A 56,131-nucleotide genomic window follows, 5' to 3' on the forward strand; every position below is an offset into this window, starting at 1 on the left:
GCGCCGGAACGCAGCTGCGTGCTGTCAGGCGGCGGAGCGCCCGGCCAGTGGACGTCGGCGGAGCTCGGGTTGCAGCACCGCGGGCGGGTTGTACTGCTGGTCGAGCCGGCCCACGTCGGTGCCCGGCGGGACGATCGCGTCGATGCGGTCGAGGACCTCGTCGGACAGCGCGACCTCGGCACCGGCGAGCAGGTCGTCGAGCTGCTCCATCGAGCGCGGACCGATGAGGGCACTGGTCACGCCGGGGTGCGCGATCGCGAAGGCCAGCGCGAGGTGGGTCATCGGGATGCCGGTCTCCTCGGACAGCGCCACGACCTGCTCGACGGCGTCGATGCGCCGTTCGTCCTGGTTGTGGCGGAACATGCCGACGCGGGCCAGGTCGCTCTGCTGCCCGCGACGGAACCGACCCGTCAGCAGCCCGCCAGCGAGCGGACTCCACACCAGGGCCCCCATGCCGTGGCGCTGGGCGACGGGCAGGACCTCGCGCTCGATGCCGCGGTTCAGGATCGAGTACGTCGGCTGCTCGGTCCGGAAGCGCTCGAGACCGCGACGCTCGGACGTCCACTGCGCCTCGACCTGCATCGACGCGGGGAAGTCCGACGACCCGATCATGCGGACCTTGCCGCTGCGGACCAGGTCGGTGAGGGCCGACAGCGTCTCCTCGAGGTCGACCGTGTCGTCGGGCCGGTGCGCCTGGTACAGGTCGATGTGGTCGGTCTGCAGGCGGCGGAGCGAGTCCTCGACCGCGCGCATGATCCACCGTCGGGAGTTGCCGCGGCGGTTCGGGTCCTCCCCCATCGGACCGTTGAACTTCGTGGCGAGGACGACGTCGTCGCGGCGGCCCTTGAGTGCCTTGCCGATGAGTTCCTCGGAGCCGCCCTGGGAGTACCGGTCGGCCGTGTCGATGAGGTTGATGCCGGCGTCGAGCGCGCGGTGCACGATGCGGATCGAGTCCTGCTCGTCGCCGTTGCCGATGCTGCCGTCCGTGCCGAGCATCATGGCGCCGAGCGCGAGCGGGCTGACCCGGACGCCGGTGCGACCGAGGGTGCGGTGGTGCATGGGGATGCCTTCCTGTCGGTGGCGCGCTCGCGGTCGGTGCCGTATGGTGGCTCGAAGTGGAACGCTCTTCCGGAACTATACGGAACAGCTTTCCGTTTCCGCAACCCCCGACCTGGAGGCCCCGTGCGCGCTGACGCCCGCCGCAACCTCGGCGCAGTAACCGACGCCGCACGGCAGGTGTTCGCCGAGCAGGGCGTCGACGCGCCCGCGAAGGTGATCGCCGACCGGGCCGGCGTGGGCGTGGGCACGCTCTACCGGCACTTCCCGCAGCGCTCCGACCTGGTGGTCGCCGTGTTCCGCCAGGCAGTCGAGGAGTGCGCCGACGCCGCGGACGAACTGAGCGCCACCCACGCGCCCGACGAGGCGCTCGCGCTGTGGCTGCAGCGCTTCACCCGGTTCGTGGCGACGAAGCGCGGGCTCGCGGCAGCGATGCAGTCGGGCGACCCGGCCTTCGAGGGGCTGCACCCGTGGTTCATCGACCGGCTCGGCGGAGCGCTGACCCGCTTGCTCGACGCCGCCTCGGCTGCGGGCGCGATCCGGAACGACCTCGATGCGCCGCTGCTGCTCCGCGCCGTGGCGGACCTGTGCCACGGCGCACCGACCGCCGAGCAGAGCGAGCACCTGGTCGCGGTGCTGGTCGACGGGCTCCGCTGGCGGGCCAGGGCCTGAGGCGCCGCCCGCGCGCGGTCCCGGTGCGCGCGCACCCTTGCGTTGCGTGCGCACCCTCGCGGTCAGCGCGCCTGGTGCAGCCGGTCGCGCGCCGTGGCCCGGACGGCCTCGGTGACGCGCTCGAGCAGGGGTGACGCCAGGTTCCAGCGTTGCCACCACAGGGCGACGTCCGCGCGGCGCCCCGGGACGAGCTCGACGAGGGTCCCGTCGCGCAGTCCGTCGAGGCACTGCGCCTCGGGGAGCAGGCCCCATCCGAAGCCGAGCGTGACGGCCCGCGCGAAGTCCGCCGACGTCGGGACGAAGTGCCGCGGAGCCCGCGGGGCATGCCCGACGACACGGCGCAGGAACCCCTGCTGCAGGTCGTCGTCGTGGTCGTAGTCCACCAGGGGCACCCGGTCGAGCTGCTCGAGGGTCCGGCGTTCGGAGACGACGTCGCCCAGGTAGCGGTCGACGAACGCCGGCGAGGCCACCGCCCGGTAACGGTCGATGCCGAGCAGCACCGACGAGCACCCCTGCACCGGATCGGACTCCGCCGTGACCGCGGCCATCACGGTGCCGGAGCGCAGGAGCTCGGCGGTGCGGTCCTGGTCCTCGCGGTGCAGGTCGAAGACCACCTCGGTGTCGGCACGCACCAGGGCGAGCGCATCGAGGAACCACGTGCCGAGCGAGTCCGCGTTGACCGCCAGCGGGATCGACGGCACAGTGTCGCCCGCTGCTGCCCCGTCGCTCGCGCCGAGGGTCCGCGCCGTCTCCTCGTCGAGCAGCCGGACCTGCCGCGCGTGCCGCAGGACGACGGCGCCGTCGGCGGTGGGCACGATCGGGGTCACCCGCTGCAGGAGCACGCGACCGACCTGCGACTCCATGGCCTTGATGCGCTGCGACACCGCGGACGGCGTCACGGAGAGGGCTCGGGCGGCCGCGTCGAACGTACCGAGGTCGACGGCGGCGAGCAGGGTCTCGAGGTGTTCCCGCTGGAACCGGAGCATGAGCTGATCTTACGGTACGTCAAGAACATGAGCTGTACTGCATCGCGTCGACCTCCTACCGTCGAGGACGTGAACGTGCTGCTCCCCGCTCTCTCCGGTCTCGGCACCGGCCTCGCCCTGATCGTCGCGATCGGCGTGCAGAACACCTACCTGCTTCGGCTCGCGGTCTCGGCGCGACTGCGTGTCGTCGCCGCCGCCGTGCTGGTGTGTGCGGTGTCCGACGCCGTGCTGATCCTCGCCGGGGTGCTCGGCGTCGGTGCCGTGGTCGAGCGGTTCCCCGTCGCGCTGGTCGTCATCCGGTTCGTGGGCGCTGCCTTCCTGTTGACGTACGGCGTGCTCGCTGCCCGGCGGGCGCTCCGGCCGTCGGGCGACGCGATCCGGGTCACCGCCGAGGACGACGGCGTCGCCGTGCCGGCGGGCGTCGCGGTGGGCGCCGGAGTCGCAGTGCCGACGGTGGTGGACGTCGCCTCCCGTGGCGGACATCGCACCCCGTCGCACGGGGGTGCGACGTCCGCCGGCGGGCGCGAAGCCGTGGGCGCGACCACCGCGGATGCCGAGCCGACGCGGACGACACGGGCCGAGCCTCCGGTCCGAGCGGACGAGGCAGGACGGGCCGTTCGGAACGACCGTGCCGGCCGCACCGCCCCGGCCATGCGCGCCGCGGTCCTGACGATGCTCGTCTTCACGTGGGCCAACCCGCACGTCTACCTGGACACGCTGGTGTTCCTGGGCTCCGTGGCGAACCAGCAGGGGGTGGACGACCGGTGGTGGTGGACCCTCGGGGCCGTTGCCGCGAGCTGCCTGTGGTTCGGCGCGCTCGGGTTCGGCGGTCGGCTGCTGCGGCCGCTGTTCGAGAAGCCGCTGACGTGGCGGGTGTTCGACGGCTGTGTGGCCCTGGTGATGCTGGCGTTCGGCGTGCTGCTCGTCGTCGGGGCCTGACCTCGGGGCTGGCTCCGGGCGGCGGGCGGCGGGCGTTCGCACAGCGGAAAGCAGCTCGCGCCACGGGATCACGTGACGCGAGCTGCTTCTGGTTGTGCGAACGCACCCGACACCGGGCGGCCGGGCCGGCGGGCCGGGCCGGCGGCCGGCCGGCCGCGGGGCGGGCCCTACTGCAGGCCGCGCCCGACCCGGCTGTTGCGGCGGCTGTACCCGAAGTAGATCGCGAAGCCGATGACGAGCCAGATCACGAAGCGGAGCCAGGTCTCGACCTCGAGGTTGAGCATCAGCCAGAAGCACAGCACCGCGGAGACGATCGGCAGCACGGGCGAGAACGGCACCCGGAACGAGCGGGGTGCGTCCGGGCGGGACTTCCGCAGCACGATGATGCCGATCGACACGAGCACGAACGCCGACAGGGTGCCGATGTTGATCATGCCCTCGAGCTTGTCGACAGCCGTGAACCCGGCCAGGACCGCGACGACGATGCCGGCGACGACCTGCACCCGGACCGGGGTCTGCGTCTTCGGGTTCGTGACCGAGAACCAGCGGGGCAGCAGGCCGTCGCGGCTCATCGCGAACACGATGCGGGAGAGGCCGAGCAGCAGCACCATGACCACGGTCGTCAGGCCGATCAGGGAGCCGATCGCGATGATGCCAGCGGCCCAGGGCAGGCCGACCAGGTCGAAGGCGGACGCCAGGGAGGGCGCTTCCTCTTGTGCGAGCTGCTTGTACGACACCATGCCCGTGATGACGATGCTGACGCCGACGTACAGCAGGGTGACGATGCCGAGCCCGATGAAGATGCCGCGGGGCAGGGTCTTCTGCGGGTTCTCGGTCTCCTCGGCGCTGGTCGCGACGACGTCGAAGCCGATGAACGCGAAGAACACCAGCGACGCCGCGGCGAGCAGCCCGAAGACGCCGTACTGCGCGGGCTCGGACCCGGTGACCCACGACACGAGGGACTGCGTCCAGACGCTGCCCTCGGCACCCTTCGACGGCTGGGCCGGTGGGATGAACGGCGTGAAGTTCGCGGCCTTGACGAAGAAGGCACCGACCACGATGACGAACACCACGATCGCGACCTTGATGACCGTGATGACCGCCGAGACGCGGCTCGACAGGCGGGTGCCGAACGCGAGCAGCGCGGTGAACACGCCGACGATGAGCACGGGGCCCCACGTGAAGCCGATCGGGCCGATCGCGATGGTGCTCGGCAGGGTGACGCCGAACACGTCGAACGCAGTGCTGAGGTAGATGCCCCAGTACTTCGCGATGACGGCGCTGGCCGTCAGGGTCTCGAGGATCAGGTCCCACCCGACGATCCACGCGAGCAGCTCGCCCATCGTGGCGTAGGTGAACGTGTACGCCGAGCCGGCGACCGGGATCGTCGAGGCGAACTCGGCGTAGCACATGATCGCCAACCCGCACGTGACGGCAGCGAGCAGGAACGACACGATGACGCCGGGGCCGGCGAAGTTCGCGGCGGCGTTCGCCCCGACGGAGAAGATGCCCGCACCGACCGCGACCGCGATGCCCATCGCGGCGATGTCGAAGGTCTTCAGGGAGCGTTTGAGGGAGCGACCCTGCTCGTCGGCGTCGGCGAGGGAGGCCTCGATCGACTTCGTGCGGAGCTTCGTTGCCATGGGGTGGATCCCGTCATCGGCTGGCGGTGGACCCCGGAAGGGTACTGGTGTACCACCGTGTCACGCAAAGCGTCCGGACAGACGGTGCGTCCGGACAGACGGTGCGTCCGCGCGGACTGTGCGTCCGGACGGACGGTGGTTCCGTTCCGGAACCCGACGGGAGGCCCGCCTCGTCCCCGCCGCACCGCACGCGGACCGCTGAAGCTCGCCTCAGCGCCCCGCGCGCCAGTCGGCCAGGTACCGCGCGCCCGCCTCGTCGTGGATGACGCCCTCGGGAGCGGTGAGCACCGGGTACGGCGTCACCGGGACCCCGTCGGCCGGACGGACGTCGACGTGGGCGACGTCGTGCCCGTTCGCGTGCAGCCAGTCCGCCATCGCGTAGTCGCTCCGCGAGTCGCCCATCGTGCGCCAGGCCACGGGGAGCTCGCCGTCCTCGGCCAGCAGCTCGAGCGACCGCTCAGCCCCCAGGTCCTTGCCGCTGCGCATCGACTCGACGTCGGTGGAGATGATCGTCGGGTCGATGCGCCACTGCACGGCACCGTCGGCGTCGGCGCGGACGTCGTCGAGCCGCCGGACGCCCAGCCCTCGGCGCTCGAGGGCGGCCATCGCCCAGGCGTCGAACTCGGGCTGGCGGGCCAGGTACGTGGCGTTCGGCACCTCGACGCGCTGCTCGATCGACACCATCGCGCGCTTGGTCTCGTCGAAGAAGACCAGGTCGGCGTAGTCGCTCCGGACCAGGTCACGCATCTCGTCGGCGTAGTCGCGGGGCAGCGCCAGGTCCTCGGCGACCTCGATCTCGCCCATGCCGTCGGGGTACTGCGGGCCGATCGAGCACCACACCGCACCCTTCTCGCACACGGCGTGCACGCGACCCCCGGCGGCGAGGCCGCCGTCGAGCAGCGGCCGGACCACCTGTTCGCGGATGAAGGCGTCACTGCGGCCGGTGTTGAACACGACCGGGATGCCCTCGGCAGCCAGCGCGACCAGGTCGGCGATGATGCTCGGGATCGCGATGGTGCGGGTGACGGGGCTGGCGATGGGGCCGTCGACGTCCAGCAGGAGTCCGAGTCGGGGTGCGCTCACGCCCCCATCCTCTCGCACGCAGCGAGCGACGGCGGGCGGCGAGCGGCAGGCAGGCAGGCAGGCGTCAGTGCTGGGCGGTCCGGACCTGGGCGAGCAACCCGTGCAGGGCGTCGGGGTCGGGGACGTGCCCCTGCCCGGGGACCACGGTGTGCTCGGAGCCCGGGATCGCCTCGGCAGCGGCGCGGGCTGCGGGGCCCATCCAGTTCGGCGAGTCGGTGCCGGACGCGACGAGGACCGGGACCCCGACCGACGCGAGGGCACGCTCGGGGATCGCCAGGCCGTTGAGCATCCGGACGTCGCGGGCCAGCACGTGCGCATCGGCCAGCAGTGCCCGCCACAGCGTCGGCTTCAGGCGGAGGCCGGCGATCTGCCCCATCGGGACGTCGAGGACCTGGGCGAGGAAGGCGCGGACGGCAGCGCCGCGACGCCCACTGGCGATGTGCTCGTCGAGCAGGTCGGCGAAGACGACGTCCTCGGCGTGCGGGTCGACGCTGGCGCGGTACGGCGGTTCCCAGAGCAGGGCGCCGTCGACGGGGGCACCCGCCGCGATGCCGTGCAGGACCACGCCGACGCCGACGCAGATCCCCAGCGCGGTGACCGGCGACTGGATGCTCTCGGTGACGGCGCGGAAGTCGTCGGCTTCGCGCTCGATGCTCCAGGGGGTGGTGTCACCGCTGCTCCCCCGACCACGGCGGTCGTAGGTGACGACCCGGTGGTCGGTGGCCAGCGCCTGTACGACGCGGTCGAGGTACGGCGTACCGCGATGGTCGAACGCACCGCCCACGATCACGACCGCCCGACCGGTTCCCGCTTCGGACACGCTGAGGACGGTGCCGTCAGCGGAGACGACCGTCCGGTCGACTTGAGCGAGCATGGAGTCCTTCGTGGTGCACACAACTGCGTTGCCACGGGCCCTGCCGGGTCTGATCCTGCGGTTGTCGGTTGCTTCGAGTGTGGCAGTCCCGACGCCGCGCGTCTGCCCCCGCTTCCAGGGGCAGACACAGCGCGCGGTCAGCGGACGCCCGGCACGGGCTCGGACAGGCACAGACGGGTTCGGACAGGCACAGACGGGTTCGGACAGGCACAGACGGACTCAGACGAGGGCGCCGGAGCCCACCGCCTCGTGTTCGAGCAGGGAGCGCTTGACGTCGAGCCCCCACGCGAACCCGCCGAGCGACCCGTCGGAGCGCAGCACGCGATGGCACGGCACGAACAGGGCGGGAGCGTTGCGTGCACACACGCTTGCCGCTGCCCGGACGGCGTCCGGTCGACCCATCGCCGCCGCGAGTTCGGTGTACGTCAGGGTGGTACCGCCGGGGATCTGCCGGAGGGCCTGCCAGCCAGCTTCGAACAGTTCGGTGCCGACCTGGCGCACGGGCACCTGCATCGCGTGCTCGATCTCCCCCGCGTAGAAGGCGTCGACCGCGTCCGCCGAGGTCACCGTCCCCTCGGTGATGGTGACCGGTCGGTGCCGAGCGGGGATCCGGGCGACGACCCGGTCGAACGAGTCGGTCCAGCCCGAGGCGAGGACCCGGCCCTGGTCGTCTTCGAGCACGGTGAACGACCCGTCGGGGGTCTGCAGCGTGGAGATCACGGCGTCGGTCATGGGGTGTCCTTCCGAGAGAGCGTGTGGGCAGCGCGAGCAGCCGCCGTGGCGCGGTCGACGATCGGCCGCCAGCAGTGCATCGTGAGGTAGCTCCGCCAGGGGGCCACCTGTCCCGACCATAGGGAGAGCTCGCGGGCCGTCGCGGGCAGCCCGAGTTCCTGTGCACCGTTCCTGACCGCGAGGTCGCTGTGGAGGACGATGTCCGGGTGGTGCCGCACGCGCAGTGCGACGTAGTCGGCCGTCCACGGGCCGATGCCCTTGACGGCGAGCAGCCCGTCCCGCAGCTCGTCGAGCGACTGCCCGCCGTGGACGACGAGCGACCCGTCGGCGAGCGCTGCCGCCACGCGCAGGATGGTGTCGACCCGGGCAGTCGGCCCCCGCAGCACGGAGGTGCCGTCCGCCGCGATCCGCGCAGCGGGCGGGAAGCGCAGGGCGTCCGGGGCGATCGCCGCGGGGACGGGGTCGCCGAGTGCCGCGACCAGCCGGGTCTGCGCCGTCCGGGCCGCCGCGACCGAGACCTGCTGGCCGATCAGGGTCCGGAACACGACCTCGTGCGCGTCGACCGCGCCGGGCAGCCGGATCCCGGGGACCCGGGCGACCGCCGGCGCGAGCTCGGGGACACCCCCCAGGACGGTGTCGACGGCGACCGGATCGGCATCGAGGTCGAACAGGGCCCGCACTCGCGACACCAGGGTCGGCAGGTCGCTGAGGTCCGTGACCCGCACGACCAGGTCGAGCCCGGTGCCGCGACCGGCGGCGTCCGGGACGGCAGCCGACGCGCGGAACCAGCCAGGGCCTCCCGGCAGGTCGACCACCCGCGCGTACGACGTGACCACGCCGTCGTCGCCGACCCCCACCTGCTCGAGCCCGGGCAGGGCGTGGAGCGCGTGCCAGTCGAGCAGCCCCTGCGCGTCGAACGGTGCCCGCGCGGGCAGGTGCACGTGCAGCCCGCCGTCCGGCGTCGGCGCGACGCGACGTCGGGCGCGGAGCTCGGTCGGGGTGACGGCGAAGACCTCGCGCACCGTGTCGTTGAACTGCCGCACGCTCGCGAACCCCGCTGCGAACGCGACGTCCGCGATCGGCAGGTCGGACGAGGTCAGCAGCGTCCGCGCGGTCTGGGCTCGGTGTGCACGGCTGAGGGCCTTCGGACCGGCACCGAGTTCCTCGGTCATGATCCGGCTGAGGTGCCGCTCGGAGTAGCCGACGCGCGCGGCGAGGCCGGGCACGCCCTCGCGCTCGACGACCCCGTCGAGGACCAGCCGCATGGCCCGACCGGCGACGTCCTCGCGCAGGTCCCACTCGGGGCTGCCGGGCGTCGCCTCGGGCAGGCAGCGCTTGCACGCACGGAACCCGGCCAGGTGCGCTGCGGCGCTGGTCCGGTAGAAGGTGACGCCGTCGGACCGCGGGGTGCGGGCCGGGCAGCTCGGCCGGCAGTAGATGCCGGTGGAGTGCACGGCGGTGACGAACTGGCCGTCGAAGCGGGCGTCGCGCGACGCGGCGATGCGGTGTCGCTCGTCGTGCAGCGTGTCGGCTCCGGGGTGCGTCATGCGTCCAGCCTGGCACGCGCCACCGGCGGCGACTGGCGGGAATCGGACACGGCAGGGAGCGGACGGGAGGCCCCGCTAGCGTGGGCGACGTGACGAACGGGGACGACGTGGCCGGGTCGCCGCTGCTGCCGTTCCGGCTCGACGTCGAGGTCGCCCTGCTCCTGACCTCCCGACGGCACCGCTACGCGGGACGGCCCGCCGACGGGGCGCTCCCCGCCGAGGAGGACGAGCGCCGCGAGCGCATCGAGCTGCGGGCCGACCTGGGGATCGTGGGCGACCGCTACTTCGCGGCGCGGGCGCACGTGCACGCCTCGGTCACGGTGATCGGCCTCGAGGGGCTCGACGCCGTCGGCCGGGAACTCGACGTCGACGTCGATCCCGTCGCCACGCGGCGCAACGTGTTCCTGCGTGGCGCGGACGTCGAGGCGCTCCGGGGTGAACCGTTCTCGCTCGACACCGGGTCGGGCGCGGTGCGGTTCCGCGGGTACCGTCCGGCGAACCCGTGCGCGTGGATGGACCACGAGATCGCCGCCGGGGCGTTCCGGGCCATGCGCGGACGGGGCGGGGTGCGGTGCGACCCTGAGTCCGACGGTGTGCTCACCCTCGGACCCGCGGTGCTCCGCACGGCCCGCCCCGTGCCGGTGCGTCCTGCCTAGCGGAGCGCCGACTCGATCGCGTCGACGAACGCCGGCAGGTCATCGGGGTTGCGCGAGGTGATGAGCCCGCCGTCGACCTGGACCTCCTGGTCGACCCACTCGGCACCGGCGTTGCGGACGTCGGTCTGCAGCGACGGGAACGACGTGATCGTCTTCCCCTGCAGCACACCCGCCTCGATGAGCGTCCACGGCCCGTGGCAGATCGCGGCGACCGGCTTTCCGGCCTCGGCGAAGTCCTTCACGAGCGCCACGGCGGTTGCGTCCTGGCGGATGGTGTCGGCGTTGATCGTGCCACCGGGGACGACCAGGGCGTCGAAGTCCGCGACACTGACACGGTCGAACGTGGTGTCGACGTCGACCTGCTTGCCCGGGTCCTTGTCGCCGACCAGGGTCGCGATCGAGCCGGACTCCTGTCCAGCGACCGTCACGTCCGCGCCGCGCTCCCGCAGCTGGTCCGTGGGGACGACGATCTCGTCCTGCTCCACGCCGTAGTTCGTCGCGATGACGAGGATCTTCTTGCCGTCGAGGGCTGCCATGGTGACTCCTTCCGCACGCCGGGGTCTCCGGGTGCGCACACCACGGTCGTCCCGGAGCACTGGACGTGCTCGCAGGACGCAGGGGCTGCTCAGCCGCGGATGCGGAAAGCGGCGCCCTCGGCCGTGACCTCGACTCCGTCGAAGCCGTGTACGCGGGCGAGGCCCTCGGTCACCGTCGACTCGAGCGGCCCCACGACCACGGTCGTCGCTCCCGAGGCACGGGCGGACTCGACGCCCGCGGGCGCGTCCTCGAACGCCAGGCACTGGTCGGCGCTGAGCCCGAGGAGCTCAGCCCCGCGCAGGTAGCACTCGGGGTGCGGCTTGCCCCGCTCGGTGTCCTCGGACGTGACGATCGCATCCGGCACGGGCACCCCGGCGGCGCGCATCCGGTTGAGCGCGAGGTCGCGGGGTGCGCTGGTGACCAGGGCGACCGGGACGCCGGCGTCGACCAGGCGGCGCACGAACGCCGCGGCGCCCGGGACCTCCACGATGCCGTGGGTGTTCTCGACCTCGTCGGCGACGAGTTCCTGCGCGAGCCGGTGCTGTTCGTCAGGCGCCAGGTCCGGCAGGAAGTGCTGCACGGTGTCGATCGTCTGACGTCCGTGCGAGAACGCGAGGATGGTCCGCGGGTCGATGCCGTGCGTGGCGCCGAAGCGTCCCCACGCGCCCTCGACCACCGAGGTCGAGTCGACGAGCGTGCCGTCCATGTCGAAGAGGACCCCGGACGCCACGATGTCGATCACGTGCCCGACCCTACCGGCCGCGTGCTGCGCGAGGAGCGGGCCCGTCACCGCGAGTGTCGCCGGTCTCGCCGCGCACCGACCGCCGCGACGAACGCCGCGACGAGCAGCGCCAGGACGCCGAGCCACACGACTGTCTGCAGGTCCGCGAACGCCGGGACGGTGCGGCCGAGGACCATCAGCAGCGCGGCGGCACCGCACAGCACGGCGGACGGGACGGACGCACGACTCGTCGATGGGGACATGATGACCAACCTACTGATGTCCCGCACATCAGACAATCGTCAGCGGCGGACCCAGCGCGCCAGCAGCACGTCGCCCGCGCCGAGCAGCACGTGTGCAAGCCGCATCTTCCGCAGCTCCGGCGAGGACCCGGTCGCGATGCGCGGCGCCGCACCGCCCTCGAGCGACGGGTCGATCGTCAGGCAGAGCTCGTCGACCTGGTCCGCCGCCACCAGGGCGCCCAGGAACGAGGGCCCGCCCTCGCAGTGGATCGCCGTCAGGCCGCGGGACACCAGGGCATCGCGGACCAGCGCGACGTCGACCGAGTCGTCGCCGCAGGACACGACGTCCGCCACCCCCGACAGGGCTTCGCGCCGGTCGGCCGGCGCGGACGCCGAGGTCAGCACGATCGGCCGCACCGGCGCGTCCGTGAACACGGTCGAGGCCGGGTCGAGCGACAGGGACCCGGTGACGATCGCGAACACCGGGTGGTCGGGCATGCCGTGGGCACGCCGCCAGGCGACGTCGGCGTCGTGCAGGCGCATGGGTCCGTAGCCCTCGTCGCGGACCGTCCCGGCGGCGACGAGCACCACGTCCGCGAACCGCCGCAACAGGTCGAACACGCGCAGGTCGTCGTCGCCGCCGAGGGACCCGGACACGCCGTCGGCCGATGCGGCACCGTCGGCGGTGCTCACGAAGTTGACCCGGATCCAGCCGGCGGCCGACGTGCCCGAGCCGGGACGGGCCTCCCGACCGACGCCGTCGCCTGACGGGCCGACACCGTCGCGGTACAGGGCGACGACCTCGTCGTCGGACAGGTCTGCGATCGCGGAGGGCAGCAGGGTCACGTGTTGTGCCTCGACTCGACGGGTTCGCGCCAGCCGAGGGTGGCCTCGACCATGCGCATCGCGTCGACGGACTCGACGACGTCGTGCATCCGGACGATCCGCGCACCGAGCATGGCGCTGACCGTCGCGACGGCCAGCGAGCCGCTCAGACGCTCACCGCGCGGACGGCCCAGGGACTCCCCGACGAAGTCCTTGTTCGAGACCGCGGTGAGCACGGGGTAGCCGAGCGCGACGACCTCGGGCAGGCGTCGGGTGAGCTCGAGCGTGTGGACCGTGTTCTTGTTGAGGTCGTGCCCGGGATCGACGATGATCCGCGACTCGGGGATGCCCGCGGCGAGCGCGCGGTCGACCCGCTCGCGCAAGAAGGCGACGACCGCGGCGGTGACGTCCTCGTAGTGCGGCGGCACGGCCAGCTTCGTGCGAGGAGCAGCCGTCGAGTGGGTGATGACGATGCTGGCGTCGGAGTCGGCGACGACGGCGGCCATCGCCGGGTCGGACAGGCCGGTCGTGTCGTTGACGACGTCGGCTCCCGCGGCGATCGCGGCCCGGGCGACGTCGGCGCGGAACGTGTCGACGCTGATGACGACGTCGGACTCCGCGTCGAGCTGCGCGATGACGGGGACGACGCGATCGATCTCGTCGGCAGCCGGCAGCTCGGGCCCTGGTGCGAACTTGACGCCGCCGATGTCGACCCAGTCGGCGCCCTGCTCGGCGGCGCGGACGGCGGCCGCGACGGCGCGGTCGAGTTCGAAGGTGGCTCCGCGGTCGTGGAAGGAGTCGGGCGTGCGGTTGATGATCGCCATCACCGCGATGCGGTGGTCGAAGTCGATGGTGCGGCGGCCGAGGGTGCGGACCGGGTGGCGCAGGACCGGGACGACCCAGCCGGGCCGGGTGTCGGCCGGGAGGCGCGTGGCGGCCGGTTCGGTCGTCATGCGTCCGCCTCGTGCTCGGCTCCGGGGCCGCTGCCGCGCGCGGCGATCAGGGCGATCGCCTCGGACCGGGCCGCGGGCTCCGCCAGGGTCCCGCGCGCCGCGACCGTGACGGTCGTCGACCCGCTCTGCCGCTCGCCCCGGGTGGTCACGCACTGGTGCTGCGCGTCGAGGACGACGAGCACCCCCTGCGCGTCGAGCCCGTCCGCGATCGACTCGGCGACCTGCTCACCGAGGCGCTCCTGCAGCTGCGGGCGCGATGCCACGGCGTCGAGGACCCGCGACAGGGTGCCGAGCCCGATGAGTTCGGCACCGGGGGCGTACGCCAGGTGGGCCACGCCGATGAAGGGCAACAGGTGGTGTTCGCAGACCGAGCGGAACCGGACGTCGCGCACGATCACGAGCTGGCCGCGGTCGCCGTCCTCGGCGTGCACGGTGCCCTGCCGGGTGATCGCGACGGCGTCGGTGCCGATGCCGCGGAAGAACTCGGTGTAGGCGTCGGCGACGCGGCTCGGGGTGCGCATCAGCTCGGGGCGGTCGGGGTCGTCACCGATGCCGAGCAGGAGTTCGCGGACGGCGGCCTCCACACGAACACGGTCGAAGGGCGGGGTCACCTGCTCATCCAACACCAGGAACGTCCACGGAACGCAGGTCGGCGGAGGTCCCAGGTTCCTTTAAACTCGATCGGTGAGCGCCCCGCAGACAACCGAAACGCCCCGGAACCGCGTCGCTTCCGGCCTCGACCGCTTCTTCAGCATCACCCAGCGCGGATCGACCATCCCCCGCGAGGTCCGTGGCGGCCTCGTCTCCTTCGTCACGATGGCGTACATCGTCATCCTGAACCCGCTCATCCTCGGTGGGTTCAGCGCCGACCAGGCCGCCAAGGACGTCTCGGGCGGCTGGCTCGAGAACGCGCAGGTCGCAGCGGCCACCGGGCTCGTCGCCGGACTGATGACGATCGCCATGGGCCTGATCGCGAACCTGCCGTTCGGGATCGCGGCCGGCCTCGGCATCAACTCGTTCCTGGCCGTCAGCGTCGTGCACCAGGTCACCTGGGCCGAGGCGATGGGCCTCGTCGTCATCAACGGCGTGGTGATCGTCGTGCTGGCGTTGACCGGCATCCGGACGATGATCTTCACCGCGGTGCCGGCGCAGCTCAAGGCCGCGATCACGGTGGGCATCGGGCTGTTCATCGCCTTCATCGGCCTGGTCGACTCGGGCTTCGTCCGCACCACGAACAACGCGTCGCCCCCGCTGCAGCTCGGCGAGGACGGCTCGGTCGGCGCGCTGCCCACCATCGTGTTCCTGATCGGCCTCGTGATCATCGGCACGCTGATGGCGCGCCGCGTCAAGGGTGCGCTGCTCATCGGCATCGTCGCGACGACCGTCATCGCGATCATCCTGCAGGCCGTGTTCCACGTGCCGACGTCGGTCGACTCGAAGACCGGCTGGAACCTCAACGCGCCGGGCCTGCCGAGCGCGCTGTTCGCCTTCCCCGACCTGTCGCTCGTCGGGCATGCGGACCTGTTCGGCGCCTTCGGTCGCATCGGCCCGCTCGCGGCGTCGATGCTCGTCTTCACCCTGGTCTTCACGAACTTCTTCGACGCGATGGGCACGATGACCGGCCTGGCGAAGGCGGCCGGCGTCGCGAAGCCCGACGGCACCTTCCCGCGGCTCAGGGCGGCGCTCGTCGTCGAGGGCGCGGGGGCGATCGCCGGTGGTGGCGCGTCGGTGTCCTCGAACACGGTGTTCATCGACTCGGCCGCGGGCATCGGCGAGGGCGCCCGCACCGGCATGGCCTCCGTCGTCACCGGGCTGCTCTTCCTGGCGTCGATGTTCCTCACGCCGCTGACCCAGGTCGTCCCGCTCGAGGTCGCCGCGGCCGGACTCGTGGTCGTCGGCGCGCTCATGGTCGCGCAGGTCAAGGACATCGAGTGGGGCGACTTCGGTGCCGCCCTGCCCGCCTTCCTGACGATCGTGGTCATGCCGCTGACGTACTCGATCGCGAACGGCATCGGCGCCGGCTTCATCAGCTGGGTGCTCATCAAGGCGCTGTCCGGCCGCGGCCGCGAGGTCTCGTGGCTGCTCTACGTCGTCGCGGCGGGCTTCCTGCTGTACTTCGCCCGCGGCCCGCTGGAGACGCTGCTCGGCGTCGGCTGACGCGCGGGGCGGCGCACGTCGCGTCCGAGCCGGACAGGAGGCCCGGCGTCAGTCCGGCAGGTCGCTCGGCGTGGCCTCGTGGTGGCGCCGGGCCTGCGTGCGCCGGTCCTCCTTCATGCCCGCCTCGAACAGGTGCCGCCGGCCGCCGGCGAGGTCCTCGCGCGCCGTGCGTTCCAGCTCCTTGGCGAGGGCGTAGTACCCGTCGTCGTAGTCCTCGACGACCTGGAACGTCCACCGCCCCGCGATGACGTTCCGCCCGATCAGCTCGCGGTCGATGCGGTCCGCCAGCTCGGTGTGCCCGGCCGTCCGGAGCTGCTCGACCGCCTCGCCGAGGTCCAGGTCGGCCTTGCCCGTCAGCCGGTGGAACCCGTACAGCAGACCGCGGGCGTGTTCGATGACCTCGAGCGCCGCGGACAGCGTGCCGAGGGCCTCGACCGTGTCGTCGGAGACCCCGTCCGGGACCTGGTGGGCGGCGTCGGGGCCCTGCTCGTCGTTCGTCATGTCCCCTCGTCTACACGACTCGTCCGGGACCCGCTCCCGGTTGCGGGTTGTCGGAACAGGCGCCTACCATTCGAACACACGTTCGAACGAGGAGGACCCGATGATCGTCGTCGATGCAGCCGTCACGGTCTGGTGGGAGCAGGGCACGCCGGTGCGGATCGTCTGGCAAGGGCGCCGCTGGCGGGTGTCCGACGCGCCGACCAGGCTCACCGTCACGCCGACCGACCTGCCCACCGCCATCACCCACGCACCCGAGCGCACCGCCGGGTGGCGCTTCCAGGTGACCGCCGAGGACCGCGAGAGCCTGGTGGTCGACATCGTCCCGGACCGCGGGGGCTGGACGGTCGCGCGCACCTGGTCCTGACGCGCCTGCCACGCCTGCCGCGCCTGCCGCGCCTGCCGCGCCGAGTCTCGCTCAGGCGGACAGGACGCGCTCCCCGGGACCCGCATCGTGTCCGCCCGGCTGCGTCTCGCCGTCACCCGAGCCCGCCTGCGCGTCGTCAGCCGAGCCTCCTGTCGGGCCGTCCGGCGCAGCGCCGCCCGGCGCGCGCCGCTCCATGAGCCGCCACGCACCCCCGGTCAGCGGTGCCAGCGTCACCACGGTGTAGATCGCCACGACGACGCCGAACGTCGCCGAGACGCCGACGCCCTCGGCCGCCAGCCCGGCGAGCAGCCCGCCGAGGGGGATGCCCGCGTACGAGCCCGCTCCGAGCAGCCCGAAGACCCGCGCCCGCATGTGCTCCGGGATCCGTTCGAGCTCGACCGCCCCGAGGATCGGGTTCAGGGCACCGGCTGCCAGCCCGGACAGCGCGGACGCCCCGAGCATCCACGGCAGCCCCAGGCCCAGTGCCGGTGCGAGCAACGAGGGCCCGCCGGCCAGCACGAAGCACAGCACGAACGTGAGGCGCCGCGGCACCCGGTGGGCGACGTACCCGAAGAGCAGCGAACCGAGGAACGCCGCTCCGCCGAACGTCCCCGTGACGAAGCCCAGCGCCTGCGCTCCCCCGAGCCGTTCGTCGGCGTACAGCGGCAGGAGCGTCGTCGACCGCGCGGCGTCGAGCAGGTTCGTGACGAGCACGAGCGCGATCACCAGGCGGAAGAACGGGTCACGGACGCAGAACCGGAAGCCCTCGGCCAGGTCCCGCCAGTACCCGTGCGACGGCGGCGCCGATGCAGCAGCGGCGGCGGCATCGCCGGTGGGCGCGTCGGTGGTGGGTGCATCGGCGGCACGCACGAACAGCCCCGTCACGATCGCGGCGGCACCGAACGCCAGCGCCGTGCACGCCAGCGCCGGCAGGGGCCCGAGGACCGCCACCAGGACCCCGCCGACCGGTGCCCCGACCAGCACCGACAGCCGCGTCGACGCCTCGAAGAGCCCGACCGCCCGCTCCAACGACACACCCGCGCTGGTCGCCAGCCCCGGGAGCAGGACCCGCCGCGCCGACTCGCCGGGCATGTCGAACAGGCCGCTCACGAAGACCAGCGCGAGCAGCGCCCAGAACGGCAGCCCGACCGTCCACGCCAGCACGGGCATCGCCAGCAGCGTGACCCCGCTGACCACGTCGGAAGCGATGCTCGACCGGACGAAGCCGATCCGCTCGACCAGCGCCCCGCCGAAAGGGCCACCGAGGACGATCGGCACGGTCGCCATGAACGCCGTGATGCCGACGTCGGTCGCCGATCCGCCACGGGCGAGCACCACGAACGGCACGCTCACCGTCGTCACGACGTTGCCGATGCGCGAGGCGACCTGCACGACGAGCAGTGCGCGGAGCCGCCCGCGCGCGCTCAGATGCGCGGCCACCGGTACGCCTGCTGCAACACCACGACCTGCTCGGAACCGTCACCCGCAGCGTGCTCGGCCCCCACGGCACGCCACTTCTCGACGACCTGCCACAGCTCGGCTCCGAGCGCCGCCAGTTCGTCCGCCGTCAGGCGCATCACGCGGTCACCGCTGGTGCCGGCCGCGACCCACTCCCGCCCGAACGTGCTGGCCTGGTCGACGTAGGCCTCGTAGTTCGCTGCGTAGGTCCGTGCCACCGCCCGGTCGAGCGCGCTGACCGCCAGGGCACGCTCCGGGTCGTCGAGGGCGTCCTCGAGTGACCACGACGACGACTCGTGCACCGCACGCCACCAGCGCTCACGCCGGTCGGTGCCCTGCCCCTCGGCGGACTCGATCAACCCGACGCTCGCGAGCCGACCGGCGTGGTAGCTGATGGTGCCCGGAGCTTCGTCGATGAGCTCCCCGAGCATGGCCGCCGTCTTCGGGCCGTCCACACGCAGCAGGCCGAGGATGCGCAGCCGCGTCGGGTGCGCGAGTGCCCGCATGTGTGCCGGGTCGTCGATCCGTGCGTTCGTCATGCCCCGACGATAGATCCACAAGACCTGTTGCGCAACAATTCTTGTGGAACCGGTCGGGAGGCTCGCCCCGCGTCGATCGGTCGCGGTACGGTCGCCGCATGGCCAGGTGGATCGCATTGCTGCGGGGCGTGAACGTCAACGGGATCACGATCAGGTCGACTGACCTGAAGACGATGTTCGTCGAGCGCGGGTACACCGACGTCCGGACCGTGCTGGCCTCCGGCAATGTCGTGTTCTCGTCCGCGATGCGCCAGGTCGAACTCAAGACGGACATCGAACAGGCCCTGCGCGAGCGCTTCGGCTACGACGCCTGGATCGTCCTCGTCCCGCACGACACCCTCGCCGCGATCGTCGACGGCTTCCCGTTCGAATCGGCCGAGGACCGGCACGACTACGTCCTGTTCGCCTCCGACGACGCCGCGCTCGACGACCTGCTCGCGGACCTGGATCTCGACCCCGCCGTCGAGCAGGTCGAACGTGGCGACGGGGTCGTCTACTGGTCGTGTCCGAAGGGGTCGAGCACCGACACCGCTTTCGCCAAGCGGGCCGGCGCCGCACGCTTCAAGCGCTCGACGACGACCCGCAACGCGAACACCCTCCGCAAGCTCCTGTAGGTCAGGCCTGCGCGGGCTGCCCGTTGCTCGCGAGCGTGCCGCCGTCGACGGGCAGCCCAACTCAGCGGCACGCGTCGCCAACACGATCGTGTACTCAGTGGTGCGGACGGGCCGCGCCACGCCGGACTGGCGCGCGGCCATCGGTCACGGCCGCTCGACGACGACGGGCACGTCCAGCAGTTCCGGCTCCGAGGTGTCCCAACCAGCAGCGATCGCCTCGGCCGAGTTGCGCCATGCCTGCATCTCGAGCAAGAGCTTGCGCGGCTGGCGGAGCGAGAAGGACCCGCGCGCCACCTCGACGATCTCCTTCGCGAACCGCTGCTGGTCCGCGCGGCTCAGCAGTTTCAGCCACGGGTACGGGATCGCCAGGCGATCGTGGAGCGGCAGCGATTCGTTGACCGTGACAGCGGCGATGAGCTGCGCGGCGATGTCGAGGACCGCCTCGTCGTCGTCGGATCGTTCCTTCGTCGTCAGCACGAGCGGCGCACCATCACGACGCGTGACCTCGAGGGGCTCCCGCTCAGCGGCAGCGAAGACGTCCCTCGCGTGCCGGGAGAGGTCAGATGACTGGACCGAGCGTCGGTGACGTGCTGGAACGAGGACGACCATGACTTGATGGCATTCAGAACACGCTCTGAATACCAGCTAGATTGCGCGAGTTCCGCTCATGCGGCGGACGCCGCCCGAGAACTGCAGAGGTCAGCTCGCGGGAGTGTCTCCGGGCCAGAGGAGTCGGAACCGTTCGCAGAGCACGGGCATGTCCGGTTCGAAGCCCCTCGGGCTCGCGGAGTGCTAGCCCATCCGATGGCCGATGCCCTGTCGGGACAGGTGCGTCACGTACCTGCTCGTCCTCGAGCGAGGCAACTGAGGTGGGCGAGGATGGACGTGTGAGCGACGACGCGAAGATCGGTTTCGGCATCGGGGAGGTCCGAGCCGGGTGGATGCCCTGGACGCTCAGCCACGGGGGTCGATCGCTTGACATCAGGGTTTCCTACATCAGTGACGCCCTCGAGGACATGCTTGAGGCATGCGTGCGCTTGCTCGACGGGTCCCGGTCGGCGACGTTCGACTGGCAAGGTGAACCCGATGTGTTCCGGTGGGTGTTCACGAGCACGGGAGACGTCGTGATCGTACGGCTGGAGCACTACGTCGACGATCACGAATGGCGACCCGAGCTGCGGCCCGCGATCCTGATCGACGCCGAGGTCGGGGTGGTGTCGTTCTGCCGCTCTGTGGCGGCCGCAGTCGCCCAGCTCTTGGACGACATCGGTGAAGAGCGGTACCGACAGGAGTGGGGTGTGCACTTCCCGACCGCTTTGCTGCGCAGGGTCCAGCGACGCGTGGTTTCACGGGCCCCGGCAACGCTCTTCCTCGGAAGTGAGAGTGACGCCGTCACCATCGACATCCAGACCGGTCCCGAACCAGAACAGGGCTACCCGTGCGGGGTTGACGTGCACTCGAGGACCTTTCGTGCGGCCGTCGCGACGAGCATCCGTCATGATGACATCGGATCGTTCGCGAGCGCACTCCGGCGGCTCCGGCAGACGCACGCCGGAGAGGCCGTCTTGACCGTCGCCGACGGCTCCTGTCGTTTCGTGATCACGGCCGCCGTCGACGGAGCCTCTGCGCACCTTCGCGGAGCCGTCTCGGGCGGCGCGGAGCGGTCGATGACCTTCGATGTGCCCCTCCGAGACGAGGAACTCGAGATGATGTCGAACCGGACCGCAGAAGTCATGGAACGACTGCTCCGAGCTGCGTGAGTCAGACGAGCCGATGCTCGGGTCCGACCCGAGAGGAGTCGGTCATCGGACGTCGAGTCGCGCCTGGTGACGATCGCTCCGGACAGGTGGTCCTGAACACGGAGGGACTCAGTGCGCTGAACGCATGCAGTTGACTCGGTGGCGCTCGAGTCGTTGCAGTGAATTCATCGCCCAACGTCTCGACGGCTTCGCCAGGGGTCCTTCAGGCACCCAGAAGGCCGTGAGCGGTGTGTACCGCCTCCGCCCCCGATCGTGCCAGCCAATGAACGGAATCGTCGTCACAGTGTCGAGCCGCGGCATCGAGAAGATCGCGGAGTAGCGGATGCGTCGCGACCACAGCAGCCCGCGAACGAGGAAGTGGTCTGGATCGCCGACGACGACTCCGAGTCGCAGCGCACGACCGGTCAGCCAGCCGCCACCGCCCAGCCCGAGGAACAGGACGAGGCACGCGACCCACCTCGTCGCGACGTCATCCCAGAGGCCTGTCGCGCACGCACAACCGACGATCGCAACGACGAGTCCGATGGCGGCCGACCCACATCGCACCGAGCCAGGCCCCAGGAAGATCACCGACCCATCATCACACCGGGCGGTGCCGCTCACCGAACGCCTCTCGGTGAACTGCGTTGAACCGGGCCCAGGCGTCGGCCGGCAGATCCGGTCTGCCCGGGACGGCGTGGTGCTCGAACGTGCACCACGGGTCGAGTTCGATCGCGACCGTGCGCCAGAACTGCGCTGCCACTTCGTTGCGGTCCTGGTAAGCCACCGCCCACCTCCCCGGGTGCGCCGCGGTCAGCTCCGTCACGGCAGCTCGTCCGATTCGAGCGCGTCGTGCTCCGTGCGCTATGAAGAAGCTGCTGATGACGCGCTCCGCTTGGTCGAGTCCGCGGAGGACCGCGAGTCCGACCGGGTGCGGTCCCAGACGGAAGAGGTGCGCCGACCAGCCCGGTTCTGCGAGGCCAGCGTCGAGTCGCTCTTGGCGGAAGCGTCCGCGGTCGTCGGGAAGTGCGCCGGTGAACGCGGACATCTCGTGTCGGAACATGGTCCAGAGCTGTTCGAGTTCCGGGCGGTGCCGTTCGTCCGCTTGGGTGATGGTCAGGGGTGATGGGGTGCTCATACAAGAAAACCTCCGCCTTGGTCGGCGGAGGTTTCGTTGCTGGCAGTCTACCGCCTCGCCCCGCTCCCGATCGGCTGTCGACGAAGCCGGAGCGCCAGATCGACAGATCAGGCCTGCGCGGGCTGCCCGTTGCTCGCGAGGGTGCCGCCGTCGACCGGCAGCACCGCACCGGTGATGAACGACGCAGCGTCGCTCGCCAGGAACAGGATCGCGGCGGCGACCTCGTCGGCACGGCCACCGCGACCCAGCGCGATGCGCTCGGCGAACTCCTGCTTGAGGGCCTCGTCCGCGGCCTGCTCCTCGGTCAGGTCCGTCCAGATGAGCCCGGGCGCGACGGCGTTGACGCGCACACCGGCGTGGCCGTTGTCGAGCGCGGCGGCCCGGGTGAAGTTCGACACCCCGCCCTTCGCGGCGTTGTACGGGCTCATGCGCCAGTCGGCGGCCTCGCCGGACACGGAGGAGGTGTTCACGATCGACCCCTTCGTCTCGCGCAGGAACGGCAGCGCCGCCCGCGTGCCGTAGAACACACTCGACAGGTCCGTCTCCAGCACCCGCCGCCACTCGTCGGTCGAGATCTCCGTCACGTCGCCGGAGCTGAAGGTCCCGGCGTTGTTCACGAGCACGTCGACGCGGTCCCAGCGGTCCACAGCGGCCGCGACCACGGTCTCCCAGTCGTCTGGGCTCGCGACGTCGGCGTGCAGTACGACGACCCGGTCGGTCGGCAGCGAGTCGCCGACCGCGCGCACCTTGTCCTCGACACTGTCGGTGATGACCACCGAGGCGCCTTCGTCGACGAAGGCTCGGGCCGTCGCCGCACCGATGCCGGAACCGGCCCCTGTCACGATCGCGACCTTGCCCTCGAAGCGCTTGCCCATGGTGTCTCCTGTCAGGTTGCACGTCCGTGCCCCAGGAGACGCCATCGGCCCGCGGGCACAGGGAACGACGCTGCCAGGACCCGGCTGGGCGCACGGTCAGGTGCGCCACACGGCCGGCGCCAGCACGCGGTCAGGTGCGCCACACGGCCGGCGCCAGCACGCGGTCAGGTGCGCCACACGGCCGGCGCACGCGGTCAGGTGCGCCGACCTACCGGCGCCGAGCCGGGCCTCCAGTCCGTGGACGGCCCGACCGGGCCAGCAGCTACGCGCCGGACTCGTCCACCTCGAGCGCACGCTCGAGCGAGATCGTCGGGATCGACGCGGTGATGACGGAACCGTCCGCGCGCAGGGTGCCCTGGATGTCGCTGGTCGTCGGGGCGTGCCCGGACATGCGCGGCCCGTGGTGCGGGATCGCGATGACGGTCGGCTCGCCGGACGCGATGTCGTACGGCTGGTTGTGCACCCACGCGGTGAAGCCGGACCCGGTCTCGACCGTGAACGTCATGCGCTCCTGCTCGAGGTCGATCCGCACCCGGGAGCCGTGGACCGTCAGGCGGTAGGTCAGCCGCTCCCACGACACCGGCAGCCGCGGGTTGAACGTCATCTTGCCGCCGTGGTCACGCATGCCGCCGAACCCGTTGACCAGCCCGCCCCAGATGCCGCCCGTGGACGCGATGTGGACGCCGTCCGAGGTGTTGCCGTGCAGGTCCGCCAGATCGACGTAGAGCGCGGTCTGGAAGTACTGCTCCGCCAGCTCGTGGTAGCCGACCTCGGCCGCCATGATCGACTGCACCACCGCCGACAGGGTCGAGTCGCCCGTGGTCAGCGCGTCGTAGTAGTCGAAGTCGCGACGCTTCTCGGCCGGGGTGAACTCGTTGCCCTGCAGGAAGAGCGCGAGCACGACGTCGGCCTGCTTGAGCACCTGGAAGCGGTAGATGACGAGTGGGTGGTAGTGCAGCAGCAGCGGACGCTTGGACTCGGGCGTGTTCTCGAGGTCCCAGAGTTCCTTGTCGAGGAACTGGGCATCCTGCGGGTGGACGCCACGGTGCGGGTCGAAGGGGATCTCCATCGACTCGGCGGCGCGCTCCCAGTCGACGACCTCGTCCTCGGTCAGCCCGGTGCGCCGGACCATGCGGGCGTACTCCTCTGCGTCGTCGACGGCGAGTTCGCGGCAGGCGTTCACCGCGAACCACAGGTTCGCCCGGGCCATCACGTTCGTGTACATGTTGTCGTCCACGACGGTCGTGTACTCGTCGGGGCCGGTGACGCCGTCGATGTGGAACTTCTGGTCGCCGTTCGAGCGCCAGAAGCCCAGGTCCTCCCACAGCCGGGCGGTCTCGACCAGGATGTCGATCGCGCCGCGCTTCAGGAACTCGGTGTCGCCCGAGGCGCGGACGTACTGCATGAGCGCATGGGCGATGTCGGCGTCGATGTGGTACTGCGCGGTGCCGGCGGCGTAGTACGCGCTGGATTCTTCGCCGTTGATCGTGCGCCACGGGAACAGCGCGCCGTGCTGGTTGAGCTCGCGGGCCCGGGACCGCGCCGAGTCGAGCATGTTGTAGCGGAAGCGCAGGGCGTTCCGGGCGACGATCGGCGCCGTGTAGGACAGGAACGGCAGGACGTAGATCTCCATGTCCCAGAAGTAGTGACCGCCGTAGCCGGATCCGGTCACCCCCTTGGCCGCGATGCCGTGCCCGTCGGTGCGAGCGGTGGCCTGGGCGAGCATGAACAGGTTCCACCGCACGGCCTGCTGGATCTCGGGCTGGCCCGCGATCTCGACGTCGCTCCGGGCCCAGTAGTCGTCCATCCACACGCGCTGCTTGGCGAAGGTCTCCTGGACCGTCTCGCTGTGCGCGCGGTCGAGCGTCCGGTCGCACCGGTCGGCGAGTTCGCGCGCGGGGACGCCGCGGGAGGTGTGGTAGACGATGTTCTTGGTCAGGCGGATCGGCTGTCCGGCCTTGGCGTGCACGCGGTAGACGTGCTTGGCGAGGTCGTCCTCGATCGACGAGGACTCGTCCCACACGTTGTCGGTCTCGATGCGGTGCTCGACGCCGACGCAGATGGTCATGCCCGAGCTCGCCGCCTGGTACCCGAGCAGCGACCGGCTGCCCGACGTCCGCTTGATCCGCGGCTCGAGGACCCGCTCGGTGAAGGCCTCGGCCTTGCGCGGGTCGAACGCGGTGGCGGCGGCGCGCATGCCGGCGTGGTACTCGTCCTGCACGTCCTGCCGGTTCAGGATCTGGCTCGAGAGCAGGATCGACGCGTCGTGGTCGAGCATCGTGACCTCGTAGTCGACGACCGCCAGGTGCCGGTCGGTGAACGACACGAGGCGGCGCGACCGGATGAGCACGCGCTTGCCGGACGGCGTCGACCACTCCGTCTCGCGCAGCAGGAAGCCGCCGCGGAAGTCGAGCTTGCGGGTGTGGCTGAGGATGTCGGCCTCGGCCAGCACCAGGGGCTCGTCGTCGACGTAGAGCCGGATCACCTTGGCGTCCGGCGCGTTGATGATCGTCTGCCCGGTCTTGGCGAAGCCGAAGGCGTCCTCGGCGTGCCGGATCGGCCACGTCTCGTGGAAGCCGTTGATGTACGTGCCGTACTGCACCCCGCCGCGGCCTTCGTCGAGGTTGCCGCGCAGCCCGAGGTAGCCGTTGCCGACCGCGAAGTTCGTCTCCGCGACGCCCTGCTGGTCCGGGGCGTACTCGGTCTCGACGAGCGCCCACTCGTCGACCGGGTAGCGCACGCGGTCGAGGGGGTCCGAGGTGATGGGGTTCATGGGTCTTCCGTGTGGGGAGTGGTCAGGGACGCTCGGGAGGCACGGATCGCGCCGGGTGGGCCGCTCAGGACGCGGCGGTGGCCGGTCTGGGCAGGTCGGGCAGCAGGTCCGCCAGGTCGGTCACGACGACGTCGGCGCCGTTGGCCCGGAGTTCGTCGGCCCCGGCACCACGGTCGACGCCGACGACGAGCCCGAAGGCACCGTTCCGGCCGGCCGCGACACCGCTCGTGGCGTCTTCGACCACGACGCACTCGGCGGCGGTCAGGCCGAAGCGGCTGGCAGCGTCGAGGTAGGTGTCGGGAGCGGGCTTGCCCGCCAGGCCGTCTTCGCGCGCGACCATGCCGTCGACGATCACCGGGAAGCGCTCGAGGAGCCCCGCGGTGCGCAGGACCTGCTTGGCGTTCGCGGAGCTCGACACCACGGCCACGGACAGGCCGGCGTCGAGCGCGGCGGTCAGGAACCGCAGCGAGCCGGGGTAGGGCTCGACGCCGTGCTCGGCGAGCTCAGCCGTGAACTCGGCGTTCTTGCGGTTGCCGAGCCCGCACACGGTGTCCTGGTCGGGGCCGTCGTCCGGGGTGCCCTGGGGCAGGTAGATCCCGCGGGCGTCGAGCAGGGAGCGGACGCCGTCGTAGCGCGGCTTGCCGTCGATGTACGCGAAGTAGTCCTGCTCCGTGTACGGAGCCACCCCGTGCTGTTCGAGGTACGGGGTGAAGAGCCGGCTCCACGCGCGCATGTGCACGTCGGCGGTCGGTGTGAGCACGCCGTCGAGGTCGAAGAGGAGCGCCCGTGCGTCGGCGAGGCGCGTGGGGGTCCGCAGGTCAGACGACGTCATGGACACACCTTCCAGGGCAGTGGTGTCGTGCGAGTGCTGCGGTCGAGTCTAGGACCGCTCCAGGTCCACCGAGGCCCTGACAGCGCCCCTGTGGAGAGAGTTCACCGAGCGCGTTCGGCCGACGGAGTGCGGTCAGTTCAGCGCCCCGGCACGCAGCCCCTCGACCCACCGCTCCACGGCGTCGCCGATCTGGGCGCGGGCATCGGCGCGCGAGATCGTCGCGGGCAGGTCGCCCGGCTGCGCGCCGTACGCCCCGAAGTCGGCGTGGTCCGCCCCCTGGATCTCGGTCATCGTGGCGGAGCGGGGCAGTTCGTGCCGGGCGGCGTCGACCTTCTCCGGCGTGGACAGCCCGTCACGGGAGCCGGAGACGCTCAGCACGTCGAGCTTGCTGTCCGACAGGTCGTTCGCGCAGTAGCTGCCGAGCAGCAGCAGTCCGGCGACGCCGGGGTCGTCGGCGAGCTGGCACGCCCGCACCCCACCGAGTGAGTGCCCGCCGACCGCCCACGTCCGGACGTCCGGCGCGTTCCGCTCGAAGGCGCTGAGCGGACGGAGGTCGAAGAACGCCAGGTGCAGTGTCGGCTTCGTGATCACGACCGTCGTCCCACTGGCGACCACCTGCCGGAACGTGGCCATGTACGCGTACGGGTCGACCTTGGCCCCGGGCACGAACACGACACCCACGCCGTTCGCCGTCCCCGTCGGGGTCATCACGACCGAGTTCCCGGCGTCCCGTACGGCGACCCGGTCGTCGCGCCACACCTGCAGTGCGGCGGACCGGGTGCCCTGCATGACGATGTTGGCCCAGACCAGGAAGACCAGCACCAGGACGACCAGCACCGCCACGATCCAGGTGGTAACGCGGAGTGCTCGGCTCATCGAGGGTCCTCTGCTCGGTGCGCGGTCACGGTGAGCCAGCGCTCGCCGGCCCCCGGTTCGGTGGTCTCCCGGACGACGACGTCGCCCCACCCGGCGTCGACGACGACCTGGGCGAGCTCGTCCTCGGTCCAGTAGGTGAAGTGCCGTGCCCGGTCGACCTTCGCGGTGCTCCAGGCATCGCCATCACCGCGCTTGAGCGTCGCGGCGAGGACCCCGCCGGGCCGGACGGCGACCAGGGCCCGGCGGAGCACCCCGGTCAGCTCGGAGCGCTGCACGTGCAGCAGCACGGCGTTGGCGAACACGGCATCGTAGCCGCTGCCGAACATCCCGGTGCGGACGTCGAGGACCCGCGCGACGTGCCCCTCGGCGCGCAGCTGCTCCACGAACGACCGGGCGCCGTCGGTCCGGTCGACGCGCAGCCCGGCGGCCTCGAGGGCGAGCGCGTCGCGTCCCGGTCCGGACCCGAGCTCGAGCACCCGGGCACCGGCGGGCACGAGCGCGAGCAGGTCGTCGACCAGGGCGGCACGGTGCACGGGGGTCCGCGCCGTGTACGTCCCGGCGCGCTGCTCGTACGTGTCGAGGGTGCGGTCCGCCCGCAGGTCACGGCGCATCAGCAGCTCGTGCCGACCGTCCGGCAGCAGGTCGCCGGGTCGGTCGAGCACGACGAAGCCCGAGCGCTCGTAGGTCCGTCGGGCGGCGGCGTTGTCGGGCATCACCGAGAGCCGCAGGTCGGCCCGTCCAGCGGCGACGGCCCAGTCCACGACCCGGGCGATCAGCGCACCGGCGACGCCCTGTCTGCGTGCGGCGGGGTCGACCCACATCGAGATGAGTTCCGCGACGTCGGCGTCGTCCTCGTCGGGGACCCCGCTCGCCATCCCGACCGGGCGGTCACCGTCGACGGCGACCAGGTCGAGGGCGCCGGGGATCGACAGCCGCTCGCGCCACCGGGCCTCGGGGGCGTCCTGCCAGTCGGCGAGCCGCGACCCGAAGGCGGACGGGGCCTCGGCGAGCGCCGCCAGCCGCACCCGCCTCCATGCCTGCCAGTCGTCGGCGGTCAGGACACGCAGCTCGATCGGCACGCCACGACGCTACCGCGGCGACCGCGGCAGCGGCCGTGCAGCCGCAACGACGACGGACAGGAGGTCGCCCACCGTGGGTGAGCAGAGCCTCCTGTCCGTCAGGTGGTGCGCTACGCCGTGATCGCGGCGCGGATCGCGGCAGCTGCCGCACCCACGTCGGAAGCGCTGTAGATCGCGCTGCCGGCGACGGCGACGCGAGCGCCGGACGCCTGGACGGCGGGGACGGAGTCGGCGTTGATGCCACCCGCGACGGAGAACGCCACGCCGGAGGCCTTGCCGTCGGTGAGCAGCGAGTCGAACGTGTAGCCGTCCTCGGCCTGCTCGTCGAGACCGGCGTGCATCTCGACGAACTCGGCGCCGAGCGCGGTGACCTCCTTGGCGCGGGCGGCCTTGTCGGACACACCGATCAGGTCGACGACGATGCCCTTGCCGTGGGCCTTGGCCGCCTTGACCGCACCGGCGATCGTGCTGTCGCCCGCGACGCCGAGCACCGTGACCAGGTCGGCGCCCGCCTTGAAGGCGATGTCCGCCTCGAGCTCGCCGGCGTCCATCGTCTTGAGGTCGGCGAACACGGTCTTGTCGGGGTGGGCCTGCTTGATGGCGGTGATCGCGGAGAGGCCGGCGCTCTTGATGAGCGGCGTGCCGAGCTCGAGGATGTCGACGTGCGGTGCGGCTGCGGCGGCGAGTTCGAGTGCGGCGTCGGTGGTCAGGGTGTCCATGGCGAACTGGAGCTGCATGGTGGTGCCTTTCAGTTGGTTCAGCGGGGTCATTCGAGGTTGGCGTGGCGGGGCCACAGGTCGTCCGCGGTCTGGTCGCCGCGGGTCCACAGCGTGTGGAACAGGGCGTCCCCGAGCAGGGCGACACCCTGCTCGAACAGCCCACCGGCGTACTGGGCCGAGGCGGTGCCGGAACGGTCGGTCTTGGTGGCGGCGGGCAGCACGAGGGTGACGGTCGCGACCGCGGACAGCGGGGAGTCGTCCGTGGTCGAGATCGCGACGACGTGCGCTCCGACGTCCGACGCGGTCTGCGCCGCCTGGACGATGCCGGTCGTCGTGCCGGAGCCGCTCGCGACGACGAGGACGTCACCGCTGCCGATCGCCGGGGTCGTCACCTCGCCGACCACGTGCGTGTCGAGGCCGAGGTGCATGAACCGCATGGCCGTCATCCGGAGCGCGAGTCCAGACCGGCCGGCGCCGTGGACGAACACGCGGTCCGCGCCGGCGAGCAGGTCGAGCGCCCGCTCGAACGGCGTCTGGTCGGCGTCGCGGACCGCGGCGACCAGGGCGTCGAGCTCGTGGGCGACCAGGTCCAGCGCGGACGCGACGGTGGGTTGGGACATGCAACGAGCGTGCTCCCGCGCGCCTGATCACACCGCTCCCCGACACGGTGGGCGTCCCACCCGTCCGGGTGGGCCCACCCGCTCGGGTGGGACGCGTACGGTCGGCACGTGGACACGACGACCGACCAGGAGGCCCGGGTCGAGCCCGGCGGGCGCCTCGCCGCCGCCGAGCACGCCCGGACCGTCGCCGAGCAGGCCGACCGGCACGCCCTGACGCTCGAGTCCGTGCTCGCGGTCCTCCGCTCGCCACGGGTCAGCGACGCGGCTGCCCGCGCCGAGGCGGTCGAGATCGCCTCGGCAGCGCTCGTCGACCTGCGGACGGTGACGGATCGCCACCGCGGCGCACTGCTCGAGCCCGTCACCGGCGCGTTCTCGCGGTTGCGCGCCGACCTGCGGCCCCTCGTGCGGTTCGGGGACCTCGACGTGCAGTTCGTCGAACCGCCCGCGACCGGACGAGCACTCCCGGGCGACGTCGCGCACGCGGCCCGCGCGATCGTCCGCACCGCGGTGCTGGCGCTCGTCGACGCCGGCGAGGCCCATCGCGTCCGCATCCAGTGGGACTGCGACGGCCGGAACCTGCTCATGCAGCTCCGTGACGACGGCGCAGGCACCCTCGACGTGCACGACGACGCGATGCGCCCGATCGCCGAGCGGGTCGTCGCGCTCGACGGGCAGCTCGACGTGGCGTCGACGCCCGCGTGGGGCTCGGTGCTCGACATCGCGCTGCCGCTCGACCCCGCTCCGGGAGCGGTCGACCTACCGGACGACGCCGACCTGACGCCGCGGGAGCAGGACGTGCTGCGGCTCGTCGCGACCGGGGTCGGCAACCGGGAGATCGCAGACGGGCTCGGCATCACCGTCAACACGGTCAAGTACCACGTGGCGAACCTGCTCCGGAAGCGTGGGGCCCGGACGCGCGCGGAGCTCGCTGCCGCATCCGTCAGGGGGTGAAGCGGTACCCCATCCCGGACTCGGTGACGATGTACCGCGGCGTGGACGGGTCCGGCTCGAGCTTCCGGCGCAACTGCGCGACGTACAGCCGCAGGTACCCGGAGTCGCTGCCGTGCGACGGTCCCCACACCTCGGTGAGCAGCATCTCCCGCGTCATCAGCCGGTCCGGGTTCGCCAGCAGCACCTCGAGCAACCGCCACTCGGTCGGGGTCAGGCGGATCGCTGGGCCCGAGGGCGGGGTGACCTGCTTGGCGACCAGGTCGACGACGAGCTCCCCGATGCGCACGGTCGGCGCCGCGTCCGAGCCGACCGTGGCGCGCCGGCGTCCGAGTGCCCGCAGCCGCGCGAGGAGCTCGTCCATCTGGAACGGCTTCGTGACGTAGTCGTCGGCTCCCGCGTCGAGCGCGTCGACCTTGTCCGACGAGTCCGTCCGCCCGGACAGCACCAGCACGGGGACCTGCGACCACGCCCGGATGCCCTCGAGCACCCCGATGCCGTCGAGTCGCGGCATGCCGAGGTCGAGCATCACCAGGTCGGGCCGCTCGGTGATCACGGCGTCGATCGCGGCGCGGCCGTCCCGTGCGGTGACGACGTCGTACCCGCGGGCGGACAGGGTCACCCCGAGGGCGCGGACGAGCTGGGGGTCGTCGTCGGCGACCAGGATCCTCATCGTGCTTCCACTCCCACGTGCCCGGCGATCGGCAGCCGCACGACCATCGTGAGACCGCCGCCCGGGGTGTCGTCGACCTCGATCGTGCCGCCCATGCCCTCGGTGAACCCGCGTGCCAGCGCCAGCCCGAGCCCGAGCCCGGTCTCGTTGTCGGTGTCGCCGAGCCGCTGGAACGGCTGGAACACGTCGTCGCGTTGGGTCTCCGGGATGCCCGGGCCGTGGTCGGTGATCCGGAGCTCCACGCCGCCACCGAACGCACTCGCCGCAACCCGGACGCTGGTGCCCTCGGGACTGAACCGCATCGCGTTCGCGAGCAGGTTCACGAGGACGCGTTGCAGCAGCACCGGGTCTGCCAGCACCTGTGGGAGTTCGGCGGGCAGGTCGAGGTCGACGTCGTCCGGCCCGAGCTCCAGCTCGTCCAGGGCGGGCGCGACCACGGTCTCCAACGGGAGCGGCACGGCCGAGACCGCGAGCACCCCCGCCTGCACCCGTGAGACGTCCAGCAGGTCGCCGAGCAGCACCGCGAGCTGGCCGAGGCTCTCGTCGGCGGTGGCGAGCAGGGCCTCCCGGTCGGGTTCCGAGAGCGCGATGTCGCTGGCCCGCAGTGTCTGCACGGCGGCGGAGGCCGCCGCGATCGGCCGACGGACGTCGTGGCCGACGGCCGCGAGGATCGCGCTCCGCACCCGGTCCGCCGCAGCGATGCGCTCGGCGTCCACCGCGGCCCGCGTCAGCTCGCGGTGCTCGACCGCAGCGTCGATCTGTTGCTCGACCACGCGCAGCAGCCGTCGCTGCGTCGGGTCGTCCGGGGCGCCGGCGAACTCCAGGACCGCACCGGACGGGAGGCTCGTGGTGGCGTCCGGAGCCTCGCCGAACGTGCCGGACGTGGCCGGCACCAGATCCCCCTGCCGGACCCGCAGACCGGTGAAGCCGAACGCCTCACGCGTGCGGGCGACGAGCGCCTGCAGCGCGTCGTCACCGCGCAGGACGCTGCCGGCGATCCCGATGAGCAGGCCGGACTCGGCGGCTGCGCGGCGGGCCGTCCGCGACCGCCGGGCCGACCGGTCCACGACGAAGCTGACCAGCACCGCGCTGATCACGTACATGACGAGGGCTACCAGGTGCCAGGGCTGCTGGACGGTGACCTGGTAGAGCGGTTGCACGAAGAAGAAGTCGAGGCTGAGCCCGGAGAGCACCGCAGCGAAGACGGCCGGGTACATGCCGCCGACCAGCGCGACGACGAGCACCAGCAGTTGGTAGGCCAGGACGTCCGTGGTGATGGCGTCGGGGGTCCTCGCGAACGAGAGCAGCCAGGTCAGCAGCGGTCCGACCACGAGCGACAGGGCGAACGCGGCGAGCACCCGGCCTCGCGACAGGCTGCCGCCGAGCTTCGGCAGCGCGAAGCCGCCGCCCGCCCGCTCGTGGGTGACCATGTGCACGTCGATGTCGCCGGACTCGCGGATCACCGTGTTGCCGATGCCGGGCCCGGTGAGTGCGGCGACGATCCGCGTGCGGCGGCTCACCCCGATGACGATCTGCGTCGCGTCGATCGACCGGGCGAAGCGCACGAGCGTGCTCGGCACGTCGTCCCCGACGACCTGGTGGTACGTCCCACCGAGCTGTTCGAGCAGGGCGCGCTGCTTGCCGAGCGCACCGGGGTGTCGCTCGCGGAGTCCGTCGTTCGTGGTGACGTGCACGGCAGCGAGTTCGCCGCCGGACGACCGGGCTGCGATGCGAGCACCCCGGCGCAGCAGCGTCTCGCCCTCGGGGCCGCCGGTCAGGGCGACGAGGACGCGTTCGCGGGCCTCCCACCGGTGCTCGATCCCGTGCTCGGCGCGGTACCGCTTCAGGGCGTCGTCGACCTCGTCGGCGAGCCACAGCAGCGCGATCTCGCGCAGCGCCGTCAGGTTGCCCAGACGGAAGTAGTTCGAGAGGGCGGCGTCGATCCGGGCGGCCGGGTAGACCAGGCCCTCGGAGAGCCGCTCGCGCAGCGCCTGCGGGGACAGGTCGACGACCTCGATCTGGTCCGCAGCGCGCACGACGGCGTCGGGGACGGTCTCGCGCTGCACCGTGCCCGTGATCTCGCGCACGACGTCGCCGAGGGACTGCATGTGCTGGATGTTCACCGTCGAGATGACGTCGATGCCCGCGGCGAGCAGCGCCTCGACGTCCTGCCAGCGCTTGTCGTGCGGGCCGCCGGGGGCGTTGGTGTGCGCGAGCTCGTCGACCAGGCCGACGTCGGGATGGCGGGCGACCACCGCGTCCAGGTCCATGTCGTCCAGCTCGACGCCGCGGTGGAGTTCGACGCGGCGCGGGACGAGCTCGAGCCCCTCGACCAGCGCAGCGGTGGCGGCGCGGCCGTGGGTCTCGACGACGGCGACGACCACGTCGCGGCCCTCGTCGCGCAGGCGGCGCCCCTCTTCGAGCATCGTGAAGGTCTTGCCGACGCCGGGGGCGGCGCCGAGCAGGACCCGCAGTCTTCCTCGCTTCACGGGCTCATCCTCTCGCGACTGGCTGTGGTGCCGGGTCAGCGCAGCTGCGCCAGGGCCAGGTTCAGCTCGAGCACGTTCACCACGGGGTCCCCGAGGACGCCGAGCTGGCGTGCCTCGGTGTGCGCGTCGACGAGCTTCCGCACGGCGGCGTCGCTGAGCCCACGCGCCGAGGCCACACGGGACACCTGCTCGAGCGCGTACGAGGGGCTGATGTCCGGGTCGAGCCCGGACCCCGACGCCGTGACCGCGTCCGCGGGGACGTCGGCAGCGGCGACCCCGTCGGCCTTCGCGACCGCGGCCTTGCGCTCCTGGATCGCCTTGAGCAGGTCGGGGTTCGTCGGGCCGAGGTTCGACCCGGACGAGGCGTTCGCGTCGTAGCCCTCCTCGCCGGCAGCCGACGGGCGCGACTGGAACCACCGGTCGGCCTGCCCGCCGTCGAAGGACTGCCCGATCAGCGAGGAGCCGACGGGCTTGCCGTCCTGCATCACGATCGAGCCGTTGGCCTGGTCGTGGAAGGCCGCCTGGCCGACGCCCCACACGGCGAGCGGGTAGGCGATGCCGAGCACGACGGTCGCCAGCAGGGTGAGACGGACGGCGACACCGGTGGTGCGCAGGAAGGAACGTGAACTGGTTGCCATGGCTAGAACCCCGGGATCAGAGAGACGACGAGATCGATGAGCTTGATCCCGATGAAGGGGACGATCACGCCGCCGAGCCCGTAGACGAGCAGGTTGCGGCCGAGGATCGACGACGCCGAGGCTGCGCGGTACTTGACGCCACGCAGCGACAGCGGGATGAGCGCCACGATGACGAGCGCGTTGAAGATGACCGCGGACAGGATCGCGGACGACGGGCTGTGCAGGCCCATGACGTTGAGCGCCGCCAGGCCGGGGAAGGCCAGCTGGAACATCGCCGGGATGATCGCGAAGTACTTCGCGACGTCGTTGGCGATCGAGAACGTGGTGAGCGCCCCACGGGTGATGAGCAGCTGCTTGCCGATCCGGACCACGTCGATGAGCTTCGTCGGGTCCGAGTCGAGGTCGACCATGTTGCCGGCCTCCTTCGCCGCGGTCGTCCCGGTGTTCATCGCCACGCCCACGTCCGCCTGCGCCAGGGCCGGCGCGTCGTTCGTGCCGTCGCCGGTCATCGCGACGAGGTTCCCGCCCTCCTGCTCCCGACGGATCAGCGCGAGCTTGTCCTCCGGGGTGGCCTCGGCCAGGAAGTCGTCCACCCCGGCCTCGGCGGCGATCGCCTTCGCGGTGCGGGGGTTGTCGCCGGTGATCATCACCGTGCGGATGCCCATGCTGCGGAGCTCGCCGAAGCGCTCGGCGAGGCCGTCCTTCACGACGTCCTTCAGGTGGACGACCCCGAGCAGCGAGACCGTGCCCGACGCTGCCCGTCGGGCGACCACGAGCGGGGTGCCGCCCTGGTCGGAGATCTCGGCGACCGAGGCGTCGATCGCCGCGGTGACACTGGCATCGGCGGTGTCAGCCCAGGCGAGCACTGCAGCCGCAGCACCCTTGCGGACCTGTGACCCGTCCGGCAGGTCGAGCCCGGACATGCGGGTGTTCGCGGTGAACGGCACCTCGACGGCACCCTCGGGCAGCCCCGCGCTCACGCCGTCGGCGATGGCCAGGTCGACGATCGAGCGGCCTTCGGGGGTGGAGTCGGCGGCACTCGAGAGCGCCGCGGCCTCCATCAGGTCGGCCTGCGTGACCCCGGGGACGGGCACCACGCGGGACGCCCGACGGTTGCCGTAGGTGATCGTGCCGGTCTTGTCGAGCAGCAGCGTGGTGATGTCACCCGCCGCCTCGACCGCGCGGCCGGACATCGCCAGGACGTTCCGCTGCACGAGCCGGTCCATGCCGGCGATGCCGATCGCGGAGAGCAGCGCACCGATCGTGGTCGGGATCAGGCAGACGAGCAGGGCGATGAGCACCGTGATGCTGACCGTCGAGCCGACCATGCCGGCGATGGGCTGCATCGTCAGGCAGACGATCACGAACACGATCGACAGGGACGCCAGCAGGATGTTCAGCGCGATCTCGTTCGGCGTCTTCTGGCGGGCAGCGCCCTCGACCAGGCGGATCATCCGGTCGATGAACGTCTCGCCAGGGGTGGAGGTGATGCGCACCACGATCCGGTCGCTGAGCACGCGGGTGCCGCCCGTGACGGCGCTGCGGTCACCACCGGACTCGCGGATGACCGGCGCGGACTCGCCCGTGACGGCCGACTCGTCGACCGAGGCGATGCCGTCGATCACGTCACCGTCACCGGGGATCACCTCACCGGCGACGACCACCACGACGTCGCCCTTGGCCAGGTCGACCGAGGCGATGTCCTCGGTCGCGTTGGCCGTGGCGGCGGGGTCGGCGGCGTCGTAGCCGAGCACGCGCTTCGCGCTCGTGGTCGAGCGGGTCTTCCGGAGCGTGTCGGCCTGCGCCTTGCCCCGTCCCTCGGCCACCGACTCGGCCAGGTTCGCGAAGACGACCGTCAGCCAGAGCCAGATCGCGATCGCGATGGTGAAGGCGGAGACGTCGACGAACGCCGCCGCGGTGGTGAGGGCTGCGCCCACCTCCACCAGGAACATGACGGGGTTCTTCCACATCAGGCGCGGGTCGAGCTTCCGGAAGGCGCCCGGGAGGCCCGCCAGCAGCTGTCGGGGCCCGAAGGCGGACGAGCGGGTGGTCGGCTCCACGGCGGTGCGCGGCTCCGGCTCGGAGGTCACAGTGCTCATGAGAGTCCTTCTGCGAGGGGTCCCAGTGCCAGCACCGGGAAGTAGGTGAGCGCGGTCACGATGACGGCGACGGCCGCGAGCAGGCCGATGAACAGCGGCCGGTGGGTGGGGAGCGTGCCGACGGTCGCCGGCACCTTGTCCTGGCTGGCGAGCGACCCGGCGAGCGCCAGGACGAACACCATCGGCACGAAGCGGCCGAGCAGCATCGCGACGCCGAGCGCCGAGTTCATCCAGGTCGTGTTCGCGGTGAGCCCGCCGAACGCCGACCCGTTGTTGTTGCCGGCGCTGGTGAACGCGTAGAGCAGCTCGGACAGGCCGTGGTTGCCGGGGTTGAACACCGACGTGCCGAGGACCTGCTCGCGGACGCCCGGTGTCACCAGGCTGAGCGCGGTGCCGAGCAGCACGACCGTCGGCGTGACGAGGATGTACAGCGCCGCGAAGGTCATCTCCTTGGCGCGGATCTTCTTGCCGAGGTACTCCGGCGTCCGGCCGACCAGCAGGCCCCCGATGAACACCGTGATGACCGCGAGGACGAGCATGCCGTACAGGCCCGACCCGACGCCGCCGGGGGTGACCTCGCCGAGCATCATGTTGAGCATCGCCATCATGCCGCCGATCGGCGTGTAGCTGTCGTGCATGGCGTTCACCGCGCCGGTGGAGGTCGACGTGGTGGCCGTCGAGAAGAGCGTCGATCCGAGGATCCCGAACCGGACCTCCTTGCCCTCCATCGCGCCACCGGCCGCCTGCGTGGCGGACCCGCCGCCGGCGAGCTCGGCGATCGACATGACCGAGAGCGACACCAGGAAGATCGTCGCCATGACGGTGAGGATCGCGTACCCCTGGCGCTTGTCGCCCACGATCCGTCCGAAGGTGCGCGGGAGCGAGAACGGGATCGCGAGCATGAGGAAGATCTCGAACAGGTTCGTCCAGGCCTGCGGGTTCTCGAACGGGTGCGCCGAGTTGGCGTTGAAGTACCCGCCGCCGTTCGTGCCGAGCTCCTTGATGGCCTCCTGCGAGGCGACGAAGCCGTTCGGCAGGTGCTGCGTGCCACCGACCAGCGTCGTGACGTCGGTGCCGGCGCCCCACGACTGGATGACGCCACCGGCGACCAACACGATCGCGGCGACGAAGGCCAGCGGCAGGAGCAGCCGGCCGGTGCCGCGGACGATGTCGGCCCACACGTTGCCGATCGTCCCGGCGCGCCGACGGGCGAAGCCGCGCACCAGTGCCACCGCGACGGCGAGGCCGACGGCCGCGGACAGGAAGTTCTGCACCGCGAGGCCGGCCATCTGGACGCTGAAGCCCAGGGTCGCCTCGGGCGAGTACGACTGCCAGTTCGTGTTGGAGACGAAGGACGCCGCCGTGTTGAAGGCCAGCGACGGCCCGACGTTCGGCAGCCCGAGGTCGCCCGGCAACACGACCTGGATGCGCTGCAGCAGGTACACCACCAGCAGGCCGACGACGCTGAAGAGCAGGACGCCGCGCAGGTACGTGGCCCAGGACTGCTCGGCGTCGGGGTCCACACCGATCACGCGGTAGATGCCCCGTTCGATGCGGCCGTGGTGGCCGGACTCGTAGACGCGGGCCATCCAGTCGCCGAGCGGGCGGTGCACCACGACGAGCAGCAGGACGAGGACGGCGACCTGGGCGATGCCGGCCCAGACCGTTGCGGTGCCCATCAGAACTGCTCGGGACGCACGAGCGCCCAGACGAGGTAGACGAGTGCGGCGATGCCGAGGACGGCAGCGACGATGGTGATCACGATCACAGTCGCTCCACCCCCTTGGCGATCAGTGCCACCACGCCGAACACGGCGAGGACACCGGCGACGACGAAGACGTCGAACACGTGGGACTCCTGGAGATCTGCGGTTCCGCGGCGGATGCCGTGGACGGCACCGTGTGTGGTGCCGGAACCGATCGTGGATCCGGCACCGGGCCTCCAGGACGGTCCTGACGGGTTCCTAACGCTCCGATACGCGACGCATGCGGCTTGCTGACGCCCGCGCTGCGGCGCGGAGTTCCGGGGGTCCGACGATCGTGAAGTCGGTGTCGAGCGCTGCGAAGCGGGCCACGAGCGCGTTCCAGGACCAGGAGCCCGCGGTCAGGCGGCAGGAGGTCGGCCCGGTCGCCTCGAGCACGGCGTCCGCATCCAGGTACGGCGCGACCGTCCGCGCCGCGACGGGCAGGTCGACCGTGCCGCGGCAGGGCCAGGCGTCGATGACGTCCGAGCCCTTGAACCGTGCCGCGACGAACGCAGCCGGGTCACCGCTCGGCACCGGACGCGGGGTGAACGGACGACCGGTCGGTGCCCGCGGGGTGATCCGGTCCACGCGGTAGGTGCGCCAGTCCTGCCGCTCGTCCTCCCACGCCAGCAGGTACCAGCGGCCGTTCCGGGCGACGACGGCGTGGGGTTCGACCCGGCGGGGCGGTCGGCCGTGCTGCTCGTCGTCGCCGTACGCGAACCGCAGCACCTGCCGGGTCCGGACGGCGTCACTCACGGCGACCAGCACCTCGGGGTCCACCGTGGTGGTGCCGGGGGTGGCGACGACGTCGACGGCGTCGACCCGGTGCCGCAGCCGCGCGGGCATGACCTGCCGGACCGCGGCGAGCGCCCGCGCTGCGGACTCGGCGATGTCCGCACCGGAGGCCGGGGCGACGGCGAGTGCCAGGGCGATGGCGACCGCCTGCTCGTCGTCGAACAGCAGCGGCGGCAGCTCGGACCCGGCGGACAACCGGTAACCGCCGGCCGGGCCCTTCAGCGCCTCGACGCGGTAGCCGAGTTCGCGCAGCCGGTCGACGTCGCGGCGGACGGTGCGCGGGCTGACCTCGAGGCGCTCGGCCAACACGTCGCCCGGCCAGTCACGGCGCACCTGCAGCAGGGAGAGCAGCGCGAGCATGCGTGAGGACGGTCCGGCCATGGACTCAGTATCCGTCGAGAAGCGGACACGATCTGACCGCTTCCCTCGGCAGACTCGCTCCCATGACGATCACCACGACACCGCACCTCAACTTCGACGGCAACGCTCGGCAGGCGTTGGACTTCTACGCGCAGGCGTTCGGCGCCGAGCCCGCGACCATGACCTACGGCGCGATGGGTGCCACCGACGAGCCCGCCTGGGCAGACCGGATCGTGTGGGGCCAGGTGCAGTCCGCCTCCGGGATCCGCGTGATGGCCTTCGACGTGTGGCCCGGCCAACCGTACGACCAGGGCACGAACGCGTCGTACGTGTACCTCAGCGGCACGGACGCGGACGAGATCACGGCCGCGTGGAACGGCCTGCTCGACGGCGCCGAGGTCCGGCAGCCGTTCGGCCCCTCCGCGTGGTCACAGCTCGCGGGGCAGCTCCGCGACAAGTTCGGCGTCATCTGGGCGCTCGACGTCGCCGCTCCGCGCGAGGACTGACCGGTCCCCGCAGCCCTGGTGCGAGGCCGTTGGATTCCAGGTAGATCTGTGGCCTTGGGCCGCCGCGCAGCCAAGGCACCCTATGCTCTACTCAAGAGCGACTACGAGGCCGGGGGAGAAGTGGCGAGGGTTCCGATTGCGCGCGGTCGCACGCACATAGTATTCCCCGCGCGCGATGCCGAGGGCGTGCAGCCCGCATCCGTAATGCTAGCCGACCTTGCCCGCGGGCAATGGAAGGCTGATACCGATCACCTTGATGGCGACGAGTGGCCCGATACGCGGCAAGTTTCAGATAAGTTCAAACTTCTTCAAATCATACGCACCTTTGCTGACACCGGCCTACCGACGCACGCACGTGCAATAAACGAACTCGAGAATGGCATCTGGGAGTTCAAGCATGGCGTGAAGCGCATGTCATTCTACGAGACAGATGGCAACGGGTCCGTGTTCAAAACTACACAAATTCGGGCCGTAAACGAAAGCCCACGTGGCGAGCAAGCAAAGTATTGGTGGATACCTCAATTCGCGCCCCAGATCCGCGTGGGGTTCTGCTTTGCCAAAGATGGCAAAACTGCTGGGGCTGATAATATCAGTGAATGTGAAAGAGTACGGAAGGAAGACCTTGATTATGACCGAGCAGCCTGAGTCGCTCGTTGATCAGATCAACCAGGATCCTGCCGGCCGAGCCGAATTGGCTTTGGCCACTTACGAGCTTCGAGTTGAAGAACTGTTTCAGGCGCTATTTGAAGACGCGACAGACAGAAAGATTTCGGAAGTTGCGACAGCGCTAGGGGCACCTGCGGAACGTCTCTCCGCTCTCATCGAAGATTCCAGCCAAGTGAATAGTCAAGCATTCGTGAGATATGCTAGTGTTTGCGGATACCGGCCGGTCCTCAATCTGGTGCCGATTAGCGAGGTCGACGCTCCTCTCCCCATTGCATACATGGATTTCGATGCTAGCCGCGTAGATATTTATCGGCAACGCGTTGTAAGCCAAAGCGGAGTGTTCGACGTCCGGTGGAACCGGCTCGCGCCGATCGATGAGTTCGTTGCGCTTGAAGATATGCAACATGAGTTGACGTTGAATAGCACAAACGGGACCGTTCGCCGTGATCACATTGAAAGTAGTGATGACCTATGGGAACTCGAATGGAGCGACGAGGGCAATGTCTTCTCCAATTGAAGTCGGGATCAAGGTCGATCGCGCATACTCGCAGGAGCTAGCTTATAAGCGACTTTCGCTCGAGCAACCCCGCGGGAAAAGGCGAGTGCGAATTAAATTCGACGTAGGCGACTTCGAGCCAATCTCGACGAATGCCATCGCTTGGTCGACGCTGGTGGAGGTTGTTCTCCTCGAGGGTCCTCTTGGGGAATCAGAGGAATTCGCGACCATCAGAAGTGTGGTCAATTGCCTTCTAACGTTATCGGGCGTCAGCTCGGACGCGGTGAAGGAAGAAGAGGAGCTCGCGCAGCTGATAAGCGAGCATGCTCATCCATTCCTTTACTCGATCCATCGAGCGAGGATCGCCGAGGCGTCGGCGGCAATGGACGTCAACCCCGTTCGGTTGCCGGTCGAGTTCCCACAGCCGGACGCGGATAATTGAGCTGATCCTCCTTCAGAAGAGCCAGCGAATTATTCCCGCGCCGGCGTCCAGGTGCTGACGGTCACCGCGGCCGTCACGGACGCCGGCGCGAACGTCGTGTCGGGGGCGACGTGGTGGTGGCTCGGGCCCATGTGCACGACATCGTGCACGTCGTCGGCGGACAGCTCCATCGCCCAGCTCACGTCCTCGGAGGACCGCTGCACGAACGACGGCGTCAGGGAGTCGTGCAGACGCCGTTCCTTCTCGGGGTCGACGCTGATCGTGGCCTCGGCGAGTTCGGCCAGGTGCCCGGGGCGCGGCGTCACGACCACGAGCACGCCGTCCTCGTGCAGGACCCGGGCGTACTCGCGCTGGTTCCGGGGCGCGAAGACGTCGAGTACGACAGCGGCCGCACCGTCGACGATCGGGAGGCGCTCCGTGACGTCACCCACCACCGCGCCCACGCGGTCGTGCACGCGAGCCGCGCGGCGGACGGCGACGGCCGACAGATCCAACGCGACCCCCAGTCGCGCCGCCGGGTCGCGGCCGACAGCAGGTGCTGCTCCGGGCGCGACCCCGAGCCTCCCGTCCGCCGCGCGCAGCGCATGTGCCAGGTAGGTCCCGGGACCGGACCCGACGTCCAGGACGACGCCCGGCGCGGCACTCGACGCGACCACCCGCGCGATCGCCTGCTCGACGGGCGCGTAGTGCCCACGTCCGAGGAACCGGATGCGGGCGTCGACCATCTCCGGCGTGTCCGCCGTGAGCGCGCGCCGCTTGACGGGCAGGAGCGTCAGGTGGCCCTGCTTGGCCTCGTCGTACCGGTGGCCGGTCGCGCACCCGGCCTGTCCCGGGCCGGTGCGGGCGAGGGGCTCGCTGCAGACGGGGCAGGCGAGCACGGGGAGCAGGTCGTCGCGCACCGGACCAGCGTACGGGCGTCGGTAGCCTGACCGGATGTCGCTGCAGCAGCTCTTCGGTCTCGACGGACGCACGGCACTGGTCACGGGCGGCAGCTCCGGGATCGGGCGCGCGATCGCCGAGGCGCTCGCGAGCGCGGGGGCGCACGTCGTCGTCGCGGCACGCACGACCAGCGCGGTCGAGGCCACGGCAGCAGCCCTGCGCGACGCGGGCGGATCGGCCGCCGGGATCACCGCAGACCTGTCCACCCGGACGGGCGCGCAGGCGCTCGCCGATGCGGTCGGCGAGGTCGACGTGCTGGTCCACTCGGCGGGCATCAACCTGCGGCCGCCGATGTCCGACCTGGACGGCGACACGTGGGACGCGACGATGGCGGTCAACCTGGATGCGCCGTTCGTGCTCGGACAGCGCCTGCTCCCGGGGATGGCGGCCCGCGGGTACGGGCGCGTCATCGCGATCAGTTCGCAGCAGGCCCACCGCCCCTTCGCCGCCAGCGGCGCGTACGGGGTCTCGAAAGCCGGACTGGAGGCGCTGGTCCGGTCGACGGCCGAGGCCTGGTCCGCGCACGGGGTCACCGCCAACGCGCTGGTGCCGGGCTTCGTTCCGACCGCGCTGAACGCGCGGCTCAGCGCGGACCCGGTGGCCGTCGAGCGACTGGCGGCGCGGACGCTCGTCGGGCGGAACGGACGGCCGGAGGACTTCGCGGCGGCGGCGGTCTTCCTCGCCGGGCCCGGGTCGGCGTACGTGACGGGGCAGTCGATCGCCGTCGACGGGGGCTTCTCCGTCCACTGACTCGGTCGGTAGGTTCGGGGCATGGCCGTCATCCACGATGCAACGCTCCGCCCGTCGAAGACCGAGGCGATCGGGGGCTGGCTCCCGACGCAGGCGTGGAGCGGTGTCACGCCCGGGGCCGAGGTGCTGGTCGACGGTCGCTTCCGGTTCGACGACCCGGCGGGCGAGGTCGGCGTCGAGACGTACCTGGTGCACGTCGACGGCGGCCCGGTCCTGCACGTGCCACTCACCTACCGTGGCGCTCCGCTGCCCGGAGCCGAGGACTTCCTGCTGACCGAGATGGAGCACTCCGTGCTCGGCCGACGCTGGGTGTACGACGCCGCCGGGGACCCGGTCTACGCCGACGTCCTGCGACGGGCCATCGCGACCGGCGGGCACGAGGCCTCGCTCGAGTCAGCCGAGGGGGGCGAGGCGCCGCCGGTGCTCGGGACGGCCGTGGGCAGCGGTGCCGCAACGACGTCACCGACCGTGGACGCGGTCGCGCCGACCACCGACGGAGCGCTGACCACCATCGGCGACCTGACGATCGTGCGCGTGGTCGGGACGCCCCTGCCCGCGGGCGAGACCCTGACCGCGACCTGGCACGACGCGGACCCGGCGGTCGTGGCGGTCCTGCGCAGCTGACCGGGCTGTCGGGTACTGGCAGGACCATACCGGTGCCTCCACGCCCTGACCCGACGAGGTCGCAGGCGGCTCGTCAGCCACGGCGGCCCGTCAGCTCGCCGGCAACTCAGGCGCGATGCCCCGAAAGCTGCTGGCCGGTCCGGCACTACTCACGCCGCAGGGGCAAGAGCAGCGGCAAGGACAAGGGCAGGTCGAGAACTCCCAGTTCACGATGTCGAACGTCACTTCCCCGGTCAAGGAGCCGGCGGAAGGCGCACTGAGGTGGACTCCTGGCCGTCGGGAGGCTCGTCGCAACACACCGTAACGCGCACCTCCGACCGGGTCGGTGCCGCGACCTCCCACCCGGAGGACGTCATGCACGTCGGTCCCGGTCAGATCAACGACGTGACCCGCATGCGCGGTCTGCGGTGACGCGTCCGTGCACGGCATGCGCCCGACCAGATCCCCACCGAATGACGATGTTGTGCGCCCGCTCACGACGTCGGCGACGACGACGAGCACCGCCCCAGCGAGGACCCCGCGCGTCCACATGGTGCGAGGGCCAGCCGGACGGCTACCGCAGGAAGAGCCCGCACATCCCGAAGATGACCGTTAGAGCGAGGGCAAGCGCAACAGGCAGTGGGACTGCGCGGGACGAAATGGCGTCCCCGCGACTCGGGCCATCGACCACCATCGAAGAGGTGGCTTCAGACAATTGCTATCAGGCGCGATGTAGTTACGGGGGTGCGCATGACCCACGTCCGGCAGTATGCTCTAGTCACGCTTGAGGGGACACGCATCGGAGGGGTATGCCCATCGCCCGAACGAACACCTGCCACTTCGACTATCAAGTCGGTGCTGAGCATTACTATTTGTCATGCCGAGGCGAGGCGTATCACTGCAAGGCAGATCATCGCGTGGCGAACGCGCACAAAGGTAGATGGAGCATCCCGCGCCCGGATGAGTGCCACGCTTTCTGCAACTCGACTGCTGAACCCGCGGGCTCGGCAGTCGGAGACAGATGGCACTTCTCACACACGCCCATCGGCACCGCAAGGGAGCGCCTCGCCCGTTTCATGGCCCCGAGCGCTGCCGGAGCATCATGGCACGGCTTTCCCGTTGGCGGGACGAGAAAGCGCGCTAATGAAGCTTTTCCCTCGCAGGCCATCGTCGACGAGTGGTTGAACAACGAGGTCATTGATCGAGCAACACATTCGCGCATCATTCGGAGGACCGTATGAAGCGGCTCCTCGAACTACGCGTGAGGGTCCCGGGTCAGTGGTCAGACGCTTGGCTCTACAAAGGGAGCCTTCTACTCTGGACACCGGACGGTCGGCTCGCTTGGATCAAGCTCGATCAAATCCGTAATGAAGTCAACCGTCAAGGCGGGGCGGCCGCTCGCCTTTTGGCCGACTACCTTATCTTCAGAACTGACTGGAAAGTCGGTGAGCAGTTCGTAACATTGCAGAAGACCGCTACAGCACTGAATGCGTTGGTGATCGACGCGACAGCGCACAACCCTGACCTCTGCTTCGAGGTGACTGCAGCCCCTCACCTTGTGCCGATGCACGAACGGCTCGAGGGGTTCCTTCTTGATGTCGCAGTGACGGGCAATCGCGTTTTCTCGGCTACCACGGCTGGCCTCTTCGAGACGGAATTCAACCCAGAGTATCCGAAGAACGACAACCCGCTCATCTTGAGCGAAAGTGGTCGAGTAAATAGTGTCGCGATTGCGAGCAACACCATCGCGGCCGCGATGGAGGATAAGGGGCTTCGAACAGCCCCGATCTTTTTCGGCGAGGGAGCTAATTGGCATTCATCACCCTCTTCATTCAAGCTCATCGACGACTATGCAATCAGTACTTCGTTCTCGTCGTACAACCTTTTGAATTACAACGGTGACGCAGCACCGGAGTTTCTCAGGGCGCGGACGCAACGCGAATCGGCCGGAGGCGATCAAAGCTACGATCGCACAGTCATCGTCGACCACGACCACCCCGAGAGCATATTGAAGCCGGTCACTGATGCAGCAGTTGCTGGGACCACTGTCGGACCGGCTTCTGACGAACTCTACGTAGTCGGAAACTCCAACTACAGGCTTCTCGTATCCGACGGCCAGGATTTTGCGTCGGTGATCAACCTCGGATGGGGCTCTCCAGCAGAAAGACGTGGCATCGTCCGCAGCCGCGATTTTGTTGTCGACTCTCGCGCGGGGGAAATGGTTGCAACCACATCTGAAACGCGCCAGTTGAAAAGTGGCTTTGTCCTCGAGTCGTATGAAACGATTAGCCTCCTGACGCGTGACGGCGTTCATATCCTCCCCGATCAAGGTGTTTTGAGAACCCGCACGTTCCCGCGATCGAGGCGCCACGAAGACACGTTTGCGTCGATCTGCAACGACCACGTCGACCTCGTTGGATTCCTCGAGGTGCCCGACTCCCGTCTCGGATAAGAGCGCAGCCACGGAAGGTGGCGGGGGTCACGGCGGCCGTCACCACCGTCGGGAAGAACACCGCGTTTGTGGCGTTTTGGTGACGGCCCGGCTCCATCGGCGCAACTTCGTGGCCGTCCTCGGCGGAGAAGTCAAGCTCGATCTGCGGAGGTGCCGGGTTGCGGTCCTGTCGGGTACTGGCAGGGCCCCGTTGGGCGATGCGGGGCCTGGCAGGATCGACGGTGTGAAGACACTGGAGTTGCCACAGACAGACCTCACCGCCTCCGACGTGGTCGTCGGACTGATGCGGATCACCGACATGAGCGACGAGGACATCCGGTCGCTGTACACCGCGTCGCGGGACGCCGGCGTGACGATGTTCGACCACGCCGCGGTCTACGGCGGCTGGCACGGCTGCGAAGAGCGCTTCGCCGGCGCAGTCACGCTGTCGCCCTCGGAGCGCGCCGCGATCCAGCTGCAGACGAAGGTCGGCATCCGCCCGACCGCGAAGGGCGCGTACTTCGACTTCTCCTACGAGCACATCATGGAGTCCGTCGCGGAGTCGCTGACGGCGCTGCAGACCGACTACATCGACGTGCTGCTGCTGCACCGCCCCGACGCCCTGGTCGAGCCGGACGAGGTCGCGAAGGCGTTCGCCGAGCTGCACGCCGCGGGCAAGGTCCACCACTTCGGTGTCTCGAACCACACCCCCGGGCAGGTCGAGCTGCTCAAGAAGTCCGTGCAGCAGCCCCTCGCGTTCAACCAGGTGCAGCTGAGCATCACGCACGCGAACGTGATCACCCAGGGCCTCTCCGCGAACATGGGCGGCCTCGACCAGTCGATCGACCGCGACAACGACATCCTCAACTACTCACGGCTGCACGACGTGACCCTGCAGGCCTGGTCGCCGTTCCAGAAGGGCTTCTTCGACGGCGTCTTCCTGGGCGACCGCGAGCAGTACGCCGAGCTGAACGACGTCCTCGAGGAACTGGCGTCGGCACACGGCGTCACCCCGACCGGCATCGCCGTCGCGTGGATCACCCGCCACCCCGCGCGCTTCCAGGTCGTCCTCGGCACGACGAACCCGCAGCGCGTGCGGGACTCGGCCGCCGGCAGCGACGTCGAGCTCTCGCGCGAGGAGTGGTACCGCGTCCTGACCGCCGCCGGCCACGTCGTCCCCTGACGCCGCCGGATCGGGCAGGGTGGGATCGTGCTCCGCGACCTGACCCTGCCCGTTCCGCTGTCCACCCGCCACGGCGAGGTCACCCTGCGGTCAGCGACCACCGACGACCTCGACGCCCTGATGACGCTGCTGGCCGACGACCCGGTGAGCGCGGCTCGTGGTGACGTCGCCGACGACACCGACCGGCCGCGGTACGCCGCCGCCCTGCGGGCGATCGTCGACGATCCGGCCAACGTGCTGTTGGTCGCCGTCGACCAGGACGGGAGGCTCGTGGGCACCTTCCAGCTCACCCGCATCCCCGGCATGGCTCGGCAGGGTTCGACCCGGCTGCTCGTCGAGGCCGTCCGCGTCCGCAGCGACCTGCGCTCCAGCGGGATCGGAGGGGCGATGATGCGCTGGGTCACCGACGTCGCCGCGGCTGCCCTGGACGCTCCCCTGGTCCAGCTGACGTCCGACGCCGCGCGGGTCGACGCCCACCGGTTCTACGAGCGGCTCGGCTTCGTCGGGTCACACGTCGGCTTCAAGTACCGCGTCCCCAGCAGCTGACGCCGCAGGGTCGAGCTCGCCACGAGACCACCCGAAGGACTCGATCACCTCGTCGAGTCCTGCTCGCTGGCCGTCGTCCATCGCGAGGCGCAGGCTGATGACAGCCACATCGAGCGCACTCGTCAGAGGGGTGTTCGTTTCGGCTGTCATACGAGAACTGTTGCCTTCCTGGTCGTGGAATGTGACACTTGTCGCAGTCGCCCCATCGCGGTGGGAGCGGAAGTGATCCCTGGGAGATCCTGCGGTACAGCGGGGCCCGGGGATTCGCGCTTTCACCGGGGTTCCTCGTGCACGACGAGCCGCACACCCACAGCCAGCCGGTGTTGTCCGTTGTCCTGCCGGTCGGCAGCGATGACACCACACATCGCGTCAGCGGCCCAGAGCAGCGGCTCGGCCGTGCCGGGCACGTGGTCGACACGGACGTCGGTGAGCAGTCGGCGTGAGCGGAGTGCATCGACGTGCTGACGGTCCAGGCGATCCGCGGGCCCGCGCGACTCCAGGACGACCCGGTCGACGCCGATCGCCATCAGCTCCTGCAACAGCCGCTCCAACGTGAGTCGGCGTCGACGCTCACGCCGCGTGAGCACGTCGAGGACGGCCACGACGCCGACGAAGGTGACTGGCATGGCCGTGATCGCCGCCACGATGCGAGCGCGGTGTCGCCCGTCACTCTCGGTCCAGTGCAACTTCTTCGCCGATCTCGGCTTCAGCGCGAGCAGGTCTTCACGGACGACCTGCTCGGAGCCGTCCGGCGCCAGGACGGCAGCCAGGATGTACGCGCCGGGGTCCCGCCCGTCCCCCAGCTCGGACTCGTCGACGCAGGCCGTCGGTGTCATCCTGGAACACTACCGTTCACCGGCCGGTCCCGCTGCCTCGGAGGTCAGCGGCCGGAGGCGTAGTGGTTCGCGACCTGGGTCGGCGTCAGCACGGTGCCGTACACCGCCGCGAACCGCATCGAGCCCGTGAAGAAGAAGTTGGCGGGCTGACCGGGCCAGCCGCTCACGGTGTCGTACCCGACGCGCCAGTACCCGGTGTAGTTCTCCGGCGTCGTGTACGCCGTGTTCGACGCCACGAGCGTCCCGTCCAGGTACAGACGCATGCCCGTGCCGGCCGACATCGTCGCGACGACGTGGTGCCACGCGCCGTCGGTGACCACGTTCGGCGACGTGATGACCTGGGTGGCTCCGTTGTAGGCACCGAACGTGAGCTGGCCCGCGGTGTTGACGTAGACCTGGCGATCGTGCTGCCCGGAGGTGGCGACCTGGCTGGCGCCGAAGCCGATGAGCATGCCGCCGGCGACGGTGGTGCGGAACCAGACCTCCTCGCTGAAGGTCGTGGGGTTCGCGACGGCCCGGGGCGTGGAGACGAAGCTCGTGGACCCGTTGAGCACGTAGGCGCTGCCGGTGTCCCGCGGGCAGGCGTTCGGCGACGGCGTCGACGCGACCATCGAGCCCTGGTACGTGCCGTTCGCGCCGGCGCTGGACCAGTCGGTCGCGGTCTTCGCGCCGGAGGCCTCGCCGAGCTTGTACGCGAACGTCGCTCCGCTCAGGTCGGCGCCGACGGCACCGGTGCAGGTGAAGTACGGGGCGGTGGCGGCGGAGTCCACGTTGTTCGTGATCTTCGCGCTGAAGGCCGACCGGGTCGGGGCGAACTGGGCGAAGAGCACGACCACGGCCAGCGCCACGACGAGCAGCAGGGCGACGAGCTTGCCGTCGCGCAGCCGGGCGGCCGTCACGAGGGACGCACCGTGTGGACGCGGCCGACCACCAGGCAGAGGACCAGGGGGACGAGGCAGGCGCAGATCAGGAGCGTCCATCCCATCGGGTCGAGGTCGATGTTCGAGGTCAGCTGGTAGTGGCCGTGGCGGTTGAGCTCGTGGATCACGATGCGACCCACCTCGCCGTCGACCAGGTGCGTGCTGGTGCCGCCGTGGCCCTGGACCCGCACCGGGAAGATGCCGGAGGACACCACGGTCGCGGTGACGGTGTGCGGGGTCGCGGTGTTCGTGATCGTCGTGACGTTGACGAAGGGGCGCAGGACGAAGGCGGCGTACGACACGGTGAGCGCACCGCCTGCGATGCGGAGGGAGCTGCGGGTGATCCGGTCGCTGAACGGGCTGGTGAGCACCCAGATCAGCAGCGTCCCGATGAGCAGGATCGGCGCGGCGCGGAACAGCCAGCCCAGGTGCGGGACGAGCAGGGCCGGGGCACCGACGAGGTTCTCCTGCGTCAGCGTCCACGGGTCGGTGGCGCCGTTCACGTCACCGCGGGTGTGGATCCCGCCCGCGGCGTCGATGTCGATGATGCGGTGCGTGTAGATCGTGTCCGGGGCGGCGCTGACGCGGAACGAGACGATGTCGCCGACCTGCAGCGACGACGCCTGGACGGGCAGGTCGAGCAGGAGGGTCCCGACGGGGGCGGCTTCGCCCATCGACGGGGTCTCGACGACGAACATCCGACCGCCGTTGGTCAGGAACAGGGCGGCCACGGTCAGCAGCAGTGCGGCCACGGCGGCGACCGTCCAGGCGAGGGTGACCTCGAAGCGGCTGGCCGTGGGGCCTCCGACCAGGGGCCGGGCGAGGGTGCCGGTCAGGGAGACGGCTGCGGTCTGGCTCATGGTCGTCTCCTCTCAGGCGTGACGGACGAACTCGGGTGGAGTGGGAAGGGCGACACCTCGGCCGTTTCGGGACCGGTCGAGATGCCGCCCACGGGTGGGGACGTGCGGTGGGTCAGGCGGTGAAGGTCCACGTCATCGGGACGGACGCCGCGAGGCCCTGGTAGGTGTTGCCGGCGGAGCTGTCCAGCGTGACGGCGAAGTTGAACGGCACCGAGGCGCCGGCGGCCGGGGCTGCGGGCATCGTGAAGGCCGAGGCGGCTGCGCCCTTGAAGCTGGCGAGGGTGCCGGAGAACACGGTGGTCGAGCCCGAGGTGATGACGAGGTTCATCTTCGCGCAGAGGTCGGTGGCGGTGCCGTTCTGGGCGCCGTTCGCCGACTGGGTGCAGAGGGCGCCCGGGGTCAGCGTGAAGGTGCTGGCCGCCGAGGTCCCGGTGTTCTTGATCGTGATCGGGGTGTTGACCGTCTGACCCGGGGTCATCGTGGTGCTGCCGCCGAACTTGTTGATGGTGGAGCACGTGGCCGAGTTGGTCGACACGGAGCCGCCGTCGGTGCTGAGGCAGGTGACCGACGCGTTCGCGTTCTGCTCCTGCATGACGAGCGTGCCGCTGGCTGCGGTGTTGCTGCTGTTGGTGATGCTCGCCGCGAACCCGGACAGGGTGCCGGTGAGGGAGAGGGAGAGCAGGACGGCGGCGAAGATGCCCGCGACCAGCGCAACGGGCGCGAAGCGGAGGCGCTTGACCGGGGAGATGCGGTTCGGGTTGGACACGGGGTTACCTCGATGACTGTGATGGGTGTTCAGGGCGTTTGCTTGATCATCAAGATAGCCAATGGTTCACACAACTGGAAGCCATGCCGCCGCCCCAGAGCGGGGGGCAGCGCCGGGCGACCCCGGTCCGACGTGCCATCCTGGGCGGCAGGACACGTCACGAGAGAGCGGACCGGTGGTGGGAACAGCAGAGGACGAGGCGGGCGACCTCCTCGCGGCGTTCGACGCCGTGGTGCGCGCGGAGAAGGGCCTCGTCGCGCAGCTCAGCGCGCGCGCAGGCATCCACGACACCGGGATGCGCGCGCTCGCGCTCGTCGACGACACCGGGTACTCGACCGCCACGGAACTGGCGGGCTACCTGGGGCTGACCTCGGGTGCGGTCACCAACATGGTCGACCGGCTCACCGACGCGGGACTGGTCGAACGGCGCCCGAACCCCTCGGACCGCCGGGGGTCGCTCATCATGCTGAGCCCTGCGGGCGAGGACGTGATCGCGGGCGCGCGGAAGCGCTACGCCACCGTGCTGCGTGAGGTCAGCGCCTCGACCGGCGTCGACCTGACGAGCGTCTTCAACGACGTCGCGACCGGGCTGCTGCAGCAGGCGGCGTCAGACGTCGCCGAGACGACGAGCTGACGACCGCCGCCGAGACGACGAGCTGACGACCGCCGCCGTGACGACGGCCTGAGGACCGCCGCCGAGGTGACGGCCTAGGCCTCCTTCGAGTCCGGGGCAGCCCCGGCAGCCGGCACGGCCGCGGACGCCGCGCCACCGCTCGGCGGCCCGAGGAACAACGAGGGCGCTGCCGGGTCCGCGGCGGCACCACTGACCACCTCGACCGCGATGTCCAGCCCGTGCGCCGGGTCCTCGTCGAGCTCGAGGCCGTTCTCGGTCGCCTCGTCCTCGGGGATCGCCATGCCCTTGGACGGATCGAACGCGCTGCTCATCGACATGGCACGAGCATGCCCCACGCCGTTGAGCGGTGCCTAGGAGCTGGCTGCGATGAGTTCCAGCTGCGTCACCACCAGGTCGGTCGTCGGCGTGAACGTGAAGTCGGAGCCACCGCCTCGGATCCGGAACACCCGCGTCTGCCCCGCCCAGTCGAACACGGCGCCCGTGACCGCGGCCGACCCGGCACCCGACGCCGCTTCGGTACCGTCACCATCACCGTCACCGCCGAGCGACACGGACCACGCGTACGTCCCCGGCGCAGCGACCGTCACCGTGTACAGCGACGCCGCCGCGACGTCGACGGGGAACGACACCGGGACACCGGCGGCGAGCGCCGTCGCCGTCCGCCCCGTGTCGTCCGTCAGCGCGGAGTCACCGACGGCCAGGACGTCCTGTGGGGCGTCGCGGTACCCGTGCACCTCCGACGCCGACACCGGCCGCGTGTCGGACGCCCACCCGGTCGGGGTGTCGGACAGCTCCACCACGATCCGGGAGGCCCCGACCACCACCGCGTGCGGGATGCTGATCGAGGTCCACGGCGACCCGTCGACCGTCACCGACGCCACGTACGCACCTGCCGGGGCGCCGCTGGTCTCGATCACGGTGGCAGAGCCTCCTGGCGGACGCAGCACCGTCCGCCGGACCGACGGCGGCACGATCACCCAGGACCCACTGGCCGGCGCCAGCGGGTACAGCCCGATCGTCGCCAGGACGTACCAGGCGCTCATCTCGCCGTTGTCCTCGTCACCGGGGTACCCCTGCCCCAGGTCGGAGCCGACGAACAGGCGCTGCAGGCATTCTCGGACGATGCGGTGGGCGTCGTCGTGACGGCCGGTGAACATCGGGAAGAACGGGATGTGGTGCGCGGGCTGGTTCGACAGTCCGAGCATGCCCATCCGCACGTCGCGGGCCTCGGGCATCTCGTGGATCGGGAACCCGTAGTGGCCCGAGCGGTCGGTGGCACCGGTCTCCGGCTCGGCGAAGAACCGGTCCACCGCCGCGTCGAAGGCCGCCGGTCCGCCGTGCAGGTCGACGATGCCGGCACCGTCGTGCGGCGCGGTGAACATCGTGCCCCACGCGTTCGTCTCGGTGTAGTCGCCGCCCCACTGGTCCGGGTCGAAGTCGGTCCGCCAGCCGCCGTCCGGTGTCCGGCCGACGAAGAACCCCCGGCTGCGGTCGAAGACGTTCCGGTACTGCAGGGAGCGCCGGGCGAACCACTCGGCTTCTGCCGTGTACTGCTCACGGTCAGCGGCGTCGGTGGTGCGGTCCGCCATCGCGGCGGCCAGCGCCGAGACGCCCCAGTCGTTGATCGCGGCGTCGAGGGTCCAGGACATCCCCTCGGAGGTGTCGGTGTCGACGTGCCCGCGGAAGGCGCCCGGGAGGCTCCCCTTACGTCCGACGCGCTCGTCGCGCGGCGGGACGGTCGCGTTCTTCACCGCGCTGCGGTATGCCTGCTCGACGTCGAAGCCGTCGACCCCGCGGGACACCAGGTCGCCGAACACGGTGTCGCTCGTGGTGCCGGTCATGCAGTCCTCGGCGCCGGGGGCGCTCCAGCGCGGGGTCCAGCCGCCGTCGTGGAAGTGCTCGACGAAGCCCTGCGCCAGGTCGGCCGCGGTGTCGGGCGTCAGCAGCCCGAGCAGCGGCCAGGCCGTGCGGTAGGTGTCCCAGAACCCGTTCGTGGTCGTCATCGGGCCGTCGACGACCTCGGGCGCGGGCTCGTCGCGGATCGGCTCCGCCAGCACGTCGCCGTACGGGGAGCGGTGGTGCGGCGTCCCAGTCAGTGCGGTCTCGCCCGCCCGGTTCGGGTAGAGGAACAGCCGGTACAGGCCGGAGTAGATCGAGGTGAGCTGGTCGTCGGTGGCGCCCTCGACCTCGAGCGTTGCGAGCTCGGCGTCCCAGAGCTCCTCGGCGCGGGCGCGCATCGCGTCGAAGTCGCCGGCGGCATCGAGGTTCGCCCGGGCGTCCGCGAACGACACCGTCGAGATGCCGAGGAGCACGTCGACGCCCCCGTCGACCGACAGCCACCCACGCAGTTCGTGGTCCGCGAACGTGGTGTGGTCCTCCGTGACGCCGGGGATCCGCAGGTGCACGAAGTGCGGCGGGGTGCCGGGGCGGTCGTCGAGGTGGGCCTCGACCACCGCGACCCCGTCCTCGGTCCGGACCGAGCAGTCGAGCACACGGCCGTGGTGGTCGAGCACGATGCTGCGGGTCCCGGTGAACCGGAAGGCGAGCGCGAACTCGCCCGCGGTCATCTCCGCGGTGACGTCGTGCTCGAGCGCGACACGGTAGCGGTGCGGGCCGTCGGCCTCGTCGTCGTGATCGAACGCCAGAGCGCGCGCTGCCCGGTCGACGTCCGGCGCGGCCAGCGGGGACGGCATCACCTGGAAGACTCCGCGGTCCCCCATCCACGGCGACGGGATGTGGCTCGTCGCGAAGGCCTGGATCGCTGGTCGGTCGTCGCTCGCCCGGTCGTGCTCCTGGTAGGCGTAGGGCCACCGGTTGCTCGCGGCGTCGGTCATCGGCAGGCCGAACACGCCGCCGTGCGGGATCCCGACGAGCGGCGCGTTGTTGCCGCGGGAGAACCGCGACGACGCCTGCGTGCCACGGGTGGTCCGGACGTGGTCGAGGGGCTTCGTCGCTGCCGGACGGCGGGGCTGCTCGATCCGGACGTCGTCGAGCCACCCCCGGATCGCCGGACCTGCGCTGTCGGTGCCGAACTGGACCTGCAGCCGGTCGACCACACGACCGGCGAACGGGGTCAGGTCGACCTCGCGGCGGTTCCACTGGTCGACCCAGGTCTTGCGGACGGCGTCCTGCGCTGCGGGCGTGACCGCGTCGCCGTACTGGTCGGTCGCCGTGTCGCTCATGCGGGTGCCGTCGGTGAACACCACGTCGACGGCGAACGCCGTGGCGTCCCAGAAGTGCGCCAGGTCGTCGCGCGTGGGCTCCGTCCGGCCGTCGGGCAGCGTGCGTTCCGGGAACCAGACCCACGACAGGCGCTCCCCTGCCTCGACCGAGCGCCCCGCGAAGCCCGGCACGACGGCCGTCAGCGGGCCGTCTCCTTCGGGTCGTTCGACGAGCCACCCCTGACGGGAGGTGAAGCCGACGTGGTTCCTGGCTGCGACGGCCGTCGTCGGGCCACCGCTCCGTTGCAGTTCTCGCACGTCGACCACCCTATTTGGTCCAGTCGATGGATGAAACCCCGTCAGTCCGCGGCGATCATCGCACCCCCGCGCGGACATCGCACCCCGAGGTGACGGGGTGCGATGTCCGCGACGGGGTGCGAAGCGGTCCGCTCAGCCCTTGCCGGGCCCCTTGTCCTTGTGATGCCCGGGGGCGTTGCCGGAGTTGCCGGGCCCGGCGTTCGCGCCGGCGCCCGGGCCGTTGTTGCTCACCGGGGTCTGGACCGGCAGCGTCGGCTCGACCGAGGGCTGGGGACCCTTCGAGGGTTCCGTCGGCTGCGAGGGCTCCTGGGACGGCTGCTGCTCCTGCGACGGCTCCTCTGACGGCTGCTGCTCCTGGGAGGGCTCGTCCGAGGGCTGTTGCTCCTGTGACGGTTCGTCCGAGGGCTGTTGCGGGGCGGGCGTCGACGACGAGGACTCCGACGGCGCCGGCGTGGACCCACCACCACCGAGCGCGACCGCGGCCGCGATCACCCCGGCGAGCACCAGGACGCCCAGCACCACCAGCGTCACGATCAGCCCGGTCCGTCGCTTGCGCTCCGGTTCCTCCGCCGCCGCCC

General features: G+C 70.8%; 59 protein-coding genes (1 of these 59 only partly in view). 18 read left to right on the top strand and 41 right to left on the bottom strand.

Going from position 1 to position 56,131, the window contains the following annotated elements; genetic code table 11:
* Positions 1-24 precede the first annotated feature (24 nt).
* On the bottom strand, positions 25-1,059 hold the full coding sequence (locus BIU90_RS07300; protein WP_071299558.1) for an aldo/keto reductase: 1,035 nt from the start codon (positions 1,057-1,059) through the stop codon (positions 25-27).
* Positions 1,060-1,182: 123 nt separating this feature from the next.
* On the opposite strand from BIU90_RS07300, the gene BIU90_RS07305 reads away from it, so the two are divergent.
* Positions 1,183-1,728 (top strand): TetR/AcrR family transcriptional regulator, encoded by a 546-nt coding sequence (locus tag BIU90_RS07305; RefSeq protein ID WP_071299559.1) that lies wholly within the window; start codon positions 1,183-1,185, stop codon positions 1,726-1,728.
* Positions 1,729-1,790: 62 nt separating this feature from the next.
* On the opposite strand, the gene BIU90_RS07310 is transcribed toward BIU90_RS07305, so the two are convergent.
* A complete protein-coding gene (locus BIU90_RS07310) occupies positions 1,791-2,714 on the bottom strand; it encodes a LysR family transcriptional regulator ArgP (RefSeq protein ID WP_071299560.1) in 924 nt (307 codons plus the stop codon).
* A gap of 69 nt (positions 2,715-2,783) precedes the next feature.
* Between BIU90_RS07310 and BIU90_RS07315 the strand changes: the two genes are divergently transcribed.
* Complete coding sequence (locus tag BIU90_RS07315) at positions 2,784-3,653, top strand: LysE/ArgO family amino acid transporter (RefSeq protein ID WP_139195158.1); 870 nt, start codon at positions 2,784-2,786, stop codon at positions 3,651-3,653.
* 167 nt (positions 3,654-3,820) lie between these two features.
* Here BIU90_RS07315 and BIU90_RS07320 read toward each other — a convergent pair whose 3' ends face one another.
* The 5 genes from BIU90_RS07320 to BIU90_RS07340 form a co-directional block, all read right to left on the bottom strand.
* On the bottom strand, positions 3,821-5,296 hold the full coding sequence (locus BIU90_RS07320; RefSeq protein WP_071299562.1) for an amino acid permease: 1,476 nt from the start codon (positions 5,294-5,296) through the stop codon (positions 3,821-3,823).
* A gap of 210 nt (positions 5,297-5,506) precedes the next feature.
* Positions 5,507-6,379, bottom strand: a complete 873-nt coding sequence (locus BIU90_RS07325) for a hypothetical protein (protein ID WP_083403777.1) — start codon at positions 6,377-6,379, stop codon at positions 5,507-5,509.
* 64 nt (positions 6,380-6,443) lie between these two features.
* Entirely contained in the window at positions 6,444-7,253 is an 810-nt protein-coding gene (locus BIU90_RS07330; protein WP_139195159.1) for an alpha/beta fold hydrolase, read from the bottom strand.
* A gap of 219 nt (positions 7,254-7,472) precedes the next feature.
* Positions 7,473-7,985: a methylated-DNA--[protein]-cysteine S-methyltransferase gene (locus tag BIU90_RS07335; protein ID WP_071299565.1), complete on the bottom strand. Its 513-nt coding sequence runs from the start codon at positions 7,983-7,985 to the stop codon at positions 7,473-7,475.
* Positions 7,982-9,532 carry an AlkA N-terminal domain-containing protein gene (locus BIU90_RS07340; protein WP_071299566.1) on the bottom strand — a complete coding sequence of 517 codons (1,551 nt, stop codon included), beginning with the start codon at positions 9,530-9,532 and terminating at the stop codon, positions 7,982-7,984. Before BIU90_RS07340 ends, BIU90_RS07335 begins: the two co-directional genes overlap by 4 nt.
* Positions 9,533-9,621: 89 nt before the next feature.
* Here BIU90_RS07340 and BIU90_RS07345 point away from each other — a divergent pair, with 89 nt between their 5' ends.
* The gene (locus tag BIU90_RS07345) at positions 9,622-10,188 is read left to right on the top strand and encodes a molybdenum cofactor biosysynthesis protein (protein ID WP_254786971.1); all 567 of its coding nucleotides are present in this window, start codon (positions 9,622-9,624) and stop codon (positions 10,186-10,188) included.
* Here the strand turns inward: BIU90_RS07345 and BIU90_RS07350 are convergent.
* The 6 genes from BIU90_RS07350 to folE all read right to left on the bottom strand — a co-directional run bounded on the left by BIU90_RS07350 (position 10,185) and on the right by folE (position 14,077).
* Positions 10,185-10,724, bottom strand: coding sequence for a type 1 glutamine amidotransferase domain-containing protein (locus BIU90_RS07350; protein ID WP_071299567.1), 540 nt, complete (start codon positions 10,722-10,724; stop codon positions 10,185-10,187). The genes BIU90_RS07345 and BIU90_RS07350 overlap by 4 nt on opposite strands.
* 89 nt (positions 10,725-10,813) lie before the next feature.
* The gene (locus tag BIU90_RS07355; RefSeq protein ID WP_071299781.1) at positions 10,814-11,467 is read right to left on the bottom strand and encodes an HAD-IA family hydrolase; all 654 of its coding nucleotides are present in this window, start codon (positions 11,465-11,467) and stop codon (positions 10,814-10,816) included.
* 44 nt (positions 11,468-11,511) lie between these two features.
* On the bottom strand, positions 11,512-11,709 hold the full coding sequence (locus tag BIU90_RS07360; protein WP_139195160.1) for a hypothetical protein: 198 nt from the start codon (positions 11,707-11,709) through the stop codon (positions 11,512-11,514).
* A gap of 39 nt (positions 11,710-11,748) precedes the next feature.
* Positions 11,749-12,534 carry a pyrimidine reductase family protein gene (locus tag BIU90_RS07365; protein ID WP_071299569.1) on the bottom strand — a complete coding sequence of 262 codons (786 nt, stop codon included), beginning with the start codon at positions 12,532-12,534 and terminating at the stop codon, positions 11,749-11,751.
* The gene (gene folP, locus BIU90_RS07370) at positions 12,531-13,466 is read right to left on the bottom strand and encodes a dihydropteroate synthase (protein WP_071299570.1); all 936 of its coding nucleotides are present in this window, start codon (positions 13,464-13,466) and stop codon (positions 12,531-12,533) included. The genes BIU90_RS07365 and folP overlap by 4 nt, the downstream gene beginning before the upstream one ends.
* Positions 13,463-14,077, bottom strand: a complete 615-nt coding sequence (folE, locus tag BIU90_RS07375) for a GTP cyclohydrolase I (protein WP_071299571.1) — start codon at positions 14,075-14,077, stop codon at positions 13,463-13,465. Before folE ends, folP begins: the two co-directional genes overlap by 4 nt.
* A 73-nt stretch (positions 14,078-14,150) precedes the next feature.
* On the opposite strand from folE, the gene BIU90_RS07380 reads away from it, so the two are divergent.
* Positions 14,151-15,623, top strand: a complete 1,473-nt coding sequence (locus BIU90_RS07380; RefSeq protein WP_071299572.1) for an NCS2 family permease — start codon at positions 14,151-14,153, stop codon at positions 15,621-15,623.
* Positions 15,624-15,671: 48 nt separating this feature from the next.
* Here the strand turns inward: BIU90_RS07380 and BIU90_RS07385 are convergent, their stop codons facing one another.
* Positions 15,672-16,124, bottom strand: coding sequence for a hypothetical protein (locus BIU90_RS07385; protein WP_071299573.1), 453 nt, complete (start codon positions 16,122-16,124; stop codon positions 15,672-15,674).
* 100 nt (positions 16,125-16,224) lie between these two features.
* Between BIU90_RS07385 and BIU90_RS07390 the strand changes: the two genes are divergently transcribed.
* Positions 16,225-16,488 carry a hypothetical protein gene (locus BIU90_RS07390; RefSeq protein WP_071299574.1) on the top strand — a complete coding sequence of 88 codons (264 nt, stop codon included), beginning with the start codon at positions 16,225-16,227 and terminating at the stop codon, positions 16,486-16,488.
* Between the two features lie 51 nt (positions 16,489-16,539).
* On the opposite strand, the gene BIU90_RS07395 is transcribed toward BIU90_RS07390, so the two are convergent.
* Positions 16,540-17,928, bottom strand: coding sequence for an MFS transporter (locus BIU90_RS07395; RefSeq protein WP_083403778.1), 1,389 nt, complete (start codon positions 17,926-17,928; stop codon positions 16,540-16,542).
* On the bottom strand, positions 17,913-18,485 hold the full coding sequence (locus tag BIU90_RS07400) for a helix-turn-helix domain-containing protein (RefSeq protein ID WP_071299575.1): 573 nt from the start codon (positions 18,483-18,485) through the stop codon (positions 17,913-17,915). Before BIU90_RS07400 ends, BIU90_RS07395 begins: the two co-directional genes overlap by 16 nt.
* A 98-nt stretch (positions 18,486-18,583) precedes the next feature.
* Between BIU90_RS07400 and BIU90_RS07405 the strand changes: the two genes are divergently transcribed.
* Positions 18,584-19,099: a DUF1697 domain-containing protein gene (locus BIU90_RS07405; RefSeq protein ID WP_071299576.1), complete on the top strand. Its 516-nt coding sequence runs from the start codon at positions 18,584-18,586 to the stop codon at positions 19,097-19,099.
* 144 nt (positions 19,100-19,243) lie between these two features.
* Here the strand turns inward: BIU90_RS07405 and BIU90_RS07410 are convergent, their stop codons facing one another.
* Entirely contained in the window at positions 19,244-19,576 is a 333-nt protein-coding gene (locus BIU90_RS07410; protein ID WP_175470155.1) for a prevent-host-death protein, read from the bottom strand.
* Positions 19,577-19,986: 410 nt separating this feature from the next.
* Between BIU90_RS07410 and BIU90_RS07415 the strand changes: the two genes are divergently transcribed.
* Positions 19,987-20,859 (top strand): hypothetical protein, encoded by an 873-nt coding sequence (locus tag BIU90_RS07415; protein WP_071299578.1) that lies wholly within the window; start codon positions 19,987-19,989, stop codon positions 20,857-20,859.
* Positions 20,860-20,967: 108 nt separating this feature from the next.
* Here the strand turns inward: BIU90_RS07415 and BIU90_RS18250 are convergent, their stop codons facing one another.
* From BIU90_RS18250 to hxlB, 9 genes are all read right to left on the bottom strand, one after another.
* Positions 20,968-21,429 carry a hypothetical protein gene (locus tag BIU90_RS18250; protein ID WP_175470156.1) on the bottom strand — a complete coding sequence of 154 codons (462 nt, stop codon included), beginning with the start codon at positions 21,427-21,429 and terminating at the stop codon, positions 20,968-20,970.
* Positions 21,430-21,439: 10 nt separating this feature from the next.
* Positions 21,440-21,976, bottom strand: coding sequence for a hypothetical protein (locus tag BIU90_RS07420; protein WP_071299579.1), 537 nt, complete (start codon positions 21,974-21,976; stop codon positions 21,440-21,442).
* A 107-nt stretch (positions 21,977-22,083) separates the two neighbouring features.
* The gene (locus BIU90_RS07425) at positions 22,084-22,851 is read right to left on the bottom strand and encodes an SDR family NAD(P)-dependent oxidoreductase (RefSeq protein ID WP_139195162.1); all 768 of its coding nucleotides are present in this window, start codon (positions 22,849-22,851) and stop codon (positions 22,084-22,086) included.
* Positions 22,852-23,113: 262 nt separating this feature from the next.
* Positions 23,114-25,624 (bottom strand): glycoside hydrolase family 65 protein, encoded by a 2,511-nt coding sequence (locus BIU90_RS07430; protein ID WP_071299581.1) that lies wholly within the window; start codon positions 25,622-25,624, stop codon positions 23,114-23,116.
* Positions 25,625-25,688: 64 nt separating this feature from the next.
* Entirely contained in the window at positions 25,689-26,456 is a 768-nt protein-coding gene (locus tag BIU90_RS07435) for an HAD family phosphatase (RefSeq protein WP_071299582.1), read from the bottom strand.
* Between the two features lie 132 nt (positions 26,457-26,588).
* Positions 26,589-27,332: an alpha/beta family hydrolase gene (locus BIU90_RS07440; protein WP_071299583.1), complete on the bottom strand. Its 744-nt coding sequence runs from the start codon at positions 27,330-27,332 to the stop codon at positions 26,589-26,591.
* On the bottom strand, positions 27,329-28,411 hold the full coding sequence (locus BIU90_RS07445) for a bifunctional GNAT family N-acetyltransferase/class I SAM-dependent methyltransferase (RefSeq protein ID WP_071299584.1): 1,083 nt from the start codon (positions 28,409-28,411) through the stop codon (positions 27,329-27,331). Before BIU90_RS07445 ends, BIU90_RS07440 begins: the two co-directional genes overlap by 4 nt.
* A gap of 110 nt (positions 28,412-28,521) precedes the next feature.
* Entirely contained in the window at positions 28,522-29,148 is a 627-nt protein-coding gene (gene hxlA, locus BIU90_RS07450; protein ID WP_071299782.1) for a 3-hexulose-6-phosphate synthase, read from the bottom strand.
* A 29-nt stretch (positions 29,149-29,177) separates the two neighbouring features.
* The gene (gene hxlB / locus BIU90_RS07455) at positions 29,178-29,750 is read right to left on the bottom strand and encodes a 6-phospho-3-hexuloisomerase (protein ID WP_071299585.1); all 573 of its coding nucleotides are present in this window, start codon (positions 29,748-29,750) and stop codon (positions 29,178-29,180) included.
* A 108-nt stretch (positions 29,751-29,858) separates the two neighbouring features.
* Between hxlB and BIU90_RS07460 the strand changes: the two genes are divergently transcribed.
* On the top strand, positions 29,859-30,701 hold the full coding sequence (locus tag BIU90_RS07460) for a LuxR C-terminal-related transcriptional regulator (protein WP_071299586.1): 843 nt from the start codon (positions 29,859-29,861) through the stop codon (positions 30,699-30,701).
* On the opposite strand, the gene BIU90_RS07465 is transcribed toward BIU90_RS07460, so the two are convergent.
* From BIU90_RS07465 to BIU90_RS07495, 7 genes are all read right to left on the bottom strand, one after another.
* A complete protein-coding gene (locus BIU90_RS07465; RefSeq protein WP_071299587.1) occupies positions 30,691-31,371 on the bottom strand; it encodes a response regulator in 681 nt (226 codons plus the stop codon). The two genes, BIU90_RS07460 and BIU90_RS07465, sit on opposite strands and share 11 nt — an antisense overlap.
* Positions 31,368-33,860, bottom strand: coding sequence for an ATP-binding protein (locus BIU90_RS07470; protein ID WP_071299588.1), 2,493 nt, complete (start codon positions 33,858-33,860; stop codon positions 31,368-31,370). The genes BIU90_RS07465 and BIU90_RS07470 overlap by 4 nt, the downstream gene beginning before the upstream one ends.
* 35 nt (positions 33,861-33,895) lie before the next feature.
* Entirely contained in the window at positions 33,896-34,498 is a 603-nt protein-coding gene (gene kdpC, locus BIU90_RS07475) for a potassium-transporting ATPase subunit KdpC (protein ID WP_071299589.1), read from the bottom strand.
* Positions 34,499-34,500: 2 nt separating this feature from the next.
* A complete protein-coding gene (kdpB, locus tag BIU90_RS07480; protein WP_071299590.1) occupies positions 34,501-36,597 on the bottom strand; it encodes a potassium-transporting ATPase subunit KdpB in 2,097 nt (698 codons plus the stop codon).
* Positions 36,594-38,276 (bottom strand): potassium-transporting ATPase subunit KdpA, encoded by a 1,683-nt coding sequence (kdpA, locus tag BIU90_RS07485; protein ID WP_071299591.1) that lies wholly within the window; start codon positions 38,274-38,276, stop codon positions 36,594-36,596. Before kdpA ends, kdpB begins: the two co-directional genes overlap by 4 nt.
* Complete coding sequence (locus BIU90_RS07490; RefSeq protein ID WP_071299592.1) at positions 38,276-38,365, bottom strand: potassium-transporting ATPase subunit F; 90 nt, start codon at positions 38,363-38,365, stop codon at positions 38,276-38,278. Before BIU90_RS07490 ends, kdpA begins: the two co-directional genes overlap by 1 nt.
* A gap of 195 nt (positions 38,366-38,560) precedes the next feature.
* Positions 38,561-39,517: a YafY family protein gene (locus BIU90_RS07495; protein ID WP_071299593.1), complete on the bottom strand. Its 957-nt coding sequence runs from the start codon at positions 39,515-39,517 to the stop codon at positions 38,561-38,563.
* Positions 39,518-39,579: 62 nt separating this feature from the next.
* On the opposite strand from BIU90_RS07495, the gene BIU90_RS07500 reads away from it, so the two are divergent.
* From BIU90_RS07500 to BIU90_RS07505, 4 genes are read left to right on the top strand one after another with little or no spacing between them, the layout of a single operon-like run.
* Positions 39,580-40,002: a VOC family protein gene (locus tag BIU90_RS07500; RefSeq protein ID WP_071299594.1), complete on the top strand. Its 423-nt coding sequence runs from the start codon at positions 39,580-39,582 to the stop codon at positions 40,000-40,002.
* 48 nt (positions 40,003-40,050) lie between these two features.
* Positions 40,051-40,647: a hypothetical protein gene (locus BIU90_RS18255; RefSeq protein WP_139195163.1), complete on the top strand. Its 597-nt coding sequence runs from the start codon at positions 40,051-40,053 to the stop codon at positions 40,645-40,647.
* Positions 40,631-41,185 carry a hypothetical protein gene (locus BIU90_RS18260; protein WP_139195164.1) on the top strand — a complete coding sequence of 185 codons (555 nt, stop codon included), beginning with the start codon at positions 40,631-40,633 and terminating at the stop codon, positions 41,183-41,185. The genes BIU90_RS18255 and BIU90_RS18260 overlap by 17 nt, the downstream gene beginning before the upstream one ends.
* A complete protein-coding gene (locus tag BIU90_RS07505; protein WP_139195165.1) occupies positions 41,169-41,606 on the top strand; it encodes a hypothetical protein in 438 nt (145 codons plus the stop codon). Before BIU90_RS18260 ends, BIU90_RS07505 begins: the two co-directional genes overlap by 17 nt.
* 29 nt (positions 41,607-41,635) lie before the next feature.
* On the opposite strand, the gene BIU90_RS07510 is transcribed toward BIU90_RS07505, so the two are convergent.
* A complete protein-coding gene (locus BIU90_RS07510) occupies positions 41,636-42,505 on the bottom strand; it encodes a putative RNA methyltransferase (RefSeq protein ID WP_071299596.1) in 870 nt (289 codons plus the stop codon).
* Positions 42,506-42,539: 34 nt separating this feature from the next.
* On the opposite strand from BIU90_RS07510, the gene BIU90_RS07515 reads away from it, so the two are divergent.
* From BIU90_RS07515 to BIU90_RS07530, 5 genes are all read left to right on the top strand, one after another.
* On the top strand, positions 42,540-43,295 hold the full coding sequence (locus tag BIU90_RS07515) for an SDR family NAD(P)-dependent oxidoreductase (protein ID WP_071299597.1): 756 nt from the start codon (positions 42,540-42,542) through the stop codon (positions 43,293-43,295).
* Positions 43,296-43,316: 21 nt separating this feature from the next.
* On the top strand, positions 43,317-43,919 hold the full coding sequence (locus BIU90_RS07520; protein WP_071299598.1) for a hypothetical protein: 603 nt from the start codon (positions 43,317-43,319) through the stop codon (positions 43,917-43,919).
* 1,216 nt (positions 43,920-45,135) lie between these two features.
* Positions 45,136-46,350, top strand: a complete 1,215-nt coding sequence (locus BIU90_RS18265) for a hypothetical protein (protein WP_139195166.1) — start codon at positions 45,136-45,138, stop codon at positions 46,348-46,350.
* Positions 46,351-46,573: 223 nt separating this feature from the next.
* Positions 46,574-47,512, top strand: a complete 939-nt coding sequence (locus BIU90_RS07525; RefSeq protein WP_139195167.1) for an aldo/keto reductase family oxidoreductase — start codon at positions 46,574-46,576, stop codon at positions 47,510-47,512.
* 27 nt (positions 47,513-47,539) lie between these two features.
* Positions 47,540-48,058: a GNAT family N-acetyltransferase gene (locus BIU90_RS07530; RefSeq protein ID WP_071299599.1), complete on the top strand. Its 519-nt coding sequence runs from the start codon at positions 47,540-47,542 to the stop codon at positions 48,056-48,058.
* Between the two features lie 272 nt (positions 48,059-48,330).
* Here the strand turns inward: BIU90_RS07530 and BIU90_RS07535 are convergent, their stop codons facing one another.
* From BIU90_RS07535 to BIU90_RS07550, 4 genes are all read right to left on the bottom strand, one after another.
* Positions 48,331-48,894 carry a hypothetical protein gene (locus BIU90_RS07535; RefSeq protein WP_071299600.1) on the bottom strand — a complete coding sequence of 188 codons (564 nt, stop codon included), beginning with the start codon at positions 48,892-48,894 and terminating at the stop codon, positions 48,331-48,333.
* Positions 48,895-48,938: 44 nt separating this feature from the next.
* Complete coding sequence (locus BIU90_RS07540) at positions 48,939-49,793, bottom strand: LamG domain-containing protein (protein WP_071299601.1); 855 nt, start codon at positions 49,791-49,793, stop codon at positions 48,939-48,941.
* Positions 49,790-50,674, bottom strand: a complete 885-nt coding sequence (locus BIU90_RS07545) for a S26 family signal peptidase (RefSeq protein ID WP_071299602.1) — start codon at positions 50,672-50,674, stop codon at positions 49,790-49,792. The genes BIU90_RS07540 and BIU90_RS07545 overlap by 4 nt, the downstream gene beginning before the upstream one ends.
* Positions 50,675-50,786: 112 nt before the next feature.
* Positions 50,787-51,440, bottom strand: coding sequence for a hypothetical protein (locus tag BIU90_RS07550; RefSeq protein ID WP_071299603.1), 654 nt, complete (start codon positions 51,438-51,440; stop codon positions 50,787-50,789).
* A 178-nt stretch (positions 51,441-51,618) separates the two neighbouring features.
* Between BIU90_RS07550 and BIU90_RS19170 the strand changes: the two genes are divergently transcribed.
* Positions 51,619-52,074 (top strand): MarR family winged helix-turn-helix transcriptional regulator, encoded by a 456-nt coding sequence (locus BIU90_RS19170; protein WP_071299604.1) that lies wholly within the window; start codon positions 51,619-51,621, stop codon positions 52,072-52,074.
* A gap of 74 nt (positions 52,075-52,148) precedes the next feature.
* Here BIU90_RS19170 and BIU90_RS07560 read toward each other — a convergent pair whose 3' ends face one another.
* From BIU90_RS07560 to BIU90_RS07570, 3 genes are all read right to left on the bottom strand, one after another.
* Positions 52,149-52,391 carry a hypothetical protein gene (locus tag BIU90_RS07560; RefSeq protein ID WP_071299605.1) on the bottom strand — a complete coding sequence of 81 codons (243 nt, stop codon included), beginning with the start codon at positions 52,389-52,391 and terminating at the stop codon, positions 52,149-52,151.
* 33 nt (positions 52,392-52,424) lie between these two features.
* Entirely contained in the window at positions 52,425-55,553 is a 3,129-nt protein-coding gene (locus tag BIU90_RS07565) for a GH92 family glycosyl hydrolase (RefSeq protein WP_254786972.1), read from the bottom strand.
* A gap of 132 nt (positions 55,554-55,685) precedes the next feature.
* Positions 55,686-56,131: the final stretch of a serine/threonine-protein kinase gene (locus BIU90_RS07570; RefSeq protein WP_071299606.1), read on the bottom strand. The gene runs 1,123 nt beyond the window's last position; 446 of the gene's 1,569 nt are visible here — the last part of the coding sequence; its start codon lies beyond the right edge, outside the window — the gene reads right to left on this strand; it ends in the stop codon at positions 55,686-55,688.

The organism is Curtobacterium sp. MCBA15_001 (assembly GCF_001864835.1).
Lineage (GTDB): Bacteria > Actinomycetota > Actinomycetes > Actinomycetales > Microbacteriaceae > Curtobacterium.

Coding starts and splice junctions, on each gene's coding strand:
- BIU90_RS07520 (WP_071299598.1), top strand. CDS start 43,317: ATGGCCGTCATCCACGATGCAACGCTCCGCCCGTCGAAGACCGAGGCG.
- BIU90_RS07330 (WP_139195159.1), bottom strand. CDS start 7,253: ATGCTCGCTCAAGTCGACCGGACGGTCGTCTCCGCTGACGGCACCGTC.
- BIU90_RS07340 (WP_071299566.1), bottom strand. CDS start 9,532: ATGACGCACCCCGGAGCCGACACGCTGCACGACGAGCGACACCGCATC.
- BIU90_RS07310 (WP_071299560.1), bottom strand. CDS start 2,714: ATGCTCCGGTTCCAGCGGGAACACCTCGAGACCCTGCTCGCCGCCGTC.
- BIU90_RS07320 (WP_071299562.1), bottom strand. CDS start 5,296: ATGGCAACGAAGCTCCGCACGAAGTCGATCGAGGCCTCCCTCGCCGAC.
- BIU90_RS07495 (WP_071299593.1), bottom strand. CDS start 39,517: ATGGCCGGACCGTCCTCACGCATGCTCGCGCTGCTCTCCCTGCTGCAG.
- BIU90_RS07430 (WP_071299581.1), bottom strand. CDS start 25,624: ATGAACCCCATCACCTCGGACCCCCTCGACCGCGTGCGCTACCCGGTC.
- kdpB (WP_071299590.1), bottom strand. CDS start 36,597: ATGAGCACTGTGACCTCCGAGCCGGAGCCGCGCACCGCCGTGGAGCCG.
- BIU90_RS07440 (WP_071299583.1), bottom strand. CDS start 27,332: ATGAGCCGAGCACTCCGCGTTACCACCTGGATCGTGGCGGTGCTGGTC.
- BIU90_RS07465 (WP_071299587.1), bottom strand. CDS start 31,371: ATGAGGATCCTGGTCGCCGACGACGACCCCCAGCTCGTCCGCGCCCTC.
- BIU90_RS18265 (WP_139195166.1), top strand. CDS start 45,136: ATGAAGCGGCTCCTCGAACTACGCGTGAGGGTCCCGGGTCAGTGGTCA.
- kdpA (WP_071299591.1), bottom strand. CDS start 38,276: ATGGGCACCGCAACGGTCTGGGCCGGCATCGCCCAGGTCGCCGTCCTC.
- hxlB (WP_071299585.1), bottom strand. CDS start 29,750: ATGTCCCAACCCACCGTCGCGTCCGCGCTGGACCTGGTCGCCCACGAG.
- BIU90_RS07560 (WP_071299605.1), bottom strand. CDS start 52,391: ATGTCGATGAGCAGCGCGTTCGATCCGTCCAAGGGCATGGCGATCCCC.
- BIU90_RS07420 (WP_071299579.1), bottom strand. CDS start 21,976: ATGAGCACCCCATCACCCCTGACCATCACCCAAGCGGACGAACGGCAC.
- BIU90_RS07350 (WP_071299567.1), bottom strand. CDS start 10,724: ATGGCAGCCCTCGACGGCAAGAAGATCCTCGTCATCGCGACGAACTAC.
- BIU90_RS07360 (WP_139195160.1), bottom strand. CDS start 11,709: ATGTCCCCATCGACGAGTCGTGCGTCCGTCCCGTCCGCCGTGCTGTGC.
- kdpC (WP_071299589.1), bottom strand. CDS start 34,498: ATGGCAACCAGTTCACGTTCCTTCCTGCGCACCACCGGTGTCGCCGTC.
- BIU90_RS07425 (WP_139195162.1), bottom strand. CDS start 22,851: ATGGGCAAGCGCTTCGAGGGCAAGGTCGCGATCGTGACAGGGGCCGGT.
- BIU90_RS07385 (WP_071299573.1), bottom strand. CDS start 16,124: ATGACGAACGACGAGCAGGGCCCCGACGCCGCCCACCAGGTCCCGGAC.
- BIU90_RS07535 (WP_071299600.1), bottom strand. CDS start 48,894: ATGACACCGACGGCCTGCGTCGACGAGTCCGAGCTGGGGGACGGGCGG.
- BIU90_RS07335 (WP_071299565.1), bottom strand. CDS start 7,985: ATGACCGACGCCGTGATCTCCACGCTGCAGACCCCCGACGGGTCGTTC.
- BIU90_RS18260 (WP_139195164.1), top strand. CDS start 40,631: ATGACCGAGCAGCCTGAGTCGCTCGTTGATCAGATCAACCAGGATCCT.
- BIU90_RS07435 (WP_071299582.1), bottom strand. CDS start 26,456: ATGACGTCGTCTGACCTGCGGACCCCCACGCGCCTCGCCGACGCACGG.
- BIU90_RS07400 (WP_071299575.1), bottom strand. CDS start 18,485: ATGACGAACGCACGGATCGACGACCCGGCACACATGCGGGCACTCGCG.
- BIU90_RS07505 (WP_139195165.1), top strand. CDS start 41,169: ATGTCTTCTCCAATTGAAGTCGGGATCAAGGTCGATCGCGCATACTCG.
- hxlA (WP_071299782.1), bottom strand. CDS start 29,148: ATGCAGCTCCAGTTCGCCATGGACACCCTGACCACCGACGCCGCACTC.
- folP (WP_071299570.1), bottom strand. CDS start 13,466: ATGACGACCGAACCGGCCGCCACGCGCCTCCCGGCCGACACCCGGCCC.
- BIU90_RS07300 (WP_071299558.1), bottom strand. CDS start 1,059: ATGCACCACCGCACCCTCGGTCGCACCGGCGTCCGGGTCAGCCCGCTC.
- BIU90_RS07545 (WP_071299602.1), bottom strand. CDS start 50,674: ATGAGCCAGACCGCAGCCGTCTCCCTGACCGGCACCCTCGCCCGGCCC.
- BIU90_RS07405 (WP_071299576.1), top strand. CDS start 18,584: ATGGCCAGGTGGATCGCATTGCTGCGGGGCGTGAACGTCAACGGGATC.
- BIU90_RS07500 (WP_071299594.1), top strand. CDS start 39,580: ATGACGATCACCACGACACCGCACCTCAACTTCGACGGCAACGCTCGG.
- BIU90_RS07390 (WP_071299574.1), top strand. CDS start 16,225: ATGATCGTCGTCGATGCAGCCGTCACGGTCTGGTGGGAGCAGGGCACG.
- BIU90_RS07515 (WP_071299597.1), top strand. CDS start 42,540: ATGTCGCTGCAGCAGCTCTTCGGTCTCGACGGACGCACGGCACTGGTC.